This is a genomic window from Deltaproteobacteria bacterium (assembly GCA_016178705.1).
Classification (GTDB): Bacteria; Desulfobacterota; Binatia; order HRBIN30; family JACQVA1; genus JACOST01.
This window is the reverse complement of the sequence record JACOST010000031.1, coordinates 345,005-389,783: the sequence shown is the minus strand read 5'-3', so window position 1 is coordinate 389,783 and position 44,779 is coordinate 345,005. Positions and strand designations below refer to the sequence as shown.

The window sequence follows — 44,779 nt, the reverse complement described above, 5'->3', positions numbered from 1 at the left end:
GATGGCGACCAACACCGCCGTGCCGCCGACGGCCACGCCGTCGTTCTGCCCGGGCAACTTGGTCCAGAACGCGAGCTTCGAGATCCTCAGTGGTATCAACAGCATCAACGATCCGATCCCGACGATCTGGGTGGTGGAGAGTGGCGAGGCGGGGGCGACCACCGCCTTCCATCCACCGGACGGTGTGCGCGTGGGCTACGTCTGGGGCATCGGGGCTGGGCAGACCGGGCTGTGGTCGCAGCAGGTGGCGGCGGTAGCGGGCCATGTGTACGCGATGACGTTCTACAGCGGCACGCACGATCCGTCGGTGCATCCGACCATCGAGATCCGCTTCTACACCAGTTCGAACGTGGAGATCGGCTTGCCGGCGATTCATACGATCACCACCGACATCGACATCACCGGAGCGGTGGGCGGACCGTACGCGCTGAGCGCGACGGCACCGGCGGGGGTAGCGTACTTGAAAGTGATCTTCCGTGATCCGTCGACCACGCGCGCAGGAGCGAAGGGTGATTCCGTCTGCCTGACTACTTCCATCGCCACGCCGACCCGCACGGTGACGATCACCGCGACTCCGACGGCAACGGCGACGCCGACGCCCACCCCGACCCACAAGTCGTTTGCTGCACATCATGTCGATTCACTTGGCCAACAGTTCTGCACGCTCTCGCAAGTCGGATGGGGCAGTGGGGTTGCGAACGGACCAGCCGGCTTCATCACGCGCGATCCGGCGATTCTTCCGGTGACCATTGGCGGCGCGGGCCGCTCGACCACTCTGGGCACGGTCGCCGCGCTGAGCGCGTATCTACCTGCCCGAGGGTTGCCGCAGGTGTTGCTCGCCGGCGATCGCAACTTCGCCGCCGCAGGTGATGTCACCGACGACGGTGGCGGGACCCTCAGCGGCGAGACCGTAGCTCTCACGTTGGCGCTATACCTGTCGGATAGCGGTGGCGGCTTTGATGGGTTGAGCGCATTCGTTTTGCCAGCGCGCGGATTCTGCACGCAAGCCCTCACCGCTGGACCCGACGGTATCATCGGCACCGCGGACGATGACATCGACTCATCCAGTGCCATCGCCGGGCCGTGGACGCTTCCGGCAGCGGTGGCGGCAACCAGCACGACGGTCGAGGCGGTCGTGAACCTGGCAAACGAATCGTTGCAAGGGATGGTCACGGGCGTTTCAGCGTCCGACGTCAACGCCGGGGTCGCCGCCATCAACCAAGCCTTTGACAACTGCCAGCGCATCGTTGCATGTCAGTGACGCCGGGCGACGCTGAGTGGCGAGTCCCTGGGTCCTGGCGGAGGAGACGACGATGAGGGGAGAGAGACGATCGATAGTGGCGGCAACCTTGCTGACGCTCGCTATTGTTACGCCAGCGCTCGCGGTCGAGACTGTGGTCGACCAATTCGGCAGTGCCATCAACACGCGCTTCATGGGGCCTCCGCCGCCGTTCAACGTGACCCGGTCGACCGACGACTGCGCGGCCTCCGCGTGTGGGGTATGTACGGAAGGCTGTTCGCCTGATTGCACATCGAGCCTGACGAAGACCGACACTGGTCTACCTGATGTATTGGGGGGTTCGCGTACCTTGACGGTCAGTTTGACGACGCCGGGAATCTGCGATGCCACTTCAGCCCGATTTACCGCCGGGGTCGCGCCACTGCCGGCGGGATTTTTCCAGGTTGCGCAGTCCGATGCCGCGATCGGATCGTTTGGCTTGCTCTATGACAACAACGGCGCCGGGCTCAGCGTCGATCTCAGCAATGCGCTCGGCATCAGCGTCATCTTCGAAGCCGACCTGGCCGCCCCTCCATTCGACTTTCGCGTCACCCTCGAAGACACCGCCGGCCATAGCGCGGTGTTCGCGAAGACGATCAATGCGGGGGACTTCGAAGCCTTTACGCCAACCCCGTCGCAGTTTCTGTTCAAGAATTTCGCTGGAGTGAATCCGCGGCGCATTCGGAGCATCCTCGTCGAATTCATTCCGCAGCACGCCGCTGATTTGTTGCTCGATCGGCTGGAGACGTTCTCGCCGGTGCCGTCGCCGCTCTTCTCGCCGGCGATGCTCATCGCGCTGCTGCTGATATTGACGCTCGTGGGCGGCGGCACGTTGATCCGCGCTCGACGCTAGCCGAGCCGCGGCTTCATTCGCCAGCGAATTCCGCCGAGGATCACCGCAAACAACGTGATCAGCGCCAGCACCGGGAGCGCGACATCCGCGAGTCCGGCGCCGCGCGCGGCAATGCGGCGCAGCGCGATTTGATACCAGCGCAACGGCAACAACGCACCGATGTGGCGGATGCCTGCTGGCATCAATTGATACGGCAACATCGAACCCGACAGGACGAACGACGGCAGGATGAAGAACACCGTGATGAACACGGCTTGCGCCGAAGTGTGTGCGAGCGTCGAGACAAAGACCCCGATGGCCAGCGACGCCAATACGAAGGGCAGGGTGACCAGCAGGAGCGAGAACCAGCTGCCGCGCGGCCAAATGCCGAAGCATAGCCCGGCTGCGAGCGTGGCGAAGAGCAGGACGCCATAGCTTAGCCCAACGTACGGCACGAGCTTGCCGAGCACTATCTCGGTTGGCGTAGTGGGAAGCGCGAGCATCTGCTCGTATGTGCCGCTCTCGCGTTCGCCCACCAACCCGAGACTGGTCGCAGATAGGCAGAGGTTGGTCAGCAGCATCCCGGCGAGTGCGGCAAGGTAAAACTCCCGATCGCGCAGCGTGGCGTTGAACCAGAATCGCTGGCGGACGTCGATGAGGCCTGCGGAGCGTACCCGAGCGTCGGGTACGTGCGCCCCGATGGACGCCGTCTGCAGTTCGAACGCGGCCGCCACTTGTCCGATGTAGCCTCCCACCCGCGCAGCGGTCAGGGGATCGCTGCCATCGAGCAGCAGTTGCACGCGCGGAGCCCCGCGTTCCGCTACCCGCCGCAAGTCGGCCGGAACCACCAGGAAGGCCAGCACGATGCCTTGCCGCAGCATGGCTTCGCCCTCGTCGTAACTCTCCACCATCCGCCGCGGCAGAAAGTAACCCGTGTGTTGCACCGCTTCGATCAGTCGGCGTGAGACCGCGGTGCGGCTCTGATCCAAGACCGCCCACGGCACATTCGCCGGCTTGTTCGAGATGGCGATGCCGAACAGCAGCAGCATCATGACAGGCTGTGCGAAGACGGTGGCCAGCAATGCCTTGTCGTGGCGCACGATGGTGGCTTCTTTGTACGCGACGGCGGCGACGTTGCGCCAAAAACTGTGCGTCGTGCGGATCATGAACGGGCCTCCCGAATCATGAACGAGCCTCAATGGTCCGCAACGCATACGCCATCAAGAGCGCGCCAAAGAGGAGCAGCAGTCCCAACTCCGGCAGCAGTGTCAGCGGCCCCTCGCCGCGGATATAGATCGCGCGACTCACGCGAATGTAGTGCGTGGCGGGAAAGATCTCGGCGACCCATTGCACCAGCCACGGCATGTTGCGTGTCGGGAAGGCGAAGCCGCTGAGTTGCACCAATGGAATGCTGAACAGCACGCTCTTCTGCACCGCCTCGGCCGCGGTCGCCGAGGTGGCCGAGATAATCAACCCGAGCGCCAGCGACACCAGAACGTAGAACGACGACACGAGTACAAAGAACAGCGCGCTGCCGTTCGGCCACACGTGAATGACCAGGCCGGCGACCAACACCATGAGAATCACGTCGAGCGCGAACACCGCGCCGAGCGGCAGGATCTTTCCGAGCAGGATCTCCAACGAGGTGGCCGGGGTCACCTGCAATTGCTCGAAGGTGCCGGTGAGCTTCTCGTTCACGATGGATACCGCGGTGATCAGCGTGGTGAGAAACGACAACACGAAGCCGAACGTGCCGGCGACCATGAACGGCCGCCCGTCGAGGCGCGGGTTGAACAGCGAGTTGGCAACGACCTGCAAGTGGCCACTCGCCGCGCCGTGGCGGCTGGGGCGAGTGCCCGCGTCGAGTTGTGCGCCGGTAGCAGCAACGATGCTACGTAAGAAGCCTTCCGCGTTGCCGGCCAGCACGGCCTCGGCGCCGTCGTAAAGCACTTGCACCGTTGGCGGGGTCTGTGCGGACGTGGTGGCCCGTTGCGCGCGATCGAAGTCGGGGGGGATGATGAGGCCGGCACTGATGTCGCCGCCGACGAGGGCATGTTCGAGTGCATCGCGGGTGGCGTACGCGCGTGGGGCGAAGATGTCTTTGCTCGCGAGGTCGGCCACCAATCGGCGGCTGGCGGCCGATTGATCGGCGTCGTACACGCCGAGGGCGAGGTTGTGAACCTCGGTCGAGAGGACGAAACCGAACGCGAGCAGTGCCGCCAACGGCACCGTGATCAGCACGGCCATCGTAAAGGGATCACGGAAGGTGGCCAGCACCTCGCGCCGCATGAGGGTTCGGAGTCGGCGCCAGTTCATAGTTCGAGTGCCGCGTCGGCGAGCACACGCCGAAACACGTCGGTCATCGCCGGTTGCTCGATGTGGACCGATGCCGCCGCCCGTTCGGTCGCGACGCGGTCGAGTGCGGCGAGAAATGCCGACTCCAACGTCGGGACCACGACGCGTAGCCCCTCGGCAGTCGGATGAACCTGTGCTCCCACGTTCTGTAGTGTCTGTTGCGCCGCGGCGCGACCGGCCTGCGGGAGATCGATCGTAATCTGGTAGCCGTCGGAGTAGCGCTGGCGCAGCGCCTCCGGTTCGGCGTCGGCGACCATCTTGCCGGCATCGATGAAGGAGACCCAGTCGCAGTAGTCGACCTCTTCCAAGAAATGTGTGGTGACGAACACGGTGACCCCCGCGGCCGCTTCGTCTTGGATCAATTCCCAGAACAGGCCGCGATTGTGCACATCGACCCCGGCGGTGGGCTCGTCGAGAAACAGCACGCGCGGTGCGTGCAGCGTACTGAGGGCGAGACCGGCACGCTGGCGGATGCCGGCGGGCAGGTCTTCGGACTTCTCACCTTCGGCGTCGCCAAGCGAAAATCGTTCGCGCAGCGCGCCCCACCGCTGCGCGAGTTCGGGGCCGGAGAGATTGAACAGCCCGGCATAGAACTCGACGTTCTCGCGCAACGTCAGCCCGGCGTAGAGGCTGACCTTCTGCCCCATGTAGCCGATATGGTCGCGCACTCGGCGGGCGTGACGGATGACGTCGACGCCATCCACTTCGATGGTGCCGGCCGTCGGTTGCAGCAGACCGATCAGCATGCGAATCGTAGTGCTCTTGCCCGAGCCGTTGGCGCCGAGAAACGCGAAGATCATGCCCGGCTGCACCGTGATGGTGAGGTTGTCCACCGCCGCGAAGTCGCCGAAGCGCTTGGTGAGTCCTTGGGCGCGGATAATCGGCGGCGCAGTCATCCGCGATGTCATGCGGGAACTCCGCGCGCGAGGGCCAGCAGCGTGGATTCCATGTCGAGGGGTAGATGCTCCGCGAATTGGACACCGACACCGGGTAGGGCCATCAGCTCGCGCAGCACGCGCGCGTCTCCCGGCGCGCTGCGTTTCGGCACTTCGATGCGCGCGAATCGACCGGTCGCACGGGCGCTGCCAACGTAGGGCAAGCAGCGCGCGGCACGCACGATCGCCCGTGGATCGTCACCCCATGCGCGGTACAACTCCAACGGCACTCCGGTGCGCAGTTCGCTCGGAGTACCGGTGGCCACCACGCAACCGGCGTCGAGGTAGACCAGGCGATCGCAGCGCGCCGCTTCATCGAGGTAGCTGGTGCTGATGAGGATCAGCGCCGCGCTGCGCTCCTGCTCCAGCATCGTCCAGATCTCGCTGCGTGCCAGTACGTCGACGCCCGCGGTCGGTTCATCCAACAGCAGAAGCGCCGGCTTGAGCAACAGCGCGTTGGCGATGGCGAGTTTCTGCTTCATGCCACCGGAGAGCGCGCCGGCCGGGCGCTTGACGAAGGGTGCGAGTCCGGTGCGCGCCAACAAATCGGTTGCCCGATTCGTGAACTCGGGATCGCGGAGGCGTTGCAGCCGCGCTGTAAAGCGCAGATTTTCCATCACCGACAGGTCGCGGTGGAGTCCGAAACTCTGCGGCACGTAGCCGGTCTGCGCCTTCAGTTCAGTGACGTCGCGGCGGACGTCGAAACCGAGGACCCGCGCCGTCTCGGCTTCGACATTGAGCAGTCCAGCGAGGGCCCGAATCAACGTCGTCTTGCCGGCGCCGTCGGGCCCGACGACACCGACGATCTGCTGTCCCGCAAGCGTGAGGTCCACGCCGCTCAGCGCCTGACGTGCGTCGTATCGTTTGCGCAGTCCGCGCAGCTCGATCACGAACTCAGTAGACATCGCTGCGGCTCGTCAGGCAGACGGCGTCGATAAGTAGACGTTGCCCTCGGTCCCGGGCTGAAACTGCTCGACACCCTCGAGAATGCGGATCTTCACGCGGTAGACCTGGCCCATGCGATCGCTGCGGGTTTCGATTTTCTCCGGTGTGAAATTCGCCGTCTCGGCGATGAAACGGACTTCGCCCGGCGTGCGTTGGCCGGGTCGGCTGTCGAGTTCGATCGCGACGCGTTGCCCGAGGCTGATGCGGCCGACGTCGGATACCGGGACGTAGATCTGGACGTATTTGTCTGTCGGGTCGAGGAGCGCGAACAGCGCGCTGCCCGGCTGCGCGAACTCGCCCGGCCAGATGAACTGGGTCTGCCCGATCGTCGGCACTGCCGGCGCATGCACGGTGCATTTTGCGAGCGCGACCTGCAGCTCGTTGACTTGGGCGAGAGCAAGGTCGCGCTTTTGTTGAAACGTAGTCAGTTCATGGCGCGCCACCGCGATGGTGCGTTCTTCCGCTTGCACCCGGGCCAGCAACTCGCGAGCGCGGTCGCGGGCGCTGCGTGCTTGATCGACGCGCGAGCGGTTGTCATCGAGTACCTGTGCCGTGCTGGCACCGGTCTTCACCAGCGCTTGCTCGCGAGTGAGTGTGCGCTCAGAGTTCTCGAGCGCCGATTCGGATTGGCGCAACTCGGCGGTGCGCGCGTTGAGGTCACGCTGCCACGTACCCTGCACCAGCTCGATGCGCTCCTGCTGCATCTGCACTTCCGCGTCGATCACGCCGACTTCTTCGCGTTTAGATCTGAGACGGGCCTGGATGTCGCTATCGTCGAGCACGGCGATGACCGCATCGGCCGGCACGTTCGCGCCTTCGGCGAACTTCACCTCCAGCACGCGACCGGCAACCTCGCTGCGAATGACGCGTTCCTCGCCTTCAACGAATCCGGTGTAGTGCGGCGGCGCGTGATCACGGCGCACATACCACACGCCGGTGCCGACAGCGGCAGCGATGACGATCAAGGCGATCGGAAGACGGCGAGACATGGGTCACCTCGATTGCAAAACCAGTTCGTCGAGAGGCAGGCCGATCAATTGCTGCAACTCGGCGCGACGGGTGTGGGCTTGGTACAGCGCGGTCGCGAGCACCGCTCGTTGTTGCGCGAGTAGGGCATTGGCTTCGAGCACGTCTTCGCTGTCCGCGCGGCCGACCTCGAATTGTTGTTGGCGGATGCGGAGGTTCTCTTCCGCTTGCCCGACAGCGGTGGCGGCGGTGGTAAACGCGGCGAGACGTTCCTGTGCGGCGAGCTGGGTAGAGCGGATGGCGGCTTCGATTTCGCGCAGGGTGCGTTCGACGACGATGCGATTGCGGTCAGCCGCCACCTTGGCGTCGGCGATCTGTGCCTCGCGACGCCAATCGGTGCCGAGATCCCAGCTGAAGCCGGTGAACCCCGAGCCGACGCGTTGCGGTTCGACGATGTTCGAACTGGAGTAGTCGACCGCGCCGCCCGCGGCAAAACGCGGTAGGCGACTCCGTTCGAGTGAGCTCACCGTTTCTTCGAAACGCTGTTGTTCTTCGAGGAGCGAGCGCAGTGCTGGATTGTTGGTGTGCGACATCCGCAGCGCCTCATCGACGCCGGGTACTTCGGGATTGCTGGTCACGTCTTCGACGTCGGTGGCGGCGTCGATGGCGACGCCGATGACCTGATTGAGCGTCCAGCGCGCGCGCTCGATCGCCAGGTCACGCTGGAGCAGCTGCTGTTCGGCGTTGCGCAACGCGACTTGCACGACCAGCAGTTGATTTTTGGTGACCCGTCCGTTGTCGAAACGGCTCTGCGCGGTGGCCAGCTGCTCGCGATAGAGGGCGAGAGTCTGTTGGGTGACCTCGCGCAGGCGCAGCGCTTCGAGCAAGTCGAAATACGACCGCACCACCAGCGTCTGCTGCTCGAGGTTGGTTGCCCACGCCCGCGCCTGCTCGCCGCGATAACCCGCTTGCGCCGCCGAGAGCGCGTGACGCAACTCGCCGGAGAGATCGATGGGCAGACTCAGCGTGCCGTTCACGGTGCCGAAGCCGGCATCGCGAGTCTTGATATCGAAAGAAGGCGGGGCTGCCGGCAACAGTCCAGGAGGCAGGGCGGCGCTGGTGGTGAGCGAATCCGTATACCAAGTGTAGCGCCCCTGTCCCGTCGTGTTCGGCAGCAGTCGCCCACGCACGTCGACGACATGCTCGCCTGCGGAAGCCACGAAGGTGTCGGCTTCCGCGATGAGTCGGTTGTGCGTCGCTGCAAGCGCGAGAGCAGCCGCGAGGTTGAGTTGTGAGGGGATTGACGGCGTGGGTTCGGTCACGGCAACGGGCGTGGCATTGAAGACGACGCCGGCAACTGCTGCGCGTTGTCCGAGTTCTTCCTGGCGTCGAGCCGCACTCCACCCGCCGTCACCTTCCGGGCGCGTGAATGTCGCCATCGTCGCGCAGCCGCCAAGCGCGAGCCCACCGCAGAGTACGAGGCAGCGAAGCACCCCGCTAGCGGGCATGGTGCGACCTCCGTTGCGGTGCGGCGAGGCGATCGATGCCTCCGAGTGAGAACTGCGTGATGTGTTTGGCCAGCGTGCGGGCGAACCCGCGTGGATAGGTGCGGCGATCGAGGACGCGCAGCATCGCCGGCATCACGAAGCGATAGAAGAGCGCTTGCCCCATGATGCTGTGCACGCAGCGCTCGATCGTCACGGCCGCGAGATTGGGGGCAAGCGGGGCGAGGATTGTCTTCATCTCCTCCATCATCGGCAAAATGAACTCGTCGACGATGACCGGCAGCGCCTCGCTGGGGTCGGTCATCTCGCGCTGCATCAGTGTTCCGTGGAGTCCGGGCGGGGGTCCGATCAGCAAGTCGAGCATCGCCTGGGAACGGGTTTGCAGGAGGCCTTCGATGCCACGGCGCGACATCCGCTGCACCTCGCTGGGCGGCTTGCTGGCGCCGCGGCGCGCGAGCAGGGCACGAATCTCGGCGAACTGGCCGCGCAGCACTTCGAGGTACAAGTCGCGCTTGGAGCCGAAATGGTAGTTGCCGGCGGCGAGATTGACGCGCGCGCGCGCGGCGATGTCGCGCGCCGTCGTGCCATGGAAGCCGTGCGCAGCAAACAGCTCGGCGGCCGCAGCCAGCACTCGCGCTCGGGTATCCCCGCCATTGCCTCGTTGCATGAACATCCGTTTGAAACAGATGTTTGACGAAGTCAAGAGGGGTACCGCCTGCAACGGGGCGCGTCGCTTACGGGCCGCGGAGCCAGGCGTGGAAGAATGTGTCGAGACTGGTCTGCGCCGCGTGCATCATGCGCTGCATGGCGAAGAGAGTGGGCAGCGCGCGCCGTTGCGTCGCGAGATAGCGGGCGACGGCGAGCGGCCGCGGTGTGCCGCTGAGGGGATCGACGAGGCCGGGCGAGAGATCGAGGGCACTGTCGACCGGGTCGAGAATCGCGCGCACCGCGGCGAACGGGACGCCGGCCTGTCGCGCGAAGGCGGCAATCGCGGCGCCTTCCATTTCGACGGCGACGGCTCCGGTCTGCTCGCCGGCCCGGAGTTTGTCGGCGCCGCTGCGTAGTGCGCGCGCGCTGCAGAGGAGCGGCCCGAAGGTCGCGGTGAGGCCGACGCGCGCCGCGACGGTCGTGAGTTGGGTGCGTGTGGCGAGGTCAGTCTCGTACGCGTCGCCGGTCGCGCGTGCCACGATGCGCGTGGGTATCGTCAGGTAGCCCGGAGCCAGGCCGGGCACGAGACCGCCGGCGCACCCGGTCGACAAGAAGACGTCGTGCGGGCCGAGCGCGGCTACCGTCGCGGCGGCCGCCGCGGCGCGTCCCATGCCGATGCCGGTCTTGATGAGATCAATCTGCCGGCCGGGGGCGGTGCCAGTCCAGACCGTAAATCCATCGACTACCTGACGCTGCATGGCGCGAAGCTGGCGCAGGACCGGGCGGCATTCCCACTGCAACGCGGCAAACACGGCGACACGGGTCATAAGGGGATCGGATCGTATCGGCGTGACCGCCGGGCGGCAAATTTCATCGTCGATGCCGGGATGCTGGCTCAAGGCAGCTGGCTCGCGCCAGCTTGCGCCGCATATGCGCGTATGTTAATCCTCCTCGTCAACTAAAAGGTTCGGAGGAAAGATGGGGACAGCTCTGGAGCAACGACAGAACATCGTGCAGCAGTATCGGCTCCATGGAACTGACACGGGCTCTCCCGAGGTGCAAATTGCGCTGCTCAGCGATCGAATTACTTATCTGACCGAGCACTTCAAAGTCCATACGAAGGATCACCATTCGCGGCGCGGGTTGTTGAAACTCGTCGGCCAGCGTCGCCGGTTGTTGGATTATTTGAAGCGCGGCGACTACGAGCGCTACAAGAGCGTCATTGATCGGCTGGGGATCCGGAAATAGCGCCGGCTCCCTCGCGCATCTCCCGCTATCGTCTTCCCTCCCACAGCAGGGCCATAACGGCCCGGGAGGCAAATGTATGTTCAAGAAAATCGAAACTCTGTTGGCGGGGCGCGCCCTGACGATCGAGGTCGGGCGCATGGCCAAGCAGGCCGATGGCGCCGCATTGGTGCAATACGGCGAGACCTGTGTGCTCGCCACCGCCGTGGCCTCGCGCAGCGCGCGTGAAGGCATCGATTTCTTTCCGCTCACCTGTGATTACCAGGAGAAGACCTTCGCGACCGGGAAAATCCCCGGCGGGTTCTTCAAGCGCGAAGGGCGACAATCCGAACGGGAAATTTTGAATTCGCGCTTGATTGACCGGCCGATTCGTCCACTGTTCGCGGAAGGTTTCGTCTGCGAAACGCAAGTCATTGCCACGGTGCTCTCCGCCGATAAGGAAAACGACGCCGACATGGTCGCGCTGATTGCGGCCTCGGCGGCGCTGCATGTGTCGGATATTCCGTTTCTCGGACCGATCGCCGCGGTGCGTGTCGGCCGTCTCGACGGCAAACTGGTGATCAACCCGCAACACAGCCAGTACGAAGCCAGCGACATCTCACTGGTCGTTGCCGGCACCGCGGACAGCCTGGTGATGGTGGAGGGCGGCGCGAGCGGGGTGTCGGAAGACGTCATGCTCGAGGCGCTGTACTTCGGTCATCAGGAGATGCAGATCCTGATCAAGCTGCAGGAAGAGCTGCGCCAAGCCGTTGGCAAACCAAAGCGCGCAGTGGTGGTGGTCGCGGGCAATGCCGACCTCACCAAGCGAGCCGAAGCTGTCGCCGGTCCGCTCATGCGGAAGGCATTGGCCATCACCGGCAAGCAGGAACGCGTCGCAGCGCTTCGGCAAGCAATGGCCGACACCCAAGCCGCCCTCGCCGCCGAATTCCCCAGCGCGGGGAAGGCCGTCAAGGAAGCGGTGGAGGAGATCGAAAGTCAGATCGTGCGCGGCGTGATCGTCGAGAGCGGCAAACGCATCGACGGCCGCGGACTGAAGGACATTCGGCCCGTCAGTTGCGAGGTCGGCGTGCTGCCGCGGACCCACGGCTCGGCGCTGTTCACTCGGGGCGAAACGCAGGCGTTGGTGGTGGCCACGCTCGGCACCTCGGCGGACGAGCAGAAGATCGATGCGTTGATCGGCGAATACTACAAGAAGTTCATGCTGCACTACAATTTCCCGCCGTTCAGCGTCGGCGAAGTCCGACCGCTGCGCGGTCCGAGCCGGCGCGATGTCGGACACGGGGCGCTGGCGGAACGTTCCGTGGTGCCCGTGCTTCCGGCCGAAGCGACCTTCCCGTACACGGTGCGAATGGTTTCTGAAGTGCTCGAATCGAATGGCTCGTCGTCGATGGCGACAGTGTGCGGCAGCTCGCTCGCCCTGATGGATGCCGGCGTTCCCACCAAGGGGGCGGTGGCTGGTATCGCGATGGGACTGATCAAGGACGGTGACAAGGTTCGCATCCTCTCGGACATCCTCGGTGACGAGGACCATCTCGGCGACATGGACTTCAAGGTCGCCGGTACGAGCGAAGGCATTACCGGCTTGCAGATGGACATCAAGATCCGCGGCGTCACGCGCGAGATCATGCGCGAGGCGTTGCACCAGGCCCGCGAAGGCCGCCTCCACATCCTCGGCATTATGAACCAGACGTTGCCGCAGGCCCGTGGGGACATTTCTCCGCACGCCCCCCGCATCGTTACCATCAAGATCAAGCCGGACAAGATTCGCGACGTCATCGGACCAGGTGGCAAGGTGATTCGCGCCATCGTCGAGGAAACCGGCGCGAAGATCGACATCGAAGATGATGGCACGGTGTTCATCGCCTCCAGCGACGGCGCGTCGCTGCGCAAAGCGATCGAGCGCATCGAAGGCCTCACGGCCGAGGCCCAAGTTGGCAAGATCTACAAGGGCAAGGTGCGCAAGATCGTCGACTTCGGCGCCTTTGTGGAAATCATGCCCGGCACCGACGGACTGATTCACATCTCGCAGCTGGCCGAGGGGCGCGTTCAGAAGGTCACCGACGTGCTGAAAGAAGGCGACGAGGTGATGGTGAAGGTGCTGGAGGTCGACAGACAAGGCAAGATTCGCCTCAGTCGCAAGGAAGCGCTGGGGGCGGCCGCGGGGCAGGGTTGAGCATGGTGAGCCGTTCGGTACTGCCCAACGGCCTGCGGGTGGTCACGGAGGAGATGCCGGGCGTCCCCTCCGCCACGATCGGCATTTGGGTGGAGAACGGCTCACGCTTCGAAACCGCGAAGCAGAACGGGATCTCCCACTTCCTCGAGCATCTGTTTTTCAAAGGCACGGAGCGCCGCACGGCGGCGGCGATCGCGGAAGAGATCGACGCGGTCGGTGGCGTCCTCAACGCCTTCACGAGCAAAGAGTACACCTGTTACTACGCCAAGGTGCTCGCCGAGCACCTGCCGTTGGCGATCGATCTGCTCGCCGACATCTTTCGTCACTCGCGCTTCGCTCCAGAAGAGATCGATCGCGAGCGCGCCGTCGTGCTGCAGGAAATCTCGCAAGTCGAAGACACCCCCGACGACTACGTCCACGATCTGTTTAATGTGAGCTACTGGCCGGGCCATCCGCTCGGCTATCCGATTTGTGGGCGCGCGGAGACGGTCGAGCAGTTCGGTCAGAAGGAACTCTTGGAGTTCTTCACCGCGCGCTATCAGCCCGACCGCATCGTCATCGCGGCGGCGGGTAACCTGACGCACGAGGTGTTGGTCGACTGGGTGCAGCGTGAGTTCGGCGACCTGAGCGGCGTGGCGGAACCGAGCAACAATTCGTCGCCGGTACCGGCACGCGGGATCTTCTCCGTCGAGAAAGCGCTCGAGCAAGTTCACATCTGCCTGGGAATGCCGGGCATCGCGCAGTGTGCGCCAGAACGCTACGCGGCGTATTTGCTGAGCACCGCGCTTGGCGGCGGCATGAGCTCGCGCCTGTTTCAAGAAGTGCGCGAGCGCCGTGGCCGCGCCTACTCGGTCTACTCGTTCTTGTCGTCCTATCGCGACATCGGCTACCTCGGCATCTACGCCGGGACCAGCGCGGAGTGGGTCGAAGAAGTGGTGACGGTCATCGGTGCCGAACTGCGCAAGCTGGCCGTCGAGGGCCTTCGAAGCGAGGAATTAAGCCGCGTCAAGAACCAACTTAAAGGCAACATGCTGCTCGGCTTGGAGAGCAGCGATAGCCGGATGAATCGGGTCGCCAAGAACGAGATCTACTTCGGCCAGGACATCTCACCCAACGAGGTGGCCGCGCGCATCGACGCCGTCAGCCACGATGACGTGGTCGCGCTTGCGCAACGCTTGCTGCGGCACGAAGATATGGCGATGGCGCTGCTCGGTGACTTGAAGGGCCGCAGCGTCGACGCGGGCATCCTCGCCGCGGCGGCTCCCGCCTGACCATCCGCGTGACGGCCACGGTCACCATCGCCGTCAAGCGCGTACGGCCGGGGCCTGCGGAGTTGCCGCTGCCGGCCTACGCCAGCACGAGTGCTGCCGGCATGGATCTGATGGCCGATGTCACCGATCCGATTCAGTTGCTCCCGCATCAACGCGTGCTGATTCCAACGGGGATCGCGGTGGCACTACCACCCGGCTTCGAAGCGCAAGTGCGCCCGCGCAGCGGTCTGGCGCTGCGGCATGGAATCACGCTGCTCAACTCCCCCGGCACCATCGACGCGGACTACCGCGGCGAAATCGGCGTCATCCTGGTCAACTTGAGCACCGAACTGTATGAGATCAAGCGCGGCGATCGCATCGCGCAACTGATCATTGCCCCGGTGTCGCAGGCGCAGTGGCAAGTCGTGGCCGAGCTGGAAGCGACCGCACGCGGCGATGGCGGCTTCGGCCACACCGGTATCGACCTCAAGACGAAAACCTGAGCGCTATGCGCTACTCGGACCCGCGTTCGGGTGTGGGTTCACCTTGCGATTCATTTGCGCTATGAAGGAGCGGGTGTTGTTCCCTGAACGAATCATCTGCAGGGCGCGGAAGAGGAGGCGGCGGTGCTTGCCAAAGTATACGTCACATTGAAATCTGGGGTACTCGATCCAGCCGGCAAGGCCATTCAGCATTCACTCCACTCGCTGGGTTTCGAGCGGGCCACCGATGTGCGGCTCGGCAAGTACCTCGAAATCTGGCTCGACCGCGGGCCGCGCGCGGAAGTCGAACGTGAGGTCGACGAGATGTGTCGTAAACTGCTCGCGAATGGTGTGATCGAAGACTATCGCTTCGAGTTGCAAGACTGAAGCGGACACTTAACCGAGAAGGACGAGACTATGCGCTGGGGTGTGGTGACCTTTCCCGGCTCGCTCGACGACCACGATGCGCTCTACGCCATCGATCACGTGCTCGGGCAGACGGCGATCCCGCTGTGGCACAAAGAGCGCGATCTGCGCGGCGTCGATTGCGTCGTGTTGCCCGGCGGCTTTTCGTACGGCGACTACTTGCGCTGCGGAGCGCTCGCCCGCTTCTCGCCCGTCATGGAGAGCGTGGTAGGATTCGCCCGTGATGGAGGATTGGTGTTCGGCATTTGCAATGGATTCCAAGTGCTGTGCGAGGCCGGCTTGCTGCCCGGCGCGCTGATTCGCAACCGTAACCTTAGTTTCGTCTGCGAGTACGTCCACGTCCGGGTCGAAAGTGCTGCGACCGCATTTACGCGCGCGTGTGGACCGGGCGAGATTCTGACCTTGCCGATCAAGCACGGCGAAGGTTGCTACGTCGCGAGCGAAGCGACGCTGAGCGAAATCGAAGAAGAAGGACAAATCTTACTGCGCTACGCCGACGCCGGCGGGCGGGTCACCGAGGCCGCCAATCCTAACGGGTCGCTGCACAACATCGCCGGCGTCATGAACCGCCAGCGCAATGTCTTCGGGCTCATGCCGCATCCGGAGCACGCGGTGGAGAAGGCACTGGGCGGTGAAGATGGACTGAAACTGTTCCGCTCAATTGCCGCGAGCGTGGCCGCCGGACGCACCGAGTCGGTGGCATCGGTGGCGCCGGGACCGTGAGCCGTATGGACGAGCCGCAGGTCACTGCTGCGCTGGCCGCCGAACACGGCCTGAACGAAGACGAGTATCGCCGCATCGTCGCGGCGATTGGTCGTACCCCGACCTACGTCGAGTTGGGGATTTTCTCCGTGATGTGGTCGGAGCACTGCAGTTACAAGAGTTCGCGGCGCTGGTTGCGCGAATTGCCGACGACGGGGCCGCGCGTCTTACAGGGACCCGGCGAGAACGCCGGTGCGATGGACATCGGCGATGGCCTCGCGGCCGTCTTCAAAATTGAGAGTCACAACCATCCGTCGTACGTCGAGCCGTACCAGGGCGCCGCTACCGGCGTTGGCGGCATCATGCGCGACGTGTTCACGATGGGCGCGCGTCCGATCGCCAATCTCGATTCGCTGCGCTTCGGTGCGATCGATCATCCGCGCACCGGCTACCTCGTCCACGGCGTCGTGGGCGGCATCGGCGGCTATGGCAATTGTATCGGCGTGCCGACGGTCGGCGGCGAGATATACTTCGACGCCGGGTATAACGAAAACATCTTGGTCAACGCGTTCACGCTCGGTATCGTGCGCGCCGATCGTATCTTCCGCGCCTCGGCGACCGGCGTGGGCAATCCGGTCATCTACGTCGGCTCGAAGACTGGGCGCGACGGTATCCACGGCGCCAGCTTGCTAGCGTCGGCTGAATTCGGTGACGAGACTGAACACAAGCGGCCGACGGTCCAGGTCGGTGATCCCTTCACCGAGAAGTTGCTACTCGAAGCCTGTCTGGAATTGATGGAGCGCGACGCGATCGTTGCGATTCAAGACATGGGTGCCGCCGGCTTGACGAGTTCGTCGGTTGAAATGGCGGCGCGTGGCGAGACCGGCATCCGCCTGGACCTGGATCGTGTCCCCCTGCGCGAAGAGGGCATGACGCCGTACGAGATTCTGCTGTCCGAATCGCAAGAGCGCATGCTGATCGTCGCCAAAGCGGGATCGGAAGATGTCGTGCGCGAGGTATTCGCCAAGTGGGATCTCGATGCTTCGATCATCGGCGAAGTCACCGACGATCGCATGATTCGGATCATTCACCGCGGACAGGAAGTGGCGTGTCTCCCGCTGGAACCGCTCGCCGACGGCGCGCCGAAGTACGAACGGCCGGCGGTGGCATCAGCGGAGGCCGAGGCGCGGCAAGTTCTCAACCTCGATCACGTGGCATTGCCTGGTGACTACAATCGCACGCTGCTGGGGTTGCTCGACTCCCCCAACATCGCCTCGCGTCAATGGGTGTATCGCCAGTACGATCATCTCGTGCGTGGCAACACGGTGGTGCAGCCCGGGTCTGACGCCGCCGTCGTGCGGGTGAAAGGCACGCACAAGGCGCTGGCGCTCAGCGTCGACTGCAACAGCCGCTATTGTCTGCTCGATCCCTACGTCGGGGCCATGATCGCCGTGGTCGAGAGCGCGCGTAATGTCGTGTGTGCCGGGGCGGTACCGCTCGGCATCAGCGACTGCCTGAACTTCGGCAACCCCGAGAAGCCGGCGATCATGTGGCAGTTCGTCGAAGCCGTTCACGGCATTCGCGACGCCTGCAAGGCGCTCGGCGTACCGGTGGTCAGCGGCAACGTGAGCTTTTACAACGAGACGGAAGGCCGGGCGATTCCGCCGACACCGACCATTGCCATGGTGGGTCTGATGGACGACGTGACGCGCCACACCACGCAGTGGTTCAAGGGTGAAGGCGATGTGATCGTGCTGCTCGGCCGCACCCGCGAAGAACTCGGTGGCAGTGAGTACCTCGCGCAGCAGGGCATCCTCACGGGCACGCCGCCGTGGATCGATTTGCAAGTCGAGACGCACGTGCACGCGGTGTGCGCGCGCGCGATTCAGGACGGGCTGGTGCGTTCGGCGCACGATTGCAGCGAAGGCGGCTTGGCAGTGGCGCTGGCGGAGTGCTGCCTCAGCGGTCCTCTGCGTGGCGAACTTGGGGCGGTCGTGGAGTTGGAAGGTGCAATTCGTCCCGACGCGTTGCTGTTTGGCGAGAGTCAGTCGCGCATCATTGTGTCGCTGCGTCGTCAGCATCTGGGGCGATTGCGCGAGCTGGCGGACCGCCACGAAACCCCGTTCACGGTGCTCGGTGAGGTGCGCGGGCATCGTCTGACCATCGGCAGCTTGATCGATGTGACAGTGAACGAGATGCGGCAGGTGTGGGAGACGGCGCTGCCGCGCCGGCTCGGTGCGGCCTAACAGAGGAGTGGCGCGATGTTCGACCGGTTCCGCGAGGAGTGTGGGGTCGTTGGCATCTTCGGCCATCCCGAGGCGGCGAACCTCGTCTATCTCGGGCTCTACGCGCTACAGCATCGCGGGCAAGAAGGCGCCGGCATCGTGTCGGCGAATGCCGGCACACTGATCTCACATCGCGGCCTCGGTCTGGTGGCCGACGTCTTCAACGAAGACATCATTCGTCGCCTCGAAGGTAGCGCGGCGATCGGCCACAACCGCTACTCCACGGCCGGCAAGACCCTGCTGAAGAACACGCAGCCGTTCGTGGTCGAGTATGGCCGCGGCGGCTTGGCGGTGGCGCACAACGGCAATCTCGTCAACGCGATTGAATTGCGCGAGCAACTCGAAGAGCGTGGCTCGATTTTTCAATCTACCGTCGATACCGAAGTGATCGTCCACTTGATTGCGACCGCGCGCGGCAGTCGCGTCGTCGATCGCGTGGTAGCGGCGCTGAGCCAGGTGCGCGGGGCTTACTCGCTGCTGTTTCTCACGCCCAACGAGATGATCGCGGCGCGCGATCCCAACGGATTCCGGCCGTTGGTGCTCGGTCGCATCAAAGACTCGGTGGTCGTCGCCTCCGAAAGTTGCGCGCTGGATCTGGTCGGCGCCGATTTCGATCGCGAGGTCGAGCCCGGCGAAGTCGTCGTGATCTCCGACCGCGGCGTCGAAACCTACCATCCGTTTCCCGCGACGCCGCGCACCAGCTGCGTGTTCGAGTACATCTATTTCGCGCGTCCCGACAGTCGCGTCTACGGCCGCAACGTGTACCAAGTTCGCAAAGAGTTGGGGCGGCAACTCGCGCGCGAACAGCCGGCCGAGGCGGACTTGGTAATTCCCGTACCCGACTCCGGGGTGCCGGCGGCGCTCGGGTTCGCGGAGGAGTCGGGTCTGCCGTTCGACATGGGTTTGATCCGCAACCACTACGTCGGTCGCACGTTCATCGAGCCGCAAGATGCGATCCGCCACTTCGGCGTGAAGGTGAAGCTGAACGCGCAGGCTGAGGTGCTCAAGGGCAAACGCGTCGTCGTGGTCGACGACTCGATCGTGCGGGGCACGACCAGCCGCAAGCTAGTGGCGATGCTTCGGCACGCCGGCGCGAAGGAAGTGCACATGCGCATCAGCTCACCGCCGACGACCGGTTCGTGTTTCTACGGTGTCGACACGCCGAGCACGGAGGAACTCATCGCGCACAACAATCCGATCGAAGGCATTCGCCAGTTCGTCGGTGCCGACAGTCTCGGCTACCTCACCGAGCGCGGCATGTACGCCTTCCTCAAGGAGGGCGACGGCAACGGCTTCTGCGCCGCGTGCTTCACCGGCCGCTATCCGGTCGCGGTGACCGACGAAGGCCGCACGCACCAGCTCGTCCTGTTCGACGCCGACGAGCGCGGGTGAAGGTCGTTCACCGCAGAGGCACGGAGGGCGCCGAGTTCGGACACGCAGAGGAAATTGAGCGCGGCGATGGTGCTCCGTCCTGAGAGCCTGCGCGAGCGGTTGCTCAAGCTGAAGGAGATCATCTCCGGCTTGGAGCGGATCGAGTTGCCGCCCGGCGGTCTCGACTTCCGTGACGAATGAGCGGCTGAGCGTGTGCTGCAGCTCGGCGCAGAGATCATTTTCGATATCGGCAATCACATCTTGAGTGCCTACTTCGGAACCAGCGCACAGGACTACGAGGATATCCTGCCTCAGCTCGCCACGCGCGGTGTGATCCCCGAGGCGCTGCACCAACGACTCAAGGGGCTCGGCGGCTTCCGCAACATTCTCGTGCACGACTAGCTGCGGCTCGATCCTGAGTGCGTCGCCGACTTCCGCGCCAAGGCGCCGCGTGACTTCGCTGACTTTACGCGCGCCATTCGAAACTGGCTGGCCGCTGCGGCCGGCGATCCGTCGAGCAAGCAGTAGGCGAGCTGTTCCGATCCCCGGGGCCTCGATCGCTACGCCGGGGGGAGGATATCCGCGACGCAGAGCGCGGCTGTTGCCAGCGGAATGCTGCCAGCCTCGGCAACGACGGTATGCCTGGTGTATCGTCCGGCGATGGCGTCTGGCGCGTTGAACACATCGACCTGTCGCGCAGCGAGGTCGACGACCCAGTACTCGGGAATGCCGCTCGCGGCGTAAGACGCGGCTTTCTGCGTACGGTCATAGGCGAGTGACGTGTCCGCGACTTCCACGACGAGGTGAACTTGATCCGCGCGCGGGTGTTCGCGCGCGTAGTCATTCGAGTCGGCGTCGCAGACGGCAATGTCGGGTTCCGGCTCACTCCAATCATTGAGGACGATCGGTGCTTGCACGCGAACCGTCGCCGCTGATCCGACCGCGAGTTGGAGAACACGAAGGAGCCGATGGACAGTAGCGGCATGAGGGCTTCCTTGTGGGCTCATGGTCACGATCACTCCATCGAGCAATTCGACGCGTTCGTTCCGGAAGAGCAGCGCCTCCGCCATACGACGGTACTCGTCTCGCGTAAAGCGATGCGGTGACGGGATGGTCTGGGCGTGCTGCGACATCGTGGACAGGCTAGCGCGCGCTGCGAGGAGAGGCAATCGAGAGTCGCGCAACATGACGGCGCCGCGATAGGGTGGAGGGCGCGCCAGGGCAGCGTGAGTCGTTCGCGAGCGGACGGGTCTTCCGCCCGTCGCGTTGCGCAGAGGGCTGTCGTGCACGGGACGTTCTCCCTTGCGGCGACACAGGCAGAGAGTCCCGCAGCGGAGTCGCGTGGCCATCTCTCAGCGGGATTGTTCTTGACCTGCTGTGAGAGATCATGTTAGCCGACATGCGTCCGCGTTTGATCTGTCCGTCCGGTTCGTTCGGTCTGCTGTCCGTGACAGTTGTAGGAGGGGCTCGATGATTGGCTCGAATCTTTCACGCACGCACGCACCACGCACGCACCACGCACCACGCACGCACGCACGCACGTCCTGGCGTTAACCGCGGTTCCGGTATCGGTGGACTCCTAACGGTCCGCCGCTGAAGCGGTGCAGCGGCCGACCTGGTCGTAACCCAATTGAGGTCGGCGCACTGCGCCGGCCAGCTTAGGAATCGGAGAGAGGGGCACCGCTCGCCGCGTTTCGGTTTCGGATCGCGCAGCACGAGTGGTGTTGGTCAGACTTCCTTCTCGGACCATGGCGAGCAGCCGCAGGCTACGGTGCAGCGTGGTTTGCGGATACTTGGCCTGACTATCGGCCTGGCTTTCTTAGTGGCCGGGTCGGCCGAGGCGCTTACGGTGGAGAGTTGCAGGTCAAACGACAATCACGTCTATATGATCATAAGCACCAGCAGCGCCTTGACGCAGGTTACGAGTGTCGCGATGAGTTCGGGAGGCGCCTACAACTGTGCAGAGTTCGGGTCGTTCGGGGAGATTGAGCTCACGGCTCTTTCCGTCGGTAGCGGCGGTCTCCTGCCCGATAGGATTCGAACCACCGTGCTCACGGGCTTCAGCGACAACTTCATGAACTGCGCTGCTCTCAACACAAGCGCACAAGGTGGGGCCGGTGAGCTGACGTTGCCTGATGGCAGACGGGTGAGCGCGGCTCTGCCGGCAGGCGGCAGCATTGCGGGAGTCAACTATGCGGCGCTCGTGGACGTGGCCACATCCGATGCACGCGTGCCAGTCGATGTTGATGTTCCAACGATCTCTCGCTCGATTTCGATGCCGGCCTGCTCGGTTACCGGGCCGACGATGCTCTTCGGTGCGATCGACGTCCCGGTTCATTTTGGCGCGGACCCGGGTGGCTTCGCTCTGCGGGGCGACTGCACCAGCGCGTCCACGTGCGAGCTGATCGTGTTCGTGGCCAGCCAAATGGGTAGTAGCTATGGGGTAGCGGCCGCAGGTTTCACAATCGACTCACCCCCGTATGGTCTATCGACAGAGGCTGCCTCGCAGAGTCTTCTCTTCAACACGCCAACTCGTACAGTCACTCAGGGAAGTACGCCTACTGGTGGGATCGTCACCCCGACGTCCACTCCTGCGATCAGCACTACGACCCCCACGACGTTCAATACTTCGACTCGTACAGCCACTCAGGGAAGCACGCCTACACCTACAGATGGGGTCGCCACGGCAACGCCCACTCCGACGATCAGCACTGCTACCCCCGCTCCGTGTGGCAACGGCATTGTCCAGCCCGGCGAGCAGTGCGACGATGGCAACACGATCAACGGCGATGGCTGCAATGCGAGCTGCCGCTATGAATTGATTCCCGGAAACGCCGCCGGTTCGGCGGTGACGAACGCGCGCGCCTGTTTGTTCGAGTTCTCGGTGGTGAATCCGAACAACTCACCACGGCTGGATAGCGGCGGCCGACTCAACCGCGTGCAGACCTGTCGAAACAACGACCCGACCTGCGACTTCGATCTGAGTACAAGCAACAAGACCTGTGAGTTTCACGTGGCGGCCTGCGTCAACAACGCGGACACACAGTTGTCCAGTTGTTTGCAGCAAGGGGTACGGGGTGGACTGGACACACGAGCGGGCGGGATCGACATCGTGGCGCCGAACACGCACGACGCCAACTACAATAGCCTGTTGCAGGCGCTCCAGGGGTTGCGCGATCCGAGCGATGGGGCGAGCGTCGCGCTGCCAGTCGAGTCGAGCCAAGTGGGAGTCTGCACTGATGTGTTTCCGATTCGGGTCGCCATGCACGGCACGACTCGAGTCGTTGCTGGCCGACTGCGTCTGGTGATGGTGTCCCGGTCGCTGTTTACCTCTCCGATCAGTCAAACGGATGTGGATACGTTGACCCTGGTCTGCAACCCGTAGGTCACCGCTGGGAGATGTTCCTCTGGTTCGTGGCGTTCTTCGTATCGGAGACGGGCGATCGAGCATGGAGGAATAGTGCAATGAGACGGGTCGTCGATTCGAAATCCGCGCGGCGTGATGCGGCAGGCCTGGGCTACGCCGGTTCGTAGGGTTGCCGTGAAGGCAAGGGAGGCGATCATGACGCGAACTCTACTAAAGAGAAACCTATCAGGTTCAATCGGCTTGGTGCTGCTGAGCGGGCTTGTGCCTGCCGCGCCGACTTGGGCTGCGCCAGGAGACCTCGATCCGACGTTTGGCTCTGGGGGTGTGGTGACGATAGAGGTGACCACCAACGAACTGGCGGCTTGTGCAGCTGTGGCCCTTGCCCCAGACGGGCGACTAGTAACGGCCGGATCTGCAAGAGTGTTGATGGCAAATGGTAGTCGGGGTGATGTCGCAATGGTTCGATACCGAAGTGATGGAACGCTAGACCCAAGTTTTGGAGCACTTGGAGTTGTGACCACGTCGGTCGGTGGTTTCGCCGACGGTGTAAACGCGGTGGCTGTAGAGCCGGCAGGCAAGATCGTTGGAGTAGGCACCTCCGAGCTTGACCCAGGTGGCTTCGGGGTGCTGCTGCTTCGATACGATACGGACGGAGCACTCGACTCTGCATTCGGGGTCAACGGGGTTGTCACAACCCGCTTTGCAGACGCTGGGGCAATCGCAACGGACTTGGTTCTGCAAGCCGATGGGAAGATCGTTGTGGGTGGTGGTAAAACAATCGATCCGGTAGGGCACAACCAATTTCTCGTGATGCGGTATGACTCGAACGGCAGCCTCGACCCAACGTTCGGGATGGGAGGTGTCGTGACCATCAACATCCCGGGGGCCAGCGCAGGCAGGGAGGCGCATGTGGAAGCGCTCGCTGTGCAAAGCGACGGGAAGATCGTTGCGGCGGGGCCGTTCGACGCTCCCGCCCGTAGCCATATCGCGGTAGTGCGCTTCATGCCCGATGGGAATCTTGATCCGGCCTTTGGCACCGGTGGCATTGTGACCACCAGCGTTCACGATGACACCTTTCCATCGGCGGTTGTGGTTCAACCTGACGGAAGGATCGTTGTAGCGGGTTCAACCTTCGATGTTGTCAATGGGTTTGGCGCGAACGGGAAGTTCGCCATCGTCCGATATAACGGCGACGGCAGCCCGGATACTACATTCGGAGCAGGTGGGGTTGTCATCGCTGGCCCGCCGGCAATCGAGGCGGGTACGGCGGACCTCACTCTACAACCCAATGGGAAATTGGTCGTCGTTGGGTACGCCGTCGTGGGCTATATGGGAGCCGCCCCGATACGCGATGTCGCGCTGGCTCGCTACAATCCCGATGGCTCGCTCGACCCAAGCTTTGGGTCCGGCGGCGTGGTGATGAATCATTTCGCCGCAAGTAATGTCGGGCCACTGGTGTTACAGCCCGATGGGCGGATTGTCGAAGTCGGATCCGTGGATCGCAACGGTCCCTGCGTGGGTGGCTGCAATCCTGATGCTCATTGCATCCTGGTTCGGTATCAAGGTGGCGACAGTGCATCCCCCACGCCCTCCGCCACAGCGCCCACCAGCACGCCATCGCAATCTCCGGCGCCAACCATGACCACAGCATTGCCGACGCCAACCATCACAACGATGCCGACGCCCACATCTACGCGCCCGCCGCTTTGCGGCAACGGTGTCCTGAACGGAAGTGAAGAATGCGACGACGGCAATCTCATTGATGGCGACGGATGCGACTTCAATTGCACGATCACCCGCTGCGGCAACGGCCGGGTCACCGCAGGCGAGGAGTGCGACGACGGCAACGCGAATCCAGCGGACGGCTGCACGAACGATTGCCGCGCTTGCGGCAACGGAGTAGTGACGGCGCCCGAGCAGTGCGACGACGGCAATCGCAACGATTCCGATGGTTGCACCAACGCCTGCACCGTGTGCGGCAACGGAACACTGGTGCCGGGCGAGCAGTGCGACGACGGCAATGCGGTCAGCGGTGATGGCTGCGCGGCGAACTGCCGCTACGAGTTGATCCCCGGCAACGTCGCGGCCAGTACCGACAAGCGCGCCTGTCAGTTGGAGTGGACCGTGGTCAATCCGAACAACACGCCGCGGCTCGATCGCCGCGGGCGGCTCAACAACACTCAAACCTGCCACAACGGCGATGCCACCTGTGATCTGGGCGGCGATCCGTTGGCCTGCGAGTTCCGCGTTGCGGTCTGCGTGAACAACCTCGACCCGCAGCTCTCGAGTTGTACACCGCAAGGCGTGCGGGCTGGAGTCGACGTGCGCTTCGGTGGCATCGACATCGTGTTGCCGATCATGAGCCGTGACCCAATGAACTACACGAGCCTCTACCAAGCGCTGCAGCAGTTCCGCGACCCGAACACGGGTGCCACGATGTCGCTGCCGATCGACTCGAACCGCACCAACGTGTGCACGGACGCGTTCGCGATCCGGGTGCCGTTGCGCACCGTCGGGACGCGTCAGTTCCTTGGGCGCGTGCAGTTGCGCACGATCACGCGGGCGCAGGACACGTCCCCGATCCCCGTTATGATCGATCTCGATGGTCTCACGTTGGTCTGCACGCCGTAGAGCGCCCGCATGAGGCAAGGACGCTGAGATGGGAACGCGGCGTCGAGCGTCACCGGCGCCGCAGCGCGGTGACCTTGCTGCGGCTCGCGGTGGCGGACGCGGTGGGCCGCTGAGCGTGGGCCAAGAGTTGAGCGGCGCGGCGCGCAAAGCTGTGCATGCCGAGCTGCTCGAAGTCGCGCACGGCGGCGGCGAGTAGCTGGCGCGCTTCGTCGCGATCGGCGGCGGCGCCCTGGCGCAGCAATACGTTCCCGTAGTCGTGGCGAGTGTGCGCAAGCAGCGGTACGGCACCAAGCCGTGTTTCCATTGCTATCGCCGCCTCGAAATGCCGGCGCGCATCGTCGAGCCGACCAACCAAGGCCGCGAGGCACCCAAGACTCCGCGCCATCGAACTCACGCAGGTGCCGACGACGTTGACGGCGTTGCGTCCTTCGTAGGGCAACAGCAGGCGATACAGGATGTCTGCGCGCTCGCGGTCGGCGAGCGCTACGCACACATCGCTCACCCCGTTCATCGCCACCAGCCAGAACGTATCGCGTGGAATCACGCCGAAGTTGTCGGCAGCGACCACTTCGAACTGAATGCGAGCATCGTCCAGTCGGCCCAGCTCGACCAACACATACGCCAGGCCGCAGCGCCACGAGGGTACGGTCGGAAACTGGGCGACGAGACCCTGCAGCATCGGCTCGACCTCGGCGATGCGCCCCTGCTCGCGCCGCAACGCGAGAGTTTGTGCGCCATACATCTGACTGACGTTCCGGCTCTCCGCGCGTTGACCAGCGGCCAAGGCTTCTTGCGAAAAACGCTCGCTGTCACTGAAGCGTCCGGCCAGAAAGGCTTGCAGCGCACGAAAGGCGAGAACGTACCACATGTAGTACGGCTGTCGGAGCCGGGTCGTAATGGCTTCGCAGGCGGCGAGATCGACATGTACGCGGTCGATGTCACCGATCTCGAGGGCGTCGATGAGGCGGAAGCGATGGGCTTGCAGCGCCATCTCGTGATCGCCGACTTCTTCTGCGAGGGTTACCATCGCATTGGCTACCGCGTCGCGATCGTCGAGATTGTCCGGTCCCCAGATTGCCCAATGGCGGCAGCTGAGCGCGCCCAGATGCGACGCGGTATCTCCCATCCGCTGGGCCATGTCTACCGCGGCCCGGCTGAGCGCATCGCGTTGTGGCAGGGAATTGGGGATGTCGTACAGCGCCACCGCCTGCCGCGCCGTAACTTGCGCGCGCAGGGCGCTGTCGCAGTCGGGCAACAGCGTTAGCGCCTCCGCCAAAAGGTCGCTCAGGACCGGATCGACCACGCCGAGCGTGAACCCGCGGAAGCCGCCACCGTAGCCGAGCGCGGCGCGCGCAAAGCGCTCAGGCGCGCGATCGGCGCGCGCCGCCACGGCGGCTGCGTAGAAAGTTGCGCGAGCCCGGGCGAAGTCGCCGGCGCGCCATTGGTGGTGACCAAGCGCGAGCAAGAGCTCCCCGCGCTGGCCGCTGACTTCGTCACCGAGCGCGCTGAGCTGCAAGGCGCGTTCGTATTGCGTGGCCGCCTCCTCGTACGCCAACTGACTGGCCGCGTACTCAGCCGCACGGATTGAGTAGGTCACGCCTTTGCGCGCATCGCCGCCCATGGCGGCCTGCGCAAAGTGGTGCGCCAACTCGGTCAGGTGGCCGCCGCGTTCGCGGTCGTGGGTCTGTTCCAACGATTCACCCACACGCCGGTGCAGGCTGACTCGGTCGGCGGTGCTCAGCGTGTCGTAGAGCGTCTCACGAATGAGGGCGTGCACGAAGCGATAGCCGCCAGCCGACTGTCCGACCGCATCGATGATGCGCGCCGCCCGCGCTTCATCGAGGAGATCCAGCACCGCGGTCCGCGGTTCTGCTGACTCCTTCATGCGCGACCGCAGCGGCTGCAATGCTTGGCTCAATGTGGCGACTGCGAACTGACGGCCAATGACCGAGGCCGCCATCAATAGGCGATTGCACTCGGACGAAAGTGGCGCCAGGCGGCGAGTGATCGCTTCCCGGACGGTTGGTGGCACCGCGAGGACGATCGTGTCGGTCGCCAGTCGCTCGACCTGTCCGTTGCGGGTCAGGAGTCGGACCACCTCGGTGACGAAAAACGGGTTGCCTTCGGTCTCTTGATGGACAGCGGTGATCAGCGACACCGGCGGTTTGTGACCGAGCGCCTGCTCGAGGAAGGACGCGACGTCGTCGACTTCCAAGCCGTCGAGTTGGATGCGTTGACTGTTCGGCGCGCGTACCAGATCCCCCAAGGCATGGGCGAGCGGATGCTGCGGCCGCACGTCCGTATCGCGATAGGTGGCCAGAATCAGCACGCGGGCGTCAGAGATCGCTCGCGCGATGAACTGCAGCAGTAGTAGTGACGGCTTGTCGGCCCAATGGAGGTCATCGAGGATGAGCGCCAGCGGTTGGCCGCGACTGGCGGCGGCAAGAAAGCTGTTCACACTTTCGAATAACTGAAAGCGGGCGTGCGCTGAGTCGTCGCGTGGCGACTTGCGGGCAAGGCCAGGCAAGCGCTCGGCAAGTTCCGGCACGAGTTGCGCGAGGTCTTCGGCGCTGTGACCGAGGACCGTCGGCAGCGTTGCTGGCTGGAGCTGAAGGAGGTGCGCGCGCAGAATCTGGGCCCATGGCCAGAAGGGCGGTGCGCCCTCGCCCTCGTAACAGCGGCCGACGAGTACGCGCATGCCGCGCGTGCGGGCCAGATGAGCGAGCTCGTCCGCCGTACGCGTCTTTCCGATCCCCGGCTCGCCGGCCAGCATGAGGAGTTGGCCGCGGCCGCCGGCAGCGGTTGCGAGGGCGCGCTGCAACGTGGCCATCACCTGCGCTCGGCCGATGAACGGGCTGTCTGTCGCGGCGACCGCTGCTCCGCGCTCGCTGGGTGATGATGAGTTTGACGGGCAGGTCGGCGAGGTGCGCTCGATTACGGGTGCGATAAAGCGGTAGCCGCGGCGGTGAACGGTTGCGATCACGCGCTGCTCGGTACCGTCATCGCCAATCGCCTTGCGCGCGGCCTTGATGCAGTAGGTCAACGCCGAATCGCTGACGAATTCGCCGGGCCACAGTCGCTCGAACAACTCCTGCTTTGTAACCAGGCGGTCGCGGTAGGTGATCAGGTGAGCGAGGACATTGAAGACCTTGGGTTCCAGCTTGACCGGCTGGCCGCCGCGCCGGAGCTGATACAGGTCAGCGTCCAATTCAAAGTCCGCGAAGGCGTGGATCACCGAACGCTCCCTCTCCCTTCTGAGTTTTTACCATACACGCCCACGCTTTCCTCACCAAATCCTCAGCAATCCCTCAAGCGGCGACGGTTGAGTTAGCGTATCACTGGCGCCATATACGACTCGCGCCAGGCCAGCAGCTTCGGCGCGCAGACGGATTCGGAGGGCGCCATGACGTACGGCCAACATGGAAACAACGGACATCGTAATGTCGCGCAGCCGCGGGTCTTGATGTACGGATCGCGCGCAACGAGCGATCGTTGTTGCGTGCGCAAGCCCCTGGTCGCTTTCGCGAGGGCGACAGCCCTCATCCTGGCCACCCTCGTTCTCCTTTTGTGGGGGCCGGCGATCTCGGCGGCGATGACCCAGGCCGAGCCGAGCGGCCGAACCTCAGTCATGGAAGCCTACGGCAAACTGCCGCTCAGCTTCGAGGCCAACCAGGGCCAGACCGATGCCCAAGTCAGCTTCCTGGCGCGGGGCCGCGGCTACGCACTCTTTCTGACCGCCAACGAGGCGGTGCTGGCCCTGCATAAGCCCACCGGGGTGACGAGCGGCTCAGAAGGGGAATACAACACCACCGATGGGGACGTGCTGCGCATGCAGCTTGTTGGTGCCAACCCCCAGCCGCAGGTGGCGGGCCAGACGGAGCTGCCCGGGAAGGTGAACTACCTGCTGGGCAACGATCCGGCACAGTGGCGCAGCAACGTTCCCTCTTATGCCAAGGTGCGCTACCACGAGGTGTATCCGGGGATCGATCTCATCTACTACGGCAATCAACGCCAGGTCGAGCACGACTTTGTCGTCGCGCCCGGGGCTGATCCCGGATCGATCATTCTCACCTTCGTCGGTGCTGACCAGATGGCGGTCGGCGCCGACGGGGCTCTCGTCCTCCACCTCTCCGGCGGCGAGGTGCATATGTCGCCTCCCCTGGTCTATCAGGAGATCGACGGTGCCCACCGCGGCGTCGTGGGCCGTTACGTGCTGCGCGACGGCGACCAGGTCGCCTTCGCCATCGGCAACTACGACCGCTCGCAACCGCTGGTCATCGACCCGGTGCTCCTCTATTCGACCTTCCTGGGCGGTACCGCCGCGGACGAAGGGTGGGATATCGCAGTCGACTCGCTCGGCAATGCCTATGTGGCGGGGCTAACCAGCTCGACCAACTTTCCGACCACGGCGGGGGTACCTCAGACGTCTAACGCTGGCGGTCAGGACGCCTTCGTGACGAAATTGAACCCGACCGGGTCGGTGCTCCTGTACTCTACGTATCTTGGCGGGAGCGGAAATGACTTCGGAACGGCCATCCGTGTCGACGCTTCATACAACGCCTATGTGACCGGCCTCACCGCCTCGTCGAACTTCCCGACAACTGCCAGTGCCTTCAGCTCGACCTGGTCCGGGAGCAATGACGCGTTCGTTGTAAAGCTCAACCCCGCCGGCAGCACCCTCCTCTACTCCACGTACTTCGGCGGCAGTGGCGCCGACAACCCGATAACGATCGCCATCGATGGCGCGGGGGGCGCGTTCATCAATGGTATAACGACGTCCACCGATCTGCCTTTCAGCCCCGGCGCGTTTCAGACCAGCCACCAGGCCGATGTTGAGGATACTTTCGTGGCGAAGTTCGACACGACCCTGTCGGGCGCGGCCTCCCGCGTCTACGCCACCTACCTCGGCGGAAACTGCCTCGATCGGCCGGGTGGCCTCAGCGTGGACAGCGTTGGCAACGCGTACGTCAGCGGCAGGACGGATTCGAGCAACTGGCCGGTGACGGCAAGCGCGTACCAGAGCACGAACAGCGGCGGCGGTTTCGGCTGTGGCTTCGGAATCTCCGCCTACCTGACGGAGCTCAACTCCATCGGCACCGTCGTCCTGTACTCGACCTACCTCGGCGGCTCGACCGGAGCGAGCCTCGGCCAGGATATCGCCGTCAGCGGGACGGTGGCCTACATCGTCGGGTATACCACGGCCACCAACTTCCCTATCTTTAACCCCTTCCAACCCGTCCACGCCGGGGGCGTCAACGACGCTTTCGTCGCACGGCTAGACGTGACCCTCTCGGGCGCCGCTTCGCTCACCTACTCCTCCTATCTTGGCGGCACCGGCTCGGATGTCGGCACGGGCATCGCCGTCGACTCGGCTGGCCGCGTCTACGTCACCGGCGTGACCGACTCGACCAACTTTCCCACTGCCGCCGCCGTCCAGTCGACGAACGCGGGCGGCGTCGACACCTTCGTCGCTGAGCTGGACCTCTCGACCGGGACGAGCGGCCTCCTGTTTGGGACCTACCTGGGCGGTTCGGCAGATGACAACGGGCGCCGCATCGCGCTGGACCCCGGGTGCTCCGCCAACTGTAACATCTACGTCACGGGGAAGACCGCGTCGACGAACTTTCCGAGTACGGCAGGAGTCTTCCAGACAACGTATGGCGCCGGTCTTACCGATGCCTTCGTGACTAAGTATGGCCCGGCGACGGCAACGCCAACCAGCACGCCGACGCAGACCCCGACCGCGACCGCAACGCAGACACCAACGGCGACACCAACCAGCACGGCGACGGCGACGCCAACCAGCACGCCGACGCAGACCCCGACCGCGACCGCAACGCAGACACCAACGGCGACACCAACCAGCACGGCGACGGCGACGCCAACCAGCACGCCGACCCAGACCTCGACCGCGACCGCAACGCAGACACCAACGGCGACACCAACCAGCACGGCGACGGCGACGCCAACCAGCACGCCGACCCAGACCCAGACCCCGACCGCGACCGCAACGCAGACGCCGACGGTGACACCAACCAGCACGCCGACGCAGACCCCAACCGCAACGCCAGCTACGACCGCGACGGCGACCCCGACGCGCACGGCCACACGAGTTCCGACCAACACCCGCACACCACGGCCGACCCGCACGCCGACGGCAACCCCGCTGCCACATACCTGTGGTAACGGCGTGCTCGAAGTGATGGAGCAGTGCGACGACGGGAATCTGACGAATGGCGACGGCTGCAGCAGCACCTGCACGTATGAACTGATCCCCGGCAATGCCGCTGCGAGTACCGACAAGGTGGCCTGTCTGCTGGAGTGGGCGGTCGTCAACCCTGGCAATATGCCGCGCCTGGATCCGCGCGGGCGCCTGAACAGCACCCAGTCTTGCAAGAACAACGATGCGACGTGCGATCATGGCAGCGATCCCGCTGCCTGCGAGTTCCGCGTCGCGGTGTGCGTCAACAACCTCGACCCCCAGCTCTCGATGTGCACACCCCAGGGCGTTCGAGCGGGGGTCGAGACGACCTTCGGTGGCATTGACATCGTGCTGCCGTTCGCGAGCCGCGATCCAGCGAACTACACCAGCCTATTCCAGGCGCTGCAGCAGTTCCGCGACCCGAAAACGGGTGCCACGATGCCGCTGCCGATCGAATCGACCGAAACCAACGTGTGCACGGACGCGTTTGCGATCCGTGTGCCGCTCCGCACGATCGGCACGCGTCAGTTCCTCGGGCGCATACTGGTGCGTACGATCACGCGGGCGCAAGACACGGCTCCGATCCCGTTCATGCGCGACCTCGATGGTCTCACGCTGGTCTGCAAGCCGTAGGTGATATCAGCAACCGGAGGCGTCGCATCGCGAATTCGGAACGGGTACCAATTGCATATGGAGAGATGGTAGCGCACACGTGGGTCGCCGCGCCCGGTCGGCGACGGTGACCATGGCGTTACGGCCAGCAGGCTAGACGCGCCGCTTCGCTTCTTGCCAGAGGGCTTCCTGCTCCGGCAGCGCGGTGTCGCGGATGTCTTTTCCGGCTTCGCTCAGACGTTCCTCGATGTAGCGAAAACGGCGCGAGAAACGGTCGCTCGCTTTGGTGAGTGCGTCTTCGGCGTTGAGGTCCAGGTGACGGCCGAAGTTGGCCGCGGCGGCGATCAGGTCACCGAGTTCGGCTTCGACCGCTTCCTTGTCGCCGAGATGGAAGGCGGCCCGCAACTCGTTGAGCTCCTCTTGCAGTTTGTCGAGCACGTGCTCGGGGTGGCTCCAATCAAAGCCGACGCGCGAGGCCTTTTCGCTCAGGCGCTGCGCGCGCAAGAGCGCCGGCATGGCGCGCGGAACGCCAGCGATGGCTGATTGATCTGCATGGTCGCGGCGCTCCTCGGCTTTGATCTTCGACCAGTTGCGCAGCACCTCCGCGGCGTCCTTGACTTGGGTGTCGGCGAACACGTGCGGGTGTCGGCGGATCATTTTGTCGCAAATGGAGCGGACTACATCGTCGATAGCGAACGCCCCACGCGCGCTCGCCATTTCGGCGTGGAAGACGATCTGCAGCAGCACGTCGCCCAATTCGGTACACAGCTCACCGTCGTCGTGAGCGTCGATCGCCTCGATCACTTCATAGGCCTCTTCGATCAGATATGGTTTGATCGAATCGTGGGTCTGCTCGCGATCCCATGGGCAGCCGCCGGGTGCGCGTAAGCGTGCCATGATCTCGACCAGCTTGGTGAAGCCGTCCGCAGCACTCATGCGCCGGTCAGTATCGGACAGAATTCAGCGAGTCAACGCGACCCGGGGTCCACTCCGCTTGCGGCACCGACGCGTAGCCGGTAGCTTCAACGCCACGGGAAGATGTGACGAAGCCGATGGCGAACGTACGAGTGTACACGACCGCGTCCTGCCCCTTTTGCGTGCGGGCGAAGCAGCTCTTGACTCGCAAGGGCGTGGCGTTCGACGAGATCGACGTGGGCGACGACGATGCGCTGCGCGAGCAGATCACGCGGGAAACCGGTTGGCGAACCGTGCCGCAGATTTTTGTCGGCGATCGCTTTATTGGCGGGTTCGAAGAACTCAAAGCGCTGGATGCCGACGGCCAACTCGATCCACTGTTGGCAGCGTCGTGAGCGGCACGGGAACTCGCCGGTGGGTGACGGTGTTGTAGCGGATACGGACCGCGCCGCGTAGAGGGTCCGTGTGGCGAAGGGAGGGAACGCACCGCGCGCGGATTTTGATGCCGTCGCGCTGCCGCACATGGACGCCGTATACAGCGCCGGGTTGCATCTGACCCGCAACCCCGACGACGCAGCAGACCTGCTGCAAGACACCTTTTTACGCGCGTACCGCTCCTGGGATCAGTTTACGCCCGGCACCAATTGCAAAGCATGGCTAATCACCATCCTCTACAACGCGTTCCGCAACCGCTACCGAACCAAACGGAAAGAACCGGTGACAGTCGAGTTGGTGGCGGAGACCGCCGCTGATCCGAACAGCGTTCCCTCTCGGCAACTACTGGATCCGGAGACATTGGTTGCCTCGCAGGTATTGGCCGGCGAAATCGACACCGCGTTGAGCGAGTTGCCCGAGGAGTTTCGTGCCGCGGTGGTGCTCGTCGATTTGCATGAGTTGACCTACGAAGAAGCGGCGCTCGCGCTGGCGTGTCCGGTGGGAACGATTCGCTCGCGGTTGTCGCGTGGACGGCGATTGTTGCAAGCAGCGCTGCGCGACTATGCGCGAGCGCGCGGGATCATCCCGAGATCATCCGATGAACAATAGCGCGATGCAGTGCGTTGATTACCTCGCGATGGCGGCGGCAGATATTGACGGCCGGCTGACCGTGGACGAAGAACGCGACGTCGAGTCGCACGTGTCCTCGTGCGCGCACTGTGCGGCGGTGCGGCAGCAGCAGCGGACTATCAAGCAACTTGTCCGGGAGCGCGCCGCTCACGTCCCGACGCCGGCGGGTGTGCGCGCACGGGTGCTGCAGGCCTTGGCGCGCGAAGGTGCGGGCTCCAAGATCCGGCGACGTTGGCTCAGCCCGGTTCGATTGACGCTCGCCGGCGGCATCGCGGCGTTGGCGATGCTCACCGTGCACATCTGGTGGCAGCCGGTGCAACCAGATCTGCTCACATCCTTGGCCCGCGACACGCATGCCGCCGCCGCCGATCACATCGCATTGGCGATTCGCACCGGCAACGTCGACGACCTGCGTCGCTACTACCGGAGTACCGGAAAGATCGGCTTCGAGCGATCAGCGGATGACCTCAGCGCCTGGGGGCTACGGTTGGTTGGCGGAACGGTCGCACGGCTCGGCGATATCGATGCGACGTTAACGGTGTACGAAGGCGCGGCGGGCCGGGTCGTGTGTCGGCGCTTCCGCCCCGGATCGATTCGCCTGCCCGAAGGCGGTGAGTGGATCGGAGACAATCAGTTCTTCACCATCGATGGAGTGACGGTGTGCTTGATGCGCCTGGGCGACGTGATCTGCTGTCTGACGACCACGATGGCCCGCGCGGATTTTGTAGAGAGACTCACCGCTCCAAAACATATGTGAACGCGGCGGATGCCGTCGGGCCACGATGCGCACTGATGCGCGGGCAACCTGTGCGTTGTCCGCGCATCACTCGCAGGCAAGGAACGCTATCGCCTAGTCGTCCTGCGACGAATCGCCACCAGGCTGACCGGCAGTGTCCTCGGGGCTACCAACCTTGCCGTCGCCCGCGGCATCATCCAACGGATTGTCGTCCGCCCCGTCCTCGATCCCGTCGCCGTCCGTATCGGGATTGGTCGGATCGGTCCCCTCGGCGACCTCGGTCCCATCGTCAAGCCCGTCACCATCGGTATCGGGGTTGAGTGGGTCGGTGCCGAGTTCAACCTCATCACCATCATCGAGCCCATCATCGTCAGTATCCGGGTTGAGCGGATCAGTTCCCAGCACGTGGACTTCAACACCGTCGCCCACACCGTCGTGGTCTGTGTCGGTGCTCAACGGATTGGTCTTCAGCCGCAGGACTTCCATCCCGTCGCTAAGGCCGTCGCCGTCGGTATCCGCCTGGCTGGGATTGGTGCCGAGGCGTTTTTCGACACGGTCGGGCAGACCGTCGTGATCGGTATCGGTTTGGGCACCGCGACGCCCGGCGGATGCGGCCGGGGCCACCATGCTGATACCGCAGAGCACGCCCGCGCTCAGCAAGACCACCATCAGAGTCTTTGGGTAACGCTTCATCGTCTCCACCTCCTTCAAAGGTCGTAGCGTAGCTCGCTCGATTGCGAACTCTCGTGACCTCAGAAGCAAGCTACTCGCCAGCGAAACGTGGGCAGGTTCGCGATGGAGTTGTACGCGCCGCTGCGTTCACGCTGCGCAAGGAACTGCAGGCGCTGGGGCGACTTGGTGCAAGTTTCTGCAGAGACGACCGCGCGGTGAATCAGCTTGCCATCGAAGGTCCCACGCCATCGCGTCTCGGCAGGGACGCCGGCGCCCAATCGTACGCGCCGCGCGCTATGAGCGACTACTCTTGTTCTTCAGGATCTCGTCGATGATCTCCTTGAACGACTCGAACGGCAACGCACCGGAGAGGAATCGGCCGTTGATGAAGAACGCGGGTGTGCCGGAGACGCCAACGGAGTTGCCGACTTCGACTTCTTTCGCGACCTGGGCGGCGTACTTGCCGTCGTCGAGACACTGCTTGAACTTGTCCTTGTCGAGTTGCAGATCGGCTGCGTATTGTTCGAGGTTCGTGTCCTCGAGGGCGGTCTGATTCTTGAACAACAGGGCATGGTACTCCCAGTACTTGCCCTGATCTCCGGCGCAGTGAGCGGCCTCGGCGGCGCGCTGCGCGTGCTCATGGAACGACAGCGGGTAGTCGCGATAGACGAGCCGAACCTTGTCCTTGTAAGTGCTCAAAACCTGCTCGACTGTTTGCTCCGCGCGCCCGCAGTACGGGCATTGAAAGTCAGAGAACTCGATGATCGTAACGGGGGCGTTGGCCGGGCCACGCGACGGACCGGTTCCCGGCACTTGGATGATTGGTGGGCTGATTTTGAGCGACAGCTTGGCGCCGGCCCGCAACTGTTGCAGGTACGCTTCGCGGGCGGCCTCGATGCGTGCGTTGCGCAAGTGCTCGATGAGGGCCGGACGTACTTCCTCCAGTGGACGGCCGATGTTCTCTTTGTTCTGCTCGTAGAGTTGCTCGACCTCATCCGCGCTGGGGTCCGATACGCGCGCGGCGACTTCCTTCTTCAGCAATGCGTCGACGGTGAGATGCTGCGCCTTGGCGGCCTTCTCGAGCAAGCGCTGACTGACGATCGAGTCGATGCCTTCCTTCTTGGCGTCGTAGATCTGCGACTCCAGACCAATCAGCCGTCCCTGGATCACCTTAGCGACCTCCGCCTCGGTGATGGGTGCACCATCGAGGGTTGCGAGCACGGCTGAATCAGCGGCCCGCGCAATTGACGCCGCAGAGATGACGAGCAATGCGGCAGTGACGGTGAGCACGGTTCGTGTCATGCGAATCATTCTCCGTTTGTTTTGGATCATACTTTTTCCGACGAACACAGGTGCCATAGGCACCGGGGCGACGCAAGCTGCCTATGGCGGCGCGGCAGGTGTGCGACTATCTGGCTGGAGCGCTCGGAGCGATCGTCGCCGTGGGTGGAACCTGTCCGCCGTGCCCGAGTTCTTCTTCCATGCTCTTGAATCGGCGTTCGAGTTCGCTGAAGCTGGCCTTCATGCGCTCGGCGAGCGTACTGAACTCGTCGATTTGGCGATTCAGAGCTTCCTTGTCGCGCTGCGAGTCGGCCAAGCGCCGCGACAGTTCTACAATCTCGGCGGTGGTGGCGCCGGTGTCCGAATGCGACGGGAATAGCAGCACGGCAACGATCACGCCGAGCGGCAAGCCAAGCAGAATCCCCACGACGAGGCCGGGAAAGAAGCGCAGTCGGAGCATGATGCGGCGGGTCTACTGCGGCGTGTTGCCGGGCAGCGGGCTGACGGTGGCTTGCTGAATCGACTCGAGATAGTCGCTGAGCATTTCCAGACGCCGGCGGGCGTAGATCGAAGCCATGCCGGCGGCCGGTGCGCCGGGCTGTCCGAAGCGTTGCGGCCACACCGGCATTTCGCGAGTACCGTGGCTGGGCAGCGCGCGGTCGCCGGACATCACCGCGGCGAGTTCCGCCCGTGGAAATGAACCGTCGTGGTGCGCACCGAGTTGGGTGAGATCAGGCGGCGCTTTGACCAGCGCCTCCGCGACCGGCCCGTGCCCGCGGCCATCGGCACCGTGACACGGTGCACACGATTGCAGGTAAAGCTGCTTGCCCTCACTCAGAGACCCGGCGGTCTCACCCGCGCCTGCCGGCCGCAGTGCGCCTGCTAGGAGCAGAGCAAGAACGATGGCCCGCCACCACCGCCGACGCTGGCGACTGCTGCGCGCCGATCGAACGTTCGGATGAGTCGGCATCACCGCGCGCTGCTATCAGGAAACCTGTACCGGTTGCAACGGGAGCCGACTTTGCCTTGACAAGGTAAACGCGGCCGGTAGAGTCCGGATGCGCGAGTTGCGCTTCGCGGGCAGAGGAGAGGCAGGTGCGGACGACGATTGGATACCTACTGCTGGCCGTGTGTGCGAGCGCAGGGATTGCCGCTGCAGAGGTGGCGTCGGACAAGCCGGCTGCAATCGTAGTCTTCCCGAAACTGCAGGTCTCCACATCCGCGAGCGCGCGGGTCGACACGCTGATCGAGTTGAGCAACACCTCCCGCACAGAGCCTGCGCTGGCTCATTGTTTCTATCTCGATGCAGGTTCTCACTGCACCACGACGGGCGCGCCGTGTCGGCGGTCGGCGGAATGCGGCGGTGGAAGCTGCGTGCAGGGGTGGACCGAGACCGACTTTCAAGTCCACTTGACTGCGCGCCAGCCGCTGGCGTGGGTCATCACCGACGGCCTCGGGTCGATGCAGCATCCTGTGCCGATCGATGGCCGGCATCGTAACGGTCCGCCTGATCCGACCGACTCTACGCACAAACCGCAGACCAATGCCGGAACTCTGGTGCCTGCCGTCGGGACACCCTTCACCGGCGAACTCAAATGTGTCGTCGTCGGTCGCGACGACCGCCCCTCTGAGAAGAACGTGCTGGTCGGACGCGCGACGATCACCCGAATCGAGGCCGACGGGGGCCTCGACGTTGAGGTGTACAACGCGATCGGGGTACAGGCGATCACGGGGACCAACAATGGCGACGGCAGGTTGCGGCTCGGCGGTGATGGCGCCGAATACGAGGGTTGCCCGAACACGCTGATCGTGAATCATTTCTTCGATTTCGCCGTCGACCCGGTTCACCCCGACAGCCACATCACTTCGGCGTTGACCTTGGTGCCGTGCAGCGAGGATCTCATCAGCGGTGATACGCGGTTCGGTTCCACCGTCGCTACGATCCTGGTGTACAACGAGTTCGAGCAGCGCCTCTCTACATCGGTTGTCGTCGATTGCCTGTTTGAGTCGCAGCTCTCGCTGATCGACACCACCCAGCCACAACGCTCCGCGTTCAGCGTCGGCACGGGCGGAACGTTGGTTGGCCAGATGCGCATACGGCCGACCACGCACGGCCTGCTCGCGGTGCTCAGTGAACACCACACAGCCAAGAAGGATGGACACGTCGCATCCGCGATGGTCAACGTCGATCAACAGGGGCGCCGCGGCGCTGGCGACGAGATTCGGTTTCGTTGACGGCCGTCGCGGTTAGGCGCGCCGCGGCAACTCGATGGTCAGATCGTTGTCGGGCGGCGGCCGATCGCTGAAGCTATTGACGTAGGCCGCGAGCGCCGCGTCGCCGAGTTCTTCCGCGGTATAGGCGAACTGCTCGTTGCCCTCCGCAATCGTCGGCCACCAATCGCGCAGGCGCTCAGCCACCTCGGCGGCGCGTCCGGGTGCGAATTCGTACGGGCGCGCCATGAACACAGACCGAAGGACGCCGACGAAGCTCTCAGCGGACTCGGCCCGTGAGGCAGCCTGGAGATCGGGTCGCGATGGAATCGTCTGCAAGCGATGCGAAGCGATGCGGATCTCTCCGGGACGCAGATCGAACGTGCGATAGGCGTGCGGATACCCGGCCAAAGACGAGGTGACAATGTTGTGCAAGCCGGTTTCGGCTTTGACATCTTGAATGTGTAGGTGTCCGGAGAGCGTAATCCGCACACCGTGGCGATGCAGGATCGTTTTGAGCGCGGTCGCGTTGCGAACGTGAAACCAGGAGAACAGCTCGCTCATCGATTCGCCCGGAACATGATCAATGATGCTGTGGTGCAGCATCACAATCGGCTCGCGACCACTGCCGCGCTCTCGACCAAGGTCGTCGTCGAGCCACGCGAGCACGTCGGACGGGATCTCGCCGTAATCATACTCGGGCGCGGGGGAACAGAGCCCGATGAGGTGGACGTCGGGTGTCGGATTCGCGCTGTAAGCGAGGCGTGTGGGCGAATCGAAACCGAAATCGCCGTAGCAGCGCGGGAAGTCGTGCACCGTCAAGCCGCGAACAGCGGGATCGAGGTAGTGCGGCGGCCGCAACTTCGCGGGACGCGGCTGGTCATGATTGCCAGGGACGCAGAACACCGGTCGCCGAAAGCGGGAAAGCAGCTCGCGCGCCTTGTCGTGATTGTACGGCTCGGAGTCCTTCGTCAAATCGCCGGCAACAAGAATGAAGTCGAGATCGGAATCGGCGTTGATGGCGTCGAGCGCGGCTTCCAGTAGCTCGACGCTCTCCACGTACATCGTGGGCTCGGTTTCGATGACGGGCGGCCGCCATCCGGTGTCGGGGTTCGGCACCGTGACGTGCGGATCGGCGATCAGAGCGAAGCGGGCCATGATGGTGGTTGCTAAGCGCGATGGGGCGAGCGGAGGCGGGCAACGCGGCGGTGGGGCAGGGCGCGCCCCACCGTCGTCGCCAATGACTCAGTGTCCCGACTCGATCAGGTGCGCGATCTGAAACCAGTCCTCCGTCACACCGGACTTCTCGCCCAGGTTGAAAAACCAACCCTCGGACGTGACCTTCTGGCTCGGCAGGGCCGCGCGCGTGGCGTGTTGCAACTGGATGTCCACCATCACGATGGAGGGCACAAATCCCATGTCGTCCTGATAGACCGACAATGTGGCGCCCTCGAACGGCTTCTTCTTGTAGCTGAACTCGTTGACCCAGATCTTCCACAGCGCTCCGGCGCGGTCGTAGATGTCGGAGTAGGGCACCACCCACGCTTCCTTGTCGATGAACATCACGCGCTTGGAGTAGGCGTACTGCGGCAGTTTGGAGACGCCCTCGATCACATAGACTTGGCGCTTCTCCCAAACGTCATCGAACATGAAGTCGGCCGCGCCGTCGCCCCACTTCACCGGGTAGTGCTCGGCGTGCATGCATCCCAGGATGGTCTTCTCGCCGAGCAGCTTCCAATCCATCCACGCGATGTGGCCGCTGTAGCCGTAGTAGCTATCGACATCGGTATCTTGGCCGAACAGCGCATCGGAACGCTGCGATGTCGACAAGCGACGTACTCGGCGCAAGTTGGGTAGATAGAGCCAGCTATCATCCTGTTTGGCGGGATCGAGATAGCGAATGCTGGTAGCGCCCACACCCTTGAGATCGAAGGGTTCCAGAAACGGGTGCAACGACTCGCGATAGCGAACGCCATCGGGGTTGGGTCGCTCGGGTTTCGGATCCACATACAGGCGGCCGTTGTAGAAGAGGCGGCGGAAGTGATCGAGGATGAAGTGGCGCTCGATGCCCATGCCCTGCGCACCCGTGCCGACCGGACCGGTGTCGGCGTCGAATTCACGCAGATCGACATCGTCGGTAGTCAGCGGCTTGTAGTCGTAGTTCCACATGATCTTCAGAGCGGCCTTGGGATCGTTGACGTCGATGTTTGGGAACGGGAGCCCTTCGACGTAGTTCTCCAGCCGCAAGCCATCGGCGGAGAGTCGCACTTGGCTGGAGTATTTCTCGGTAGCCTCTTTGTATGCGCGCGGCCACTCGATCTTACGCGGCTCGATGATCTTCATCTTCATGCCGTGACGCACCACCCATTCGAGACCCGGCGAGATGAGGTCCTTCGCCTGATCGACGTTGGTGGCGGTTACGACGTCTCCCCCTTTGACGTCGGCGGCTGCCGGTGTTGAGAGTAGTAGCCAGCTCACGCTCACTGCCGCAAACACGGTCAGTTCTCGCTGCCTCATACGAACCCTCCTTCCCGAAGATTTCGCCTACTTTGCATCAGTTCGACCGTCCGTGGCAAGGGTGAATTGCTCAGGGAGGGCGGGGCGTCGAGCGAGATGGTCGCAGCCTGCGCGTTAGTGTGCCTCGCGCCGCCGTCGCGCTACGACGAGGAGGACTGCGAACATCAGGGCGAAGCCGTACCCGCCGCGTGCTTCACCAATCGCGCAGCCACCGTTTTCGCTGTGCACGGTCACATCGACGCCTGCCGGTGGCGTGTTCTTGCCCGGGGTGGGTGGTGCTGGAGTGCGCGTGGGGCGCGGTGTTGGTTGTAGGCGCGTAGAAGTCGCGGTCGGCGTTGCCGTCGCCCTCGTCGGCGTGGCAGTCGCCGTTGGGGTTTCGGTCGGAGGCCCGGCGATCACGGTGATCACGCCGGGTACGGCTTCGTCCACCGGTTGATTCACACTCAGTTTGTCTTTCGTGCTGACATTGCTGAGCGATAGCGCGATGTCCCCGAGCGGGCTTTGAGCGGGAATGCGGAAGGTGATCGCCAGCAACGTCGCACTGGGGAGGACTGCGTCACGGCGTGCATTCGAAATCAGCACGTCCAGTTGTCCGGGTTGGGAATCGATCGATACTCCCGTCGAGAACGATACGGTCAGGATCGAATTGCCGTCTGGGTTGAAGTGCACGGCATCGGGGATACCGTCGTTGTCGGCATCGGTCGGGTCTACATCGAGCCCCGAGTGCGTCACGCTGAATTGCAGCACCGAGATCTCATCAGCACCACCCGCGGCCGCGTCATCGATGCCGGGCACGAAGCGAACGGTAACGGTGGCCGTGCCACTGGGATGGCCCGTGGTGTTGCTGATGATGATGTCGACGCCGTGCGGCGTGACCGGCTCTCCAGCACGAACCGCGGAGCTCGCGAGCATCAACGTGAGGGGGAAGGTGAGAACGAACAGCCGCGACCACTTCATCAGCGCACCCCGTCTCTTAAGAGTTCGCCGATTCTTCGCGGAGACACCGTCGCATGTCAAGGATAATGTGGCGCCTCGGTCCGGCAGCGGACGCCAGCCAGCCGTCCTCCAGGGGGTTGGGCGAGGCAACAACGCAAAAAACACTTGACATACGACCAGTCATTTGGGCAATGTCATTCTGTCGCTTGGATCGGTCCGCTGGAGCGTATTGCCAACTCAATGTGCGGGCCCTGTGCGTAGGGGGGATTAGTTATGATGCGAAGAGCATGGGTTTCGGCGAGCGTTGCCGTACTTGTTGGGAGCTTGGCATTCGGGAGTCGCGTGAGTGCGCAACTTCACGGTGCCGCGCTCGATGGTTTCAGTGCGACGTGCACCGTCCTGCGGGGCGGGGATCAAGTGACCGTGGAGGTCCGGGCCTTCAACGGATCGAGCGTCGATCTGACCGGGCTGACGGCATCGAGTCTAAGCGTCGACGCAACTGGCAACGCCGCGTTCAACATTGTGAGCGTTCCAACGATGCGACGCGTCCTGATCCGAAACAATGCGCATAGCTTCAAATGGCAGGGTTCACTGTCGGGCGCGGGGACGCTTACGCTGTCAACCGACGTGACGGCTGAAACGCCGAATGGAGTAACCGTGACAACCGGGACGGTGACGTGTGCGCCGATCAACGTCAGCGCCGTCCCGACAGATACCCCGCGTCTGCGGGCCACTCCAGAACCGACACGCACGCCGGCATCGACCAAGACGCCGCGAGCGCGCGCTACCGACAAACCGACCCGGACGCCAGCACCGACCAACACGCCTCGTCCTCGGTTGACTAAACCGCCGACGCAGACACCCCACATACGGCCAACACGCACGCCGGCAGGCCTGCGACCACCCAAGGAACCCAACGCGACGCACACTCCGGTTCCGCCAAAGGCGACTCGCACGCCAGTGCCACCGACCGAGCCGCCAACAGTGGGCGAACTCTCGTCGGCTTGCTTCGTCTCGCAGAACGGGAACAGCGTGACGATTTCGCTGCTGATCAGCAACACGACCGGCGTTGACCTTGCTGATGTTACGCCGCTCGATCCTCAGGTCACTTCGACTGGTTCTGCGCTATTGAACCTCGGATCTGCAGTGCCGGGTCGCTTCTCCTCGGTCGCTTCGGGTAACAACGCGCGCTTCCGCTGGCAGGGCGATCAGAGTGGCAGCGGTCAGAGCAGGGTTACCGTTGGCGCTCGAATGACCGCCAATGGGCAGGTAATTGAGACGCACGCCGAATGCGATCCGATCACAACCGCCGAGGTGCCGACAAACACTCCTGTGCCGGCACAACCGACGCGCACGCCGCGCATCCCAGAACCGACCAAGACCCCAGCGCCGGCAGAAGCGACACGTACACCGCGCGTACCGGAACCGACCAAGACGCCGGTCCCACCGGGCCCGACCCGCACCGCTGCGCCGACGGCACCAATCAATCCGGCCGGCTTCACTGCAACGTGTCACTCGATGCAAAGTGGCGCGAACGTCGGGATTTTCCTGACCGTAAACAATGGAACCGGTGGTGGTGTGACCAACGTGCGAGCTCACGGGCCGACGATCACCGCCAGCGACACAGCCTCGCTCAACATTACCAACGGACCATCTCCAGGCGTCTACGCCTCGGTCGCCGATCGGACCAAGGCCTCCTTCAAGTGGGGTGGGCAACTCAGCGGAGCCGGCAACGTCTCGCTCACCGCAAGCGCGACCGCGAGCGGCGCCGGCGGTGAAGAACTCGATACGGGTGAGGTCGACTGCGGCACGGTAGGCCAAGAGGCCCCACCGCCGCCGCCGTTCGACGCCAGCAAGCTGATCGGTCTCTGCGAAGCGACCGTCGTAGACGGGAAGATCCTCGCCTCGTTCCGCTTGTTGCTCATCAATGGGACCGGTGGCGATCTTACCAACGTGACTCCGTTTGGCCCGGACATAGAGACGACTGGGACGGCGGGCCTCTCGATCAACAACGGCCCAAATCCAGACTCGGTCGCGACTCTGCGCGATGGTGGCCGTACACGGTTCCGTTGGCAGGGCCAAGGCTCGGGTAAAGGTAGCGCCTTCATCCATGTCGGCGTGACCGCCACTGGACCAAACGGCGAGGCCGTGAACACCGGCCCGATCGAATGCAACACCTTGGTGCTCCCGCCGAAGCCACGCGGCTAGGCGAGACCCGCCACCCCTAACCAAACC

The 44,779-nt window shown here is 64.0% G+C and carries 37 protein-coding genes; 19 read left to right on the top strand and 18 right to left on the bottom strand.

The window, feature by feature from the left end; genetic code table 11:
* Nucleotides 1–1,261 (top strand): hypothetical protein (locus tag HYR72_24885; protein MBI1818230.1); only part of this gene is annotated, 1,261 nt, incomplete at its 5' end.
* 52 nt (nt 1,262–1,313) lie between these two features.
* Entirely contained in the window at nt 1,314–2,132 is an 819-nt protein-coding gene (locus tag HYR72_24880; GenBank protein MBI1818229.1) for a hypothetical protein, read from the top strand.
* Here HYR72_24880 and HYR72_24875 read toward each other — a convergent pair.
* The 8 genes from HYR72_24875 to HYR72_24840 all read right to left on the bottom strand — a co-directional run bounded on the left by HYR72_24875 (nt 2,129) and on the right by HYR72_24840 (nt 10,292).
* Nucleotides 2,129–3,277 (bottom strand): ABC transporter permease, encoded by a 1,149-nt coding sequence (locus HYR72_24875; protein ID MBI1818228.1) that lies wholly within the window; start codon nt 3,275–3,277, stop codon nt 2,129–2,131. The genes HYR72_24880 and HYR72_24875 overlap by 4 nt on opposite strands.
* Nucleotides 3,278–3,293: 16 nt before the next feature.
* A complete protein-coding gene (locus HYR72_24870; GenBank protein MBI1818227.1) occupies nt 3,294–4,400 on the bottom strand; it encodes an ABC transporter permease in 1,107 nt (368 codons plus the stop codon).
* Nucleotides 4,401–4,423: 23 nt separating this feature from the next.
* Entirely contained in the window at nt 4,424–5,374 is a 951-nt protein-coding gene (locus tag HYR72_24865; GenBank protein ID MBI1818226.1) for an ABC transporter ATP-binding protein, read from the bottom strand.
* A complete protein-coding gene (locus HYR72_24860) occupies nt 5,371–6,306 on the bottom strand; it encodes an ABC transporter ATP-binding protein (GenBank protein ID MBI1818225.1) in 936 nt (311 codons plus the stop codon). Before HYR72_24860 ends, HYR72_24865 begins: the two co-directional genes overlap by 4 nt.
* Before the next feature lie 12 nt (nt 6,307–6,318).
* Nucleotides 6,319–7,335, bottom strand: coding sequence for an HlyD family efflux transporter periplasmic adaptor subunit (locus tag HYR72_24855; GenBank protein MBI1818224.1), 1,017 nt, complete (start codon nt 7,333–7,335; stop codon nt 6,319–6,321).
* A gap of 3 nt (nt 7,336–7,338) precedes the next feature.
* Nucleotides 7,339–8,820: a TolC family protein gene (locus tag HYR72_24850; protein ID MBI1818223.1), complete on the bottom strand. Its 1,482-nt coding sequence runs from the start codon at nt 8,818–8,820 to the stop codon at nt 7,339–7,341.
* Complete coding sequence (locus HYR72_24845; GenBank protein ID MBI1818222.1) at nt 8,810–9,484, bottom strand: CerR family C-terminal domain-containing protein; 675 nt, start codon at nt 9,482–9,484, stop codon at nt 8,810–8,812. Before HYR72_24845 ends, HYR72_24850 begins: the two co-directional genes overlap by 11 nt.
* Before the next feature lie 67 nt (nt 9,485–9,551).
* Nucleotides 9,552–10,292, bottom strand: a complete 741-nt coding sequence (locus HYR72_24840; GenBank protein MBI1818221.1) for a hypothetical protein — start codon at nt 10,290–10,292, stop codon at nt 9,552–9,554.
* A 151-nt stretch (nt 10,293–10,443) separates the two neighbouring features.
* Between HYR72_24840 and rpsO the strand changes: the two genes are divergently transcribed.
* The 9 genes from rpsO (at nt 10,444) to HYR72_24795 (ending at nt 19,801) form a co-directional block, all read left to right on the top strand.
* Nucleotides 10,444–10,713, top strand: coding sequence for a 30S ribosomal protein S15 (gene rpsO, locus HYR72_24835; GenBank protein ID MBI1818220.1), 270 nt, complete (start codon nt 10,444–10,446; stop codon nt 10,711–10,713).
* A 76-nt stretch (nt 10,714–10,789) separates the two neighbouring features.
* Nucleotides 10,790–12,883, top strand: a complete 2,094-nt coding sequence (gene pnp, locus HYR72_24830; GenBank protein ID MBI1818219.1) for a polyribonucleotide nucleotidyltransferase — start codon at nt 10,790–10,792, stop codon at nt 12,881–12,883.
* A gap of 2 nt (nt 12,884–12,885) precedes the next feature.
* A complete protein-coding gene (locus tag HYR72_24825) occupies nt 12,886–14,154 on the top strand; it encodes an insulinase family protein (protein MBI1818218.1) in 1,269 nt (422 codons plus the stop codon).
* Nucleotides 14,155–14,162: 8 nt separating this feature from the next.
* Nucleotides 14,163–14,636 carry a dUTP diphosphatase gene (dut, locus tag HYR72_24820; protein ID MBI1818217.1) on the top strand — a complete coding sequence of 158 codons (474 nt, stop codon included), beginning with the start codon at nt 14,163–14,165 and terminating at the stop codon, nt 14,634–14,636.
* Between the two features lie 123 nt (nt 14,637–14,759).
* Nucleotides 14,760–15,002: a phosphoribosylformylglycinamidine synthase subunit PurS gene (purS, locus tag HYR72_24815; protein ID MBI1818216.1), complete on the top strand. Its 243-nt coding sequence runs from the start codon at nt 14,760–14,762 to the stop codon at nt 15,000–15,002.
* Between the two features lie 30 nt (nt 15,003–15,032).
* A complete protein-coding gene (gene purQ, locus HYR72_24810) occupies nt 15,033–15,764 on the top strand; it encodes a phosphoribosylformylglycinamidine synthase subunit PurQ (GenBank protein MBI1818215.1) in 732 nt (243 codons plus the stop codon).
* A gap of 5 nt (nt 15,765–15,769) precedes the next feature.
* Nucleotides 15,770–17,989: a phosphoribosylformylglycinamidine synthase subunit PurL gene (gene purL, locus HYR72_24805; GenBank protein MBI1818214.1), complete on the top strand. Its 2,220-nt coding sequence runs from the start codon at nt 15,770–15,772 to the stop codon at nt 17,987–17,989.
* Between the two features lie 15 nt (nt 17,990–18,004).
* Nucleotides 18,005–19,420, top strand: a complete 1,416-nt coding sequence (locus HYR72_24800) for an amidophosphoribosyltransferase (GenBank protein ID MBI1818213.1) — start codon at nt 18,005–18,007, stop codon at nt 19,418–19,420.
* A gap of 192 nt (nt 19,421–19,612) precedes the next feature.
* Nucleotides 19,613–19,801, top strand: coding sequence for a DUF86 domain-containing protein (locus HYR72_24795; protein MBI1818212.1), 189 nt, complete (start codon nt 19,613–19,615; stop codon nt 19,799–19,801).
* 158 nt (nt 19,802–19,959) lie between these two features.
* On the opposite strand, the gene HYR72_24790 is transcribed toward HYR72_24795, so the two are convergent.
* Nucleotides 19,960–20,532: a Uma2 family endonuclease gene (locus HYR72_24790; protein ID MBI1818211.1), complete on the bottom strand. Its 573-nt coding sequence runs from the start codon at nt 20,530–20,532 to the stop codon at nt 19,960–19,962.
* A gap of 752 nt (nt 20,533–21,284) precedes the next feature.
* On the opposite strand from HYR72_24790, the gene HYR72_24785 reads away from it, so the two are divergent.
* Entirely contained in the window at nt 21,285–22,784 is a 1,500-nt protein-coding gene (locus HYR72_24785; protein MBI1818210.1) for a DUF4215 domain-containing protein, read from the top strand.
* A gap of 177 nt (nt 22,785–22,961) precedes the next feature.
* Entirely contained in the window at nt 22,962–25,397 is a 2,436-nt protein-coding gene (locus HYR72_24780; GenBank protein ID MBI1818209.1) for a DUF4215 domain-containing protein, read from the top strand.
* A 49-nt stretch (nt 25,398–25,446) separates the two neighbouring features.
* Here HYR72_24780 and HYR72_24775 read toward each other — a convergent pair whose 3' ends face one another.
* Nucleotides 25,447–28,632, bottom strand: a complete 3,186-nt coding sequence (locus HYR72_24775) for an AAA family ATPase (GenBank protein MBI1818208.1) — start codon at nt 28,630–28,632, stop codon at nt 25,447–25,449.
* Nucleotides 28,633–28,896: 264 nt separating this feature from the next.
* Between HYR72_24775 and HYR72_24770 the strand changes: the two genes are divergently transcribed.
* Nucleotides 28,897–32,232, top strand: coding sequence for an SBBP repeat-containing protein (locus HYR72_24770; GenBank protein ID MBI1818207.1), 3,336 nt, complete (start codon nt 28,897–28,899; stop codon nt 32,230–32,232).
* A 132-nt stretch (nt 32,233–32,364) separates the two neighbouring features.
* Here the strand turns inward: HYR72_24770 and mazG are convergent, their stop codons facing one another.
* A complete protein-coding gene (gene mazG, locus HYR72_24765; protein ID MBI1818206.1) occupies nt 32,365–33,147 on the bottom strand; it encodes a nucleoside triphosphate pyrophosphohydrolase in 783 nt (260 codons plus the stop codon).
* A gap of 116 nt (nt 33,148–33,263) precedes the next feature.
* Between mazG and grxC the strand changes: the two genes are divergently transcribed.
* From grxC to HYR72_24750, 3 genes are all read left to right on the top strand, one after another.
* Nucleotides 33,264–33,521 (top strand): glutaredoxin 3, encoded by a 258-nt coding sequence (gene grxC, locus HYR72_24760; protein ID MBI1818205.1) that lies wholly within the window; start codon nt 33,264–33,266, stop codon nt 33,519–33,521.
* Nucleotides 33,522–33,591: 70 nt separating this feature from the next.
* Complete coding sequence (locus HYR72_24755) at nt 33,592–34,170, top strand: sigma-70 family RNA polymerase sigma factor (protein ID MBI1818204.1); 579 nt, start codon at nt 33,592–33,594, stop codon at nt 34,168–34,170.
* Nucleotides 34,171–34,174: 4 nt separating this feature from the next.
* Nucleotides 34,175–34,948 carry a hypothetical protein gene (locus tag HYR72_24750; protein ID MBI1818203.1) on the top strand — a complete coding sequence of 258 codons (774 nt, stop codon included), beginning with the start codon at nt 34,175–34,177 and terminating at the stop codon, nt 34,946–34,948.
* Between the two features lie 93 nt (nt 34,949–35,041).
* On the opposite strand, the gene HYR72_24745 is transcribed toward HYR72_24750, so the two are convergent.
* From HYR72_24745 to HYR72_24730, 4 genes are all read right to left on the bottom strand, one after another.
* Nucleotides 35,042–35,620: a hypothetical protein gene (locus HYR72_24745; GenBank protein MBI1818202.1), complete on the bottom strand. Its 579-nt coding sequence runs from the start codon at nt 35,618–35,620 to the stop codon at nt 35,042–35,044.
* 273 nt (nt 35,621–35,893) lie between these two features.
* Nucleotides 35,894–36,901, bottom strand: a complete 1,008-nt coding sequence (locus HYR72_24740) for a thioredoxin domain-containing protein (GenBank protein ID MBI1818201.1) — start codon at nt 36,899–36,901, stop codon at nt 35,894–35,896.
* 106 nt (nt 36,902–37,007) lie between these two features.
* Nucleotides 37,008–37,340 carry a hypothetical protein gene (locus HYR72_24735; protein ID MBI1818200.1) on the bottom strand — a complete coding sequence of 111 codons (333 nt, stop codon included), beginning with the start codon at nt 37,338–37,340 and terminating at the stop codon, nt 37,008–37,010.
* 12 nt (nt 37,341–37,352) lie between these two features.
* The gene (locus tag HYR72_24730) at nt 37,353–37,850 is read right to left on the bottom strand and encodes a c-type cytochrome (protein MBI1818199.1); all 498 of its coding nucleotides are present in this window, start codon (nt 37,848–37,850) and stop codon (nt 37,353–37,355) included.
* Nucleotides 37,851–37,975: 125 nt separating this feature from the next.
* Between HYR72_24730 and HYR72_24725 the strand changes: the two genes are divergently transcribed.
* On the top strand, nt 37,976–39,115 hold the full coding sequence (locus HYR72_24725; protein MBI1818198.1) for a hypothetical protein: 1,140 nt from the start codon (nt 37,976–37,978) through the stop codon (nt 39,113–39,115).
* Between the two features lie 12 nt (nt 39,116–39,127).
* Here HYR72_24725 and HYR72_24720 read toward each other — a convergent pair whose 3' ends face one another.
* The 3 genes from HYR72_24720 to HYR72_24710 all read right to left on the bottom strand — a co-directional run bounded on the left by HYR72_24720 (nt 39,128) and on the right by HYR72_24710 (nt 42,565).
* A complete protein-coding gene (locus HYR72_24720; protein ID MBI1818197.1) occupies nt 39,128–40,249 on the bottom strand; it encodes a metallophosphoesterase in 1,122 nt (373 codons plus the stop codon).
* Nucleotides 40,250–40,336: 87 nt separating this feature from the next.
* Entirely contained in the window at nt 40,337–41,608 is a 1,272-nt protein-coding gene (locus tag HYR72_24715; protein ID MBI1818196.1) for a DUF1329 domain-containing protein, read from the bottom strand.
* A gap of 114 nt (nt 41,609–41,722) precedes the next feature.
* A complete protein-coding gene (locus tag HYR72_24710) occupies nt 41,723–42,565 on the bottom strand; it encodes a hypothetical protein (GenBank protein ID MBI1818195.1) in 843 nt (280 codons plus the stop codon).
* Nucleotides 42,566–42,886: 321 nt separating this feature from the next.
* Between HYR72_24710 and HYR72_24705 the strand changes: the two genes are divergently transcribed.
* Nucleotides 42,887–44,752: a hypothetical protein gene (locus HYR72_24705; GenBank protein ID MBI1818194.1), complete on the top strand. Its 1,866-nt coding sequence runs from the start codon at nt 42,887–42,889 to the stop codon at nt 44,750–44,752.
* Nucleotides 44,753–44,779 lie beyond the last annotated feature (27 nt).

Bases quoted from the DNA above. Each gene is read 5' to 3' on its own strand.
- HYR72_24880 (MBI1818229.1), top strand. From the start codon at position 1,314: ATGAGGGGAGAGAGACGATCGATAGTGGCGGCAACCTTGCTGACGCTC.
- HYR72_24875 (MBI1818228.1), bottom strand. From the start codon at position 3,277: ATGATCCGCACGACGCACAGTTTTTGGCGCAACGTCGCCGCCGTCGCG.
- HYR72_24870 (MBI1818227.1), bottom strand. From the start codon at position 4,400: ATGCGGCGCGAGGTGCTGGCCACCTTCCGTGATCCCTTTACGATGGCC.
- HYR72_24865 (MBI1818226.1), bottom strand. From the start codon at position 5,374: ATGACATCGCGGATGACTGCGCCGCCGATTATCCGCGCCCAAGGACTC.
- HYR72_24860 (MBI1818225.1), bottom strand. From the start codon at position 6,306: ATGTCTACTGAGTTCGTGATCGAGCTGCGCGGACTGCGCAAACGATAC.
- HYR72_24855 (MBI1818224.1), bottom strand. From the start codon at position 7,335: ATGTCTCGCCGTCTTCCGATCGCCTTGATCGTCATCGCTGCCGCTGTC.
- HYR72_24850 (MBI1818223.1), bottom strand. From the start codon at position 8,820: ATGCCCGCTAGCGGGGTGCTTCGCTGCCTCGTACTCTGCGGTGGGCTC.
- HYR72_24845 (MBI1818222.1), bottom strand. From the start codon at position 9,484: ATGCAACGAGGCAATGGCGGGGATACCCGAGCGCGAGTGCTGGCTGCG.
- HYR72_24840 (MBI1818221.1), bottom strand. From the start codon at position 10,292: ATGACCCGTGTCGCCGTGTTTGCCGCGTTGCAGTGGGAATGCCGCCCG.
- rpsO (MBI1818220.1), top strand. From the start codon at position 10,444: ATGGGGACAGCTCTGGAGCAACGACAGAACATCGTGCAGCAGTATCGG.
- pnp (MBI1818219.1), top strand. From the start codon at position 10,790: ATGTTCAAGAAAATCGAAACTCTGTTGGCGGGGCGCGCCCTGACGATC.
- HYR72_24825 (MBI1818218.1), top strand. From the start codon at position 12,886: ATGGTGAGCCGTTCGGTACTGCCCAACGGCCTGCGGGTGGTCACGGAG.
- purQ (MBI1818215.1), top strand. From the start codon at position 15,033: ATGCGCTGGGGTGTGGTGACCTTTCCCGGCTCGCTCGACGACCACGAT.
- purL (MBI1818214.1), top strand. From the start codon at position 15,770: ATGGACGAGCCGCAGGTCACTGCTGCGCTGGCCGCCGAACACGGCCTG.
- HYR72_24800 (MBI1818213.1), top strand. From the start codon at position 18,005: ATGTTCGACCGGTTCCGCGAGGAGTGTGGGGTCGTTGGCATCTTCGGC.
- HYR72_24790 (MBI1818211.1), bottom strand. From the start codon at position 20,532: ATGTCGCAGCACGCCCAGACCATCCCGTCACCGCATCGCTTTACGCGA.
- HYR72_24785 (MBI1818210.1), top strand. From the start codon at position 21,285: ATGATCATAAGCACCAGCAGCGCCTTGACGCAGGTTACGAGTGTCGCG.
- HYR72_24780 (MBI1818209.1), top strand. From the start codon at position 22,962: ATGACGCGAACTCTACTAAAGAGAAACCTATCAGGTTCAATCGGCTTG.
- mazG (MBI1818206.1), bottom strand. From the start codon at position 33,147: ATGAGTGCTGCGGACGGCTTCACCAAGCTGGTCGAGATCATGGCACGC.
- grxC (MBI1818205.1), top strand. From the start codon at position 33,264: ATGGCGAACGTACGAGTGTACACGACCGCGTCCTGCCCCTTTTGCGTG.
- HYR72_24750 (MBI1818203.1), top strand. From the start codon at position 34,175: ATGCAGTGCGTTGATTACCTCGCGATGGCGGCGGCAGATATTGACGGC.
- HYR72_24745 (MBI1818202.1), bottom strand. From the start codon at position 35,620: ATGAAGCGTTACCCAAAGACTCTGATGGTGGTCTTGCTGAGCGCGGGC.
- HYR72_24740 (MBI1818201.1), bottom strand. From the start codon at position 36,901: ATGACACGAACCGTGCTCACCGTCACTGCCGCATTGCTCGTCATCTCT.
- HYR72_24735 (MBI1818200.1), bottom strand. From the start codon at position 37,340: ATGCTCCGACTGCGCTTCTTTCCCGGCCTCGTCGTGGGGATTCTGCTT.
- HYR72_24730 (MBI1818199.1), bottom strand. From the start codon at position 37,850: ATGCCGACTCATCCGAACGTTCGATCGGCGCGCAGCAGTCGCCAGCGT.
- HYR72_24720 (MBI1818197.1), bottom strand. From the start codon at position 40,249: ATGGCCCGCTTCGCTCTGATCGCCGATCCGCACGTCACGGTGCCGAAC.
- HYR72_24715 (MBI1818196.1), bottom strand. From the start codon at position 41,608: ATGAGGCAGCGAGAACTGACCGTGTTTGCGGCAGTGAGCGTGAGCTGG.
- HYR72_24710 (MBI1818195.1), bottom strand. From the start codon at position 42,565: ATGAAGTGGTCGCGGCTGTTCGTTCTCACCTTCCCCCTCACGTTGATG.